Source organism: Cedecea sp. VD22, assembly GCF_037150195.1.
In the GTDB taxonomy this organism is placed as follows: domain Bacteria; phylum Pseudomonadota; class Gammaproteobacteria; order Enterobacterales; family Enterobacteriaceae; genus Cedecea.
This window is the reverse complement of sequence record NZ_JBBCPX010000001.1, coordinates 335,575-393,029: the sequence shown is the minus strand read 5'-3', so window position 1 is coordinate 393,029 and position 57,455 is coordinate 335,575. Positions and strand designations below refer to the sequence as shown.

The 57,455-nt window shown below is 53.1% G+C and carries 52 protein-coding genes, 1 tRNA gene and 2 pseudogenes (2 of these 55 only partly in view); 27 read left to right on the top strand and 28 right to left on the bottom strand.

From position 1 onward, the window contains the following. Positions 1–794, top strand: partial view of a quinone-dependent dihydroorotate dehydrogenase gene (gene pyrD, locus WFK85_RS01995; protein WP_166995526.1) — the 3' portion only. It extends 217 nt beyond the left edge of the window; the window shows 794 of its 1,011 coding nt (coding positions 218–1,011); its start codon lies off the left edge, out of view; it ends in the stop codon at positions 792–794. A gap of 153 nt (positions 795–947) precedes the next feature. Continuing rightward, a complete protein-coding gene (locus tag WFK85_RS01990) occupies positions 948–1,490 on the top strand; it encodes a cell division protein ZapC domain-containing protein (protein WP_166995528.1) in 543 nt (180 codons plus the stop codon). Here the strand turns inward: WFK85_RS01990 and WFK85_RS01985 are convergent. Beyond that, positions 1,487–2,602, bottom strand: a complete 1,116-nt coding sequence (locus tag WFK85_RS01985; protein ID WP_166995530.1) for an MOSC N-terminal beta barrel domain-containing protein — start codon at positions 2,600–2,602, stop codon at positions 1,487–1,489. The two genes, WFK85_RS01990 and WFK85_RS01985, sit on opposite strands and share 4 nt — an antisense overlap. 103 nt (positions 2,603–2,705) lie before the next feature. Between WFK85_RS01985 and rlmKL the strand changes: the two genes are divergently transcribed. From rlmKL to rmf, 6 genes are all read left to right on the top strand, one after another. Beyond that, positions 2,706–4,829: a bifunctional 23S rRNA (guanine(2069)-N(7))-methyltransferase RlmK/23S rRNA (guanine(2445)-N(2))-methyltransferase RlmL gene (rlmKL, locus tag WFK85_RS01980; protein ID WP_336708471.1), complete on the top strand. Its 2,124-nt coding sequence runs from the start codon at positions 2,706–2,708 to the stop codon at positions 4,827–4,829. 5 nt (positions 4,830–4,834) lie between these two features. Further along, positions 4,835–6,742: an ABC transporter ATP-binding protein gene (locus WFK85_RS01975; protein ID WP_008461239.1), complete on the top strand. Its 1,908-nt coding sequence runs from the start codon at positions 4,835–4,837 to the stop codon at positions 6,740–6,742. Between the two features lie 16 nt (positions 6,743–6,758). Next, on the top strand, positions 6,759–8,027 hold the full coding sequence (gene pqiA, locus WFK85_RS01970) for a membrane integrity-associated transporter subunit PqiA (RefSeq protein ID WP_166875369.1): 1,269 nt from the start codon (positions 6,759–6,761) through the stop codon (positions 8,025–8,027). Next, positions 8,017–9,657, top strand: coding sequence for an intermembrane transport protein PqiB (gene pqiB / locus WFK85_RS01965; protein WP_008461242.1), 1,641 nt, complete (start codon positions 8,017–8,019; stop codon positions 9,655–9,657). Before pqiA ends, pqiB begins: the two co-directional genes overlap by 11 nt. After that, positions 9,654–10,220, top strand: coding sequence for a membrane integrity-associated transporter subunit PqiC (gene pqiC / locus WFK85_RS01960; protein ID WP_008461243.1), 567 nt, complete (start codon positions 9,654–9,656; stop codon positions 10,218–10,220). Before pqiB ends, pqiC begins: the two co-directional genes overlap by 4 nt. A 259-nt stretch (positions 10,221–10,479) precedes the next feature. Next, complete coding sequence (gene rmf, locus WFK85_RS01955) at positions 10,480–10,647, top strand: ribosome modulation factor (protein ID WP_008461244.1); 168 nt, start codon at positions 10,480–10,482, stop codon at positions 10,645–10,647. Between the two features lie 71 nt (positions 10,648–10,718). Here rmf and WFK85_RS01950 read toward each other — a convergent pair whose 3' ends face one another. The 5 genes from WFK85_RS01950 to WFK85_RS01930 form a co-directional block, all read right to left on the bottom strand. Further along, positions 10,719–11,789, bottom strand: a complete 1,071-nt coding sequence (locus WFK85_RS01950; RefSeq protein ID WP_166995532.1) for an ATP-binding cassette domain-containing protein — start codon at positions 11,787–11,789, stop codon at positions 10,719–10,721. After that, on the bottom strand, positions 11,782–13,551 hold the full coding sequence (locus WFK85_RS01945) for an ABC transporter permease (protein ID WP_336708469.1): 1,770 nt from the start codon (positions 13,549–13,551) through the stop codon (positions 11,782–11,784). The genes WFK85_RS01950 and WFK85_RS01945 overlap by 8 nt, the downstream gene beginning before the upstream one ends. A gap of 88 nt (positions 13,552–13,639) precedes the next feature. Then, the gene (locus WFK85_RS01940; protein WP_166875364.1) at positions 13,640–14,728 is read right to left on the bottom strand and encodes an ABC transporter substrate-binding protein; all 1,089 of its coding nucleotides are present in this window, start codon (positions 14,726–14,728) and stop codon (positions 13,640–13,642) included. Between the two features lie 232 nt (positions 14,729–14,960). After that, positions 14,961–15,479 carry a bifunctional 3-hydroxydecanoyl-ACP dehydratase/trans-2-decenoyl-ACP isomerase gene (gene fabA, locus WFK85_RS01935; protein ID WP_008461248.1) on the bottom strand — a complete coding sequence of 173 codons (519 nt, stop codon included), beginning with the start codon at positions 15,477–15,479 and terminating at the stop codon, positions 14,961–14,963. A 68-nt stretch (positions 15,480–15,547) separates the two neighbouring features. Then, the gene (locus tag WFK85_RS01930) at positions 15,548–17,302 is read right to left on the bottom strand and encodes a Lon protease family protein (protein WP_336708466.1); all 1,755 of its coding nucleotides are present in this window, start codon (positions 17,300–17,302) and stop codon (positions 15,548–15,550) included. A 176-nt stretch (positions 17,303–17,478) separates the two neighbouring features. Between WFK85_RS01930 and matP the strand changes: the two genes are divergently transcribed. Beyond that, the gene (gene matP, locus WFK85_RS01925; RefSeq protein ID WP_008461251.1) at positions 17,479–17,931 is read left to right on the top strand and encodes a macrodomain Ter protein MatP; all 453 of its coding nucleotides are present in this window, start codon (positions 17,479–17,481) and stop codon (positions 17,929–17,931) included. A 93-nt stretch (positions 17,932–18,024) separates the two neighbouring features. Here matP and ompA read toward each other — a convergent pair whose 3' ends face one another. After that, positions 18,025–19,080, bottom strand: coding sequence for a porin OmpA (ompA, locus tag WFK85_RS01920; protein WP_008461252.1), 1,056 nt, complete (start codon positions 19,078–19,080; stop codon positions 18,025–18,027). Positions 19,081–19,437: 357 nt separating this feature from the next. Then, complete coding sequence (gene sulA, locus WFK85_RS01915) at positions 19,438–19,947, bottom strand: SOS-induced cell division inhibitor SulA (protein ID WP_008461253.1); 510 nt, start codon at positions 19,945–19,947, stop codon at positions 19,438–19,440. A gap of 217 nt (positions 19,948–20,164) precedes the next feature. Between sulA and WFK85_RS01910 the strand changes: the two genes are divergently transcribed. Further along, on the top strand, positions 20,165–20,794 hold the full coding sequence (locus WFK85_RS01910) for a TfoX/Sxy family protein (RefSeq protein WP_166995542.1): 630 nt from the start codon (positions 20,165–20,167) through the stop codon (positions 20,792–20,794). Here WFK85_RS01910 and yccS read toward each other — a convergent pair. Next, entirely contained in the window at positions 20,779–22,917 is a 2,139-nt protein-coding gene (yccS, locus tag WFK85_RS01905; RefSeq protein WP_336708606.1) for a YccS family putative transporter, read from the bottom strand. The genes WFK85_RS01910 and yccS overlap by 16 nt on opposite strands. 12 nt (positions 22,918–22,929) lie before the next feature. After that, positions 22,930–23,376, bottom strand: coding sequence for a YccF domain-containing protein (locus WFK85_RS01900; RefSeq protein WP_336708461.1), 447 nt, complete (start codon positions 23,374–23,376; stop codon positions 22,930–22,932). Between the two features lie 130 nt (positions 23,377–23,506). Between WFK85_RS01900 and helD the strand changes: the two genes are divergently transcribed. After that, positions 23,507–25,561, top strand: a complete 2,055-nt coding sequence (gene helD / locus WFK85_RS01895) for a DNA helicase IV (protein ID WP_336708459.1) — start codon at positions 23,507–23,509, stop codon at positions 25,559–25,561. On the opposite strand, the gene mgsA is transcribed toward helD, so the two are convergent. Further along, positions 25,562–26,020, bottom strand: coding sequence for a methylglyoxal synthase (mgsA, locus tag WFK85_RS01890; RefSeq protein ID WP_336708457.1), 459 nt, complete (start codon positions 26,018–26,020; stop codon positions 25,562–25,564). Between the two features lie 99 nt (positions 26,021–26,119). Beyond that, positions 26,120–26,767, bottom strand: coding sequence for a curli synthesis inhibitor (csgI, locus tag WFK85_RS01885; protein WP_336708455.1), 648 nt, complete (start codon positions 26,765–26,767; stop codon positions 26,120–26,122). Positions 26,768–26,935: 168 nt separating this feature from the next. Between csgI and WFK85_RS01880 the strand changes: the two genes are divergently transcribed. Further along, complete coding sequence (locus WFK85_RS01880) at positions 26,936–27,349, top strand: CoA-binding protein (protein ID WP_008461263.1); 414 nt, start codon at positions 26,936–26,938, stop codon at positions 27,347–27,349. Between the two features lie 29 nt (positions 27,350–27,378). On the opposite strand, the gene hspQ is transcribed toward WFK85_RS01880, so the two are convergent. Together hspQ and rlmI are read right to left on the bottom strand one after the other, a co-directional pair. Further along, positions 27,379–27,696, bottom strand: a complete 318-nt coding sequence (gene hspQ / locus WFK85_RS01875) for a heat shock protein HspQ (protein ID WP_008461265.1) — start codon at positions 27,694–27,696, stop codon at positions 27,379–27,381. A gap of 61 nt (positions 27,697–27,757) precedes the next feature. Further along, entirely contained in the window at positions 27,758–28,948 is a 1,191-nt protein-coding gene (rlmI, locus tag WFK85_RS01870) for a 23S rRNA (cytosine(1962)-C(5))-methyltransferase RlmI (protein WP_008461267.1), read from the bottom strand. Positions 28,949–29,109: 161 nt separating this feature from the next. Here rlmI and yccX point away from each other — a divergent pair, with 161 nt between their 5' ends. Further along, complete coding sequence (gene yccX / locus WFK85_RS01865; protein WP_166995548.1) at positions 29,110–29,400, top strand: acylphosphatase; 291 nt, start codon at positions 29,110–29,112, stop codon at positions 29,398–29,400. Here the strand turns inward: yccX and tusE are convergent. Both tusE and yccA read right to left on the bottom strand, forming a co-directional pair. Beyond that, positions 29,397–29,726 carry a sulfurtransferase TusE gene (tusE, locus tag WFK85_RS01860; protein ID WP_008461270.1) on the bottom strand — a complete coding sequence of 110 codons (330 nt, stop codon included), beginning with the start codon at positions 29,724–29,726 and terminating at the stop codon, positions 29,397–29,399. The two genes, yccX and tusE, sit on opposite strands and share 4 nt — an antisense overlap. 136 nt (positions 29,727–29,862) lie before the next feature. Next, complete coding sequence (yccA, locus tag WFK85_RS01855) at positions 29,863–30,522, bottom strand: FtsH protease modulator YccA (protein ID WP_039291604.1); 660 nt, start codon at positions 30,520–30,522, stop codon at positions 29,863–29,865. Positions 30,523–30,748: 226 nt separating this feature from the next. Between yccA and WFK85_RS01850 the strand changes: the two genes are divergently transcribed. Together WFK85_RS01850 and WFK85_RS01845 are read left to right on the top strand one after the other, a co-directional pair. Beyond that, positions 30,749–32,374, top strand: a complete 1,626-nt coding sequence (locus tag WFK85_RS01850; RefSeq protein ID WP_166995550.1) for an ABC transporter substrate-binding protein — start codon at positions 30,749–30,751, stop codon at positions 32,372–32,374. 157 nt (positions 32,375–32,531) lie between these two features. After that, positions 32,532–32,619, top strand: a tRNA-Ser gene (locus WFK85_RS01845). Between the two features lie 97 nt (positions 32,620–32,716). On the opposite strand, the pseudogene WFK85_RS01840 reads toward WFK85_RS01845, so the two are convergent. Beyond that, positions 32,717–32,977: pseudogene (locus WFK85_RS01840) on the bottom strand (integrase); the annotation flags it as partial. A gap of 205 nt (positions 32,978–33,182) precedes the next feature. On the opposite strand from WFK85_RS01840, the gene WFK85_RS01835 reads away from it, so the two are divergent. Continuing rightward, the gene (locus WFK85_RS01835) at positions 33,183–33,566 is read left to right on the top strand and encodes a hypothetical protein (RefSeq protein ID WP_286184349.1); all 384 of its coding nucleotides are present in this window, start codon (positions 33,183–33,185) and stop codon (positions 33,564–33,566) included. 341 nt (positions 33,567–33,907) lie between these two features. Here WFK85_RS01835 and WFK85_RS01830 read toward each other — a convergent pair. Beyond that, positions 33,908–35,028, bottom strand: a protein-coding gene (locus WFK85_RS01830) for an IS3 family transposase (protein WP_166999304.1) whose coding sequence is annotated in 2 segments (ribosomal slippage) — positions 33,908–34,773 and positions 34,773–35,028 — 1,122 coding nt in all. Because the reading frame shifts where the segments join, the coding sequence is not laid out codon by codon here. Between the two features lie 71 nt (positions 35,029–35,099). Between WFK85_RS01830 and WFK85_RS01825 the strand changes: the two are divergent. Next, a pseudogene (locus tag WFK85_RS01825) lies at positions 35,100–35,246 on the top strand (DUF4113 domain-containing protein); the annotation flags it as partial. A gap of 192 nt (positions 35,247–35,438) precedes the next feature. Next, positions 35,439–35,978 carry a VOC family protein gene (locus WFK85_RS01820; RefSeq protein WP_166993647.1) on the top strand — a complete coding sequence of 180 codons (540 nt, stop codon included), beginning with the start codon at positions 35,439–35,441 and terminating at the stop codon, positions 35,976–35,978. A gap of 1,198 nt (positions 35,979–37,176) precedes the next feature. Here WFK85_RS01820 and WFK85_RS01815 read toward each other — a convergent pair. The 5 genes from WFK85_RS01815 to WFK85_RS01795 form a co-directional block, all read right to left on the bottom strand. Continuing rightward, positions 37,177–38,217, bottom strand: a complete 1,041-nt coding sequence (locus WFK85_RS01815; RefSeq protein ID WP_166993649.1) for a YrzE family protein — start codon at positions 38,215–38,217, stop codon at positions 37,177–37,179. A gap of 288 nt (positions 38,218–38,505) precedes the next feature. Continuing rightward, positions 38,506–38,604 (bottom strand): YoaK family small membrane protein, encoded by a 99-nt coding sequence (locus WFK85_RS01810; protein WP_034810062.1) that lies wholly within the window; start codon positions 38,602–38,604, stop codon positions 38,506–38,508. A gap of 436 nt (positions 38,605–39,040) precedes the next feature. Continuing rightward, positions 39,041–39,544 carry a GNAT family N-acetyltransferase gene (locus WFK85_RS01805; protein WP_034810064.1) on the bottom strand — a complete coding sequence of 168 codons (504 nt, stop codon included), beginning with the start codon at positions 39,542–39,544 and terminating at the stop codon, positions 39,041–39,043. An 801-nt stretch (positions 39,545–40,345) separates the two neighbouring features. Beyond that, entirely contained in the window at positions 40,346–40,684 is a 339-nt protein-coding gene (locus tag WFK85_RS01800) for a helix-turn-helix domain-containing protein (RefSeq protein WP_166994039.1), read from the bottom strand. Positions 40,685–41,043: 359 nt separating this feature from the next. Further along, positions 41,044–41,832: a MipA/OmpV family protein gene (locus tag WFK85_RS01795; protein WP_336709656.1), complete on the bottom strand. Its 789-nt coding sequence runs from the start codon at positions 41,830–41,832 to the stop codon at positions 41,044–41,046. Positions 41,833–41,958: 126 nt separating this feature from the next. Here WFK85_RS01795 and WFK85_RS01790 point away from each other — a divergent pair, with 126 nt between their 5' ends. Both WFK85_RS01790 and WFK85_RS01785 read left to right on the top strand, forming a co-directional pair. Continuing rightward, a complete protein-coding gene (locus WFK85_RS01790; RefSeq protein WP_336709658.1) occupies positions 41,959–42,657 on the top strand; it encodes a response regulator in 699 nt (232 codons plus the stop codon). Next, complete coding sequence (locus WFK85_RS01785; RefSeq protein WP_336709659.1) at positions 42,654–43,841, top strand: sensor histidine kinase; 1,188 nt, start codon at positions 42,654–42,656, stop codon at positions 43,839–43,841. Before WFK85_RS01790 ends, WFK85_RS01785 begins: the two co-directional genes overlap by 4 nt. Position 43,842: 1 nt before the next feature. On the opposite strand, the gene attM is transcribed toward WFK85_RS01785, so the two are convergent. Further along, entirely contained in the window at positions 43,843–44,625 is a 783-nt protein-coding gene (gene attM, locus WFK85_RS01780; protein ID WP_336709660.1) for an AttM family quorum-quenching N-acyl homoserine lactonase, read from the bottom strand. A 143-nt stretch (positions 44,626–44,768) separates the two neighbouring features. Here attM and WFK85_RS01775 point away from each other — a divergent pair, with 143 nt between their 5' ends. Beyond that, on the top strand, positions 44,769–45,644 hold the full coding sequence (locus tag WFK85_RS01775) for a LysR family transcriptional regulator (RefSeq protein ID WP_336709661.1): 876 nt from the start codon (positions 44,769–44,771) through the stop codon (positions 45,642–45,644). Positions 45,645–45,648: 4 nt separating this feature from the next. Here WFK85_RS01775 and WFK85_RS01770 read toward each other — a convergent pair whose 3' ends face one another. Continuing rightward, the gene (locus WFK85_RS01770) at positions 45,649–47,955 is read right to left on the bottom strand and encodes a molybdopterin-dependent oxidoreductase (RefSeq protein WP_336709663.1); all 2,307 of its coding nucleotides are present in this window, start codon (positions 47,953–47,955) and stop codon (positions 45,649–45,651) included. A 531-nt stretch (positions 47,956–48,486) separates the two neighbouring features. Between WFK85_RS01770 and WFK85_RS01765 the strand changes: the two genes are divergently transcribed. From WFK85_RS01765 to WFK85_RS01745, 5 genes are read left to right on the top strand one after another with little or no spacing between them, the layout of a single operon-like run. Next, a complete protein-coding gene (locus WFK85_RS01765; protein ID WP_039291649.1) occupies positions 48,487–49,467 on the top strand; it encodes a sugar ABC transporter substrate-binding protein in 981 nt (326 codons plus the stop codon). A 32-nt stretch (positions 49,468–49,499) separates the two neighbouring features. Beyond that, positions 49,500–51,005: a sugar ABC transporter ATP-binding protein gene (locus WFK85_RS01760; protein WP_336709683.1), complete on the top strand. Its 1,506-nt coding sequence runs from the start codon at positions 49,500–49,502 to the stop codon at positions 51,003–51,005. Beyond that, complete coding sequence (locus WFK85_RS01755; protein ID WP_166993664.1) at positions 51,002–51,991, top strand: ABC transporter permease subunit; 990 nt, start codon at positions 51,002–51,004, stop codon at positions 51,989–51,991. Before WFK85_RS01760 ends, WFK85_RS01755 begins: the two co-directional genes overlap by 4 nt. Then, on the top strand, positions 51,991–52,998 hold the full coding sequence (locus WFK85_RS01750) for an ABC transporter permease (protein ID WP_336709664.1): 1,008 nt from the start codon (positions 51,991–51,993) through the stop codon (positions 52,996–52,998). The genes WFK85_RS01755 and WFK85_RS01750 overlap by 1 nt, the downstream gene beginning before the upstream one ends. A gap of 7 nt (positions 52,999–53,005) precedes the next feature. Then, positions 53,006–53,950 carry a carbohydrate kinase family protein gene (locus tag WFK85_RS01745; protein WP_336709666.1) on the top strand — a complete coding sequence of 315 codons (945 nt, stop codon included), beginning with the start codon at positions 53,006–53,008 and terminating at the stop codon, positions 53,948–53,950. 30 nt (positions 53,951–53,980) lie between these two features. Here WFK85_RS01745 and WFK85_RS01740 read toward each other — a convergent pair whose 3' ends face one another. The 3 genes from WFK85_RS01740 to WFK85_RS01730 are packed head-to-tail and all read right to left on the bottom strand — an operon-like array spanning position 53,981 to position 57,157. Further along, positions 53,981–55,009 carry an NAD(P)-dependent oxidoreductase gene (locus WFK85_RS01740; RefSeq protein ID WP_336709667.1) on the bottom strand — a complete coding sequence of 343 codons (1,029 nt, stop codon included), beginning with the start codon at positions 55,007–55,009 and terminating at the stop codon, positions 53,981–53,983. After that, positions 55,006–56,502, bottom strand: a complete 1,497-nt coding sequence (locus tag WFK85_RS01735; protein WP_336709668.1) for an FGGY-family carbohydrate kinase — start codon at positions 56,500–56,502, stop codon at positions 55,006–55,008. The genes WFK85_RS01740 and WFK85_RS01735 overlap by 4 nt, the downstream gene beginning before the upstream one ends. 43 nt (positions 56,503–56,545) lie before the next feature. Further along, a complete protein-coding gene (locus WFK85_RS01730) occupies positions 56,546–57,157 on the bottom strand; it encodes a methylthioribulose 1-phosphate dehydratase (protein WP_166993674.1) in 612 nt (203 codons plus the stop codon). Between the two features lie 247 nt (positions 57,158–57,404). Between WFK85_RS01730 and folE2 the strand changes: the two genes are divergently transcribed. Next, on the top strand, positions 57,405–57,455 hold the beginning of the coding sequence (gene folE2, locus WFK85_RS01725; protein ID WP_336709670.1) for a GTP cyclohydrolase FolE2. 879 nt of this gene lie beyond the right edge of the window; 51 of the gene's 930 nt are visible here — the first part of the coding sequence; its start codon is at positions 57,405–57,407; the stop codon falls past the right edge of the window.

Genomic DNA, 57,455 nt, shown 5'->3' with positions numbered 1-57,455 from the left:
CCTTCGGAGCGATGGGCTTTGGCTCCATTGAGATTGGCACCGTGACGCCGCGTCCGCAGCCGGGGAACGACAAGCCACGTATCTTCCGTTTGGTGGAAGCCGAAGGGCTGATTAACCGAATGGGGTTTAATAATCTCGGGGTGGATAACCTGGTCGAAAACGTAAAAAAAGCGCATTTCGACGGCGTGCTCGGGATTAATATCGGCAAGAACAAAGATACCCCCGTTGAACAGGGGAAAGACGATTATCTGGTCTGCATGGATAAAATTTATCCATATGCTGGCTATATTGCGATCAATATCTCATCACCGAATACGCCAGGGCTGCGTACTTTGCAATATGGTGAAGCGTTGGACGATCTTTTAAGCGCCATTAAAAATAAGCAACAAGCGCTGCAAGAGATCCACCATAAATATGTTCCCGTGGCGGTGAAGATCGCGCCGGATCTTTCTGAAGAAGAATTGATCCAGGTGGCGGACAGTTTAGTTCGCCATAATATTGACGGGGTCATTGCAACCAATACTACTTTAGACCGCAGCCTTGTTCAGGGCATGAAACACTGCGATGAAACCGGGGGCTTAAGCGGGCGTCCTGTACAATTAAAAAGCACGGAAATTATTCGCCGCCTGTCTCAGGAATTAAATGGCCGCCTGCCGATTATTGGCGTAGGAGGGATTGATTCCGTGGTTGCCGCTCGCGAGAAGATGGCGGCTGGCGCTTCGTTGGTTCAAATATACTCAGGCTTCATTTTTAAAGGCCCACCGCTGATTAAAGAAATCGTTACCCATCTCTGATCATTTACCTTTTACAGACAACCAGGGCTTTATTTTCGGTCCTGGTTGTTTTATATTCCGCTACTGTTGCTTATTTAAACATATTGGTCTTTTATTAATATGGTAAGAATTTGAGTGGCAATTCAGCAGCGGGATAAATGAAGGGTAAGCATTATGCGAATAAAACCGGACGATAACTGGCGTTGGTATTTCGATGAAGAGCACGATCGAATGATGCTCGATTTGGCCAATGGTATGCTTTTCCGTTCGCGCTTTCCCCGTAAAATGCTAACCCCGGATGCCTTTGAAAATTCAGGTTTTTGTGTTGATGATGCGGCGCTTTATTTCTCTTTTGAAGAAAAATGCCGTGATTTACCGTTAGGGAAAGAGCAGCGCGCCGAGCTGGTGCTCAACGCCCTGGTAGCGATTCGCTTCCTCAAACCGCAGATGCCAAAAAGCTGGCATTTTGTCTCCCACGGCGACGGCTGGCAGCCAGAAGTAGGGGAAGGGGCCTGCGTGTGGCTAAGCGAGAATATGCAGCAGGTGAACCTGCTGGTGGTGGAAACCGGCGACAATGCCGCACTTTGCCTGCTTGCTCAGCAGGGGCTCACGTTAGCTGGCCGCACGATGCAGCTTGGGGATGCCATTAAAGTGATGAATGACCGGCTGAAACCGCAGCCTTTAAGCAGCGGCCTCAGACTCGATCAGGCCGTTTAGCGCGACGCCACGCTCACATTCCCTGTAGGCACGCAGCTGCAGCATAAAATGGTACCGTCCGCGCCAATGGCGCCTTTCTTCAGTGCTTTCACTTCGCCATCCAGCAACCTAACCCGACAGCTTCCGCATATCCCGGCCCGGCAGGAATAGGGGACGCGAATCCCTTTGTTTTCCAGCTGTTCCAAAAGAATCTGTTGGTTATTGCCCTGGAACGTCGTGCCTTCCCAGTCGATGCTGACGCTGCTTTCAGGCTGGCTCTGAGGTTCGAGGCTTTCCACCACTTCGCCGGGGCCATAAACATTCGCCGGCCTGTGGGCCAGCACCTCCAGCTCGTCGCCCACGCGAATAACTCCGCTGTTACGGGCAATCAAATTCTGACCAAAATCGACTGCGCCGCTATTATCCTGCGCGGTGCGGAATCCCTGCAGCGTTTTGAGCGGTTCTCCACTCGGATGTTTCAGGCCGCGTTCCGGGCTAACCGTCGTAAAAATACAGCGGCTGCAGGGTTTAGCCACGTCGAAAGTGACCCCGCCAATACGCACGACTTTCCAGGTATCCTCCGCCCACGCAGAGGCACCGGTCACCACGATATTCGGGCGAAACTGGGTCATTTTAACGCTGGCGGGGCAGCGGTTTTGCAGGTCGCGCAGCGAAGCTTCGTTGGTCAGCAAATAAGGGAAACCGTCGGCAAAAGAGAGCGGTACTTCTTCGTGGCGTTTCACCCGGCGGGTGGGCCGCTCACCAACCCAGCGCAGCTGCACCGGGCGAGAGAAGAACCCGCTCAGCCACTGATTAATTTCATCGGGCGCAATGAGCGCGGTAAAGTGCGTGCCCCAGACTTCTGTCGGCTCCGGCGTTGCGGCGAAATCAGCAAAGCGAATGCTGGCCGAGCTGCCGTCCGGGGCGGATAAATAAAGGCCGTCATGCACGAATGCGGGAGTGAACAGCACCATCTGCGGATGCTGGCGGGCGGTAATAAAGGTGCCATCCAGCTCGGTAATCATAAAGATGCGATCAAAGGCCAGGCCGCTGGTGGTTGCCTGCGCGTGGGAGAGCGCCAGGCCGCGCATAGATTTTACCGGGTGAATAAAGAGTTGAGACAAAGTAATCACGGCGCCCTCCGTGGGAAGTAAATATAAGAGGGCAACTTTATGACATGCGTTGCGGATTAGCTATAATGCGCCACAATTTTCTTTTTACCTGATAAGTGACGATATGAATTCTCTGTTTGCCAGTACGGCGCGTGGGCTTGAAGAGCTGTTAAAAACTGAACTAGAAAACCTGGGGGCCCAGGGCTGCCAGGTGGTTCAGGGCGGCGTACATTTCCAGGGGGATACTCGTCTACTCTATCAAAGCCTGATGTGGAGCCGCCTGGCTTCGCGCATTTTGCTGCCGCTCAGCGAATGTAAAGTCTACAGCGACCTTGATCTTTATCTCGGCGTGATGGCGATCGACTGGCCGGCACTGTTCGGGCCGGGCGCAACCTTTGCCGTGCATTTTAGCGGCCTGAACGAAACCATTCGCAACAGCCAGTACGGGGCGCTGAAGGTAAAGGATGCGATCGTTGACTCCTTTACACGTAAAAACCTGCCGCGTCCGGATGTCGATCGCGAGCAGCCGGATCTGCGCATTAACGTCTGGCTGAATAAAGATACCGCCAGCATCGCCCTGGATCTCAGCGGCGAAGGCCTGCACCAGCGCGGCTACCGCGATGCAACCGGTGCGGCCCCTATTAAAGAGACGCTGGCAGCGGCTATCGTGATGCGCTCCGGCTGGCAGCACGGCACGCCGCTGTTGGATCCGATGTGCGGCTCCGGCACCTTGCTGATTGAAGGGGCGATGATCGCCACCGATCGTGCGCCGGGCCTGCACCGTAAGCATTGGGGCTTCCTGAACTGGGCGAAGCATGATGCCGATGTCTGGAAAGAGGTGGTAACCGAAGCCCAGGTTCGCGCCCGTCGCGGCCTGACTGAATATCAGTCTCGCTTCTATGGTTCTGATAACGACAGTCGCGTGATTGAACGCGCCCGTGCCAACGCCCGCCGTGCGGGTCTGGCTGACGTGATCAGCTTCGAGGTTAAGGATGTTGCGAACCTGGTCAATCCGCTGCCGGAAGGCCCGGCGGGGACGGTTATCAGCAACCCGCCATACGGCGAACGTCTGGAAAGCGAGCCGGCGCTGATTGCCCTGCACAGCCTGCTGGGTCGCCACCTGAAAAACCAGTTTGGCGGCTGGCATCTGTCGCTGTTCAGCGCCTCCCCTGAACTGCTGAGCTGCCTGCAGCTGCGCGCTGACCGCCAGTTTAAAGCCAAAAACGGCCCGTTGGATTGCGTACAGAAAAACTATCAGCTGGCGGCAAATCCTGCCGGCGTTGCCGCGGCCAGCGGCCAGATTGCCGAAGATTACGCCAACCGCCTGCGTAAAAACGTCAAGAAGCTCGACAAGTGGGCGCGTCAGGAAGGCATCGAATGCTATCGCCTGTACGATGGCGATCTGCCTGATTACAACGTGGCGGTTGACCGTTACGGCGACTGGGTTGTGGTGCAGGAGTACGCGCCCCCGAAAACCATCGATCCAAACAAAGCCCGCCAGCGTCTGTTTGACGTCATCGCGGCAACGCTTGCTGTGCTTGAGCTGCCGACGAACAAGCTGGTGTTAAAAACTCGCGAACGTCAGAAAGGGAAAAGCCAGTACCAGAAGATGGGTGAAAAGGGTGATTTCATGGAAGTGAGCGAATATGACGCTCGCCTGTGGGTCAACCTGACCGACTATCTGGATACCGGCCTGTTCCTCGACCACCGCATTGCCCGCCGCATGCTGGGGCAGATGAGCAAAGGCAAAGACTTCCTGAACCTTTTTGCTTATACCGGTACTGCAACGGTACACGCGGGGCTGGGTGGGGCGAAAAGCACTACTACGGTAGATATGTCCCGTACCTATCTTGAATGGGCAGAGCGCAACCTGCGCCTGAACGGCTTGACCGGCCGCGCCCATCGGCTGGTGCAGGCGGATTGCCTGGGCTGGCTGCGCGACAGCGACGAACAGTTCGACCTGATCTTTATTGACCCGCCGACGTTCTCTAACTCCAAGCGTATGGAAGACTCTTTCGACGTGCAGCGTGACCACCTTGCGCTGATGAAAGATCTGAAGCGCCTGCTGCGTCGCGGCGGTACCATTATGTTCTCCAACAATAAACGTGGCTTCAAAATGGACTTCGCCGGCCTGGCGGAGCTGGGCCTGGTTGCACAGGAAATTACACAAAAAACGCAGTCGCAGGACTTTGCGCGCAACCGCCAGATCCATAACTGCTGGTTAGTCACTCACGAATCCCGGGATTAATAGTCATGTCATTAATTAGTATGCACGGTGCCTGGCTGTCGTTTAGCGACGCACCGCTGTTAGATAACACCGAATTACACATCGAAGAAAACGAACGCGTCTGTCTGGTCGGCCGTAACGGCGCGGGCAAATCAACGCTGATGAAGATCCTCAACCGCGAAGTCCCGCTGGACGATGGCCGCATGGTTTATGAGCAGGATCTGATCGTCGCTCGCCTGCAGCAGGACCCGCCGCGTAACGTTGCGGGTACGGTGTATGACTTTGTAGCGGAAGGGGTGGAAGAGCAGGCGGAATACCTGAAGGCCTACCATGATATCTCCCACAAAGTAATGAGCGATCCGAGCGAGAAGAACCTCAACGAGATGGCTCGCATTCAGGAGATCCTCGATCATCAGGGCCTGTGGCAGCTTGATAGCCGTATTAACGAAGTGCTGGAGCAGCTTGGTCTTGAAGCGGATACCGAGCTGTCTGCGCTGTCCGGCGGCTGGCTGCGTAAAGCCGCGCTGGGGCGTGCGCTGGTCAGCTCTCCGCGCGTATTGCTGCTGGACGAACCGACTAACCACCTCGATATCGAAACCATCGACTGGCTGGAAGGCTTCCTGAAAGAGTTCCAGGGCAGCATTATCTTTATCTCCCACGACCGTTCGTTTATCCGCAATATGGCCACCCGCATTGTCGATCTCGATCGCGGCAAGCTGGTGTCTTACCCAGGCGATTACGATCAGTATCTGCTGGCGAAAGAAGAAGCCCTGCGCGTGGAAGAGTTACAGAACGCCGAGTTTGACCGCAAGCTGGCGCAGGAAGAAGTGTGGATCCGCCAGGGCATCAAAGCGCGTCGCACCCGTAACGAAGGGCGCGTTCGTGCCCTGAAAGCGATGCGCCGTGAACGCGGTGAACGCCGTGAAGTGATGGGCAGCGCGAAGATGCAGGTGGAAGAAGCGAGTCGCTCAGGCAAAATTGTCTTCGAGATGGAAGACGTTAACTATCAGGTTGCCGGTAAAACGCTGGTGCGTGATTTTTCCGCGCAGGTGCTGCGTGGCGATAAAATTGCGCTGGTAGGGCCGAACGGCTGTGGCAAAACCACGCTGCTGAAGCTGATGCTGAGCCAGCTTCAGGCCGACAGCGGCCGCGTACACTGCGGTACCAAGCTGGAAGTGGCCTACTTCGATCAGCACCGTGCCGAGCTGGATCCTGACCGTACCGTGATGGATAACCTGGCGGAAGGTAAGCAGGAAGTGATGGTGAACGGCAAGCCGCGCCATGTGCTGGGTTACCTGCAGGACTTCCTGTTCCATCCCAAACGCGCGATGACGCCGGTGCGTGCGCTTTCCGGTGGGGAACGCAACCGTCTGCTGCTGGCGCGTTTGTTCTTAAAACCTAGCAACCTGCTGATCCTCGATGAACCAACCAACGATCTGGACGTCGAAACCCTGGAGCTGCTGGAAGAGCTGATTGATGGTTACCAGGGCACCGTGATGCTGGTCAGCCACGATCGTCAGTTTGTCGACAATACCGTGACCGAGTGCTGGATCTTCGAAGGCCAGGGCAAAATTGGTCGCTATGTCGGTGGCTACCATGATGCCAAAGGCCAGCAGGGTTCCGCTCAGCCGCTGCGTCAGGCTGCTGCGGCTAAATCCGAGAAGGTCGAATCGCAAAAAGCAGAACCTGTTAAACGTGCCAATAGCAAACTAAGCTATAACCTGCAGCGCGAATTAGAGCAGTTGCCTCAACGGCTTGAGCAGCTTGAAGCCGATTTAGGCACGCTGCAGGCGAAGGTCGCTGATGCTGATTTCTTCAACCAGCCGCACGATGTGACCCAAAAAGTCCTGGCGGAAATGGCCGCGGCGGAACAGGCTCTGGAAGAAGCATTTGAACGCTGGGAGTACCTGGAAGCGCTGAAAAACGGTTCGTAATCTAAGGAGAGTTACGATGTGTGCCACGCACCACCATCGCTCGCATATTTTGTGTCGACAATGTGATTTGCTGGTGGCGCTGCCCGCCCTGCAGGATGGCCACAAAGCCTCCTGCCCGCGCTGTGGCACTCCGTTAGTCACGCAGTGGTTTTTGCCGCGTCAGCGGCCAACGGCTTACGCTTTGGCGGGGCTGTTTATGCTGCTGCTGGCTAACCTGTTTCCTTTCATCAATATGAAGGTGGCCGGGATCAGTAGCGAAGTCACGCTGATGCAAATTCCCGGCGTGATGTTTTCCGAGGATTACGCCAGCCTCGGCACCTTCTTTCTGCTTTTTGTTCAGGCGGTGCCGGCTTTTTGCCTGATAACCATCCTGCTGTTGGTCAACCAGGCAAAATTGCCTTTTGGGCTTAAACGCTGGCTGGCGCGAGTGCTGTTCCAGTTGAAAAGCTGGGGCATGGCGGAAATCTTCCTCGCCGGGGTATTGGTTAGCTTCGTGAAGCTGATGGCCTATGGGGACATTGGCGTGGGCAGCAGCTTTATTCCCTGGTGCCTGTTCTGCATTTTGCAGCTTCGAGCCTTCCAGTGCGTGGACCGGCGCTGGCTTTGGGATGATATTGCGCCCATGCCGCCAGTGCACCATCCGTTAAAAGTTGGCGTGTCGGGGATTAAGCAGGGGCTGCGCTCCTGTTCCTGCTGCACGGCTATCGTTGAGGCGGATACGCTGGTCTGCCCACGCTGCGGGACACACGGCCACGTTCGCCGCAGGCACAGCCTGCAGTGGACGCTGGCGCTGCTGATCACCTCCATTATGCTTTATCTGCCGGCAAACATTTTGCCGATCATGGTCACCGAAATGCTGGGCAGCAAATATCCTTCCACCATTTTGGCCGGGGTGATCCTGCTCTGGAGTGAGGGATCTTATCCGGTGGCAATGGTGATTTTTATCGCCAGTATCATGGTGCCTACGCTAAAAATGATCGCCATCGCCTGGCTGTGCTGGGATGCAAAAGGGCACGGCAAGCGTGACAGCGAGCGAATGCACCTGATTTATGAAGTTGTTGAGTTTGTCGGCCGCTGGTCGATGATCGATGTGTTTGTGATTGCCGTTCTCTCCGCGCTGGTGCGCATGGGCGGGCTGATGAATATCTACCCGGCTATGGGGGCGTTAATGTTTGCCTGTGTAGTGATTTTGACGATGTTTGCTGCGATGACCTTTGACCCTCGCTTGTCCTGGGATCGCGCTGACGATGTAACTGATGAGGAGTCTTCCGAACATGGAAAATAAGCACGGCGAGGCGAAAGTGCAGAAGGTAAAAAACTGGTCGCCGGTTTGGATCTTTCCCATCGTAACGGCGCTGATTGGCGCCTGGATCCTGTTTTATCACTACAGTCATCAGGGGCCGGAAGTGACCCTGATCACCGCCAACGCAGAAGGGATTGAAGGCGGTAAAACCACCATCAAAAGCCGCAGCGTAGACGTCGGGGTAGTGGAGAGTGCACAGCTAACGGACGATCTACACCATGTAGAAATTAAGGCGCGGCTAAATTCCGGGATGGAGAAGCTGCTGCACAAAGATTCCGTGTTCTGGGTGGTAAAACCGCAGGTGGGGCGCGAAGGGATCTCCGGGCTCGGCACGCTGCTGTCCGGCGCCTATATTGAGCTGCAGCCGGGGACCAAAGGCGAGCAGCCCGAGAACTATGCTCTGCTGGATGCGCCGCCGCTGGCGCCACCTGATGCCAAAGGCATTCGCATTACGCTCGACAGTAAAAAAGCGGGCCAGCTTACCCCAGGGGATCCGGTGCTGTTCCGCGGCTACCGCGTAGGCTCGGTGGAAACCAGCACCTTTGATACCAATAAGCGAGCGATTAGCTACCAGCTGTTTATTGCGGCACCAAACGACAGGCTGATTACCAGCAACGTCCGTTTCTGGAAAGACAGCGGCATCGCCGTGGATATGTCCGCCCAGGGGATGCGTGTGGAGATGGGGTCGTTAACCACGCTGTTTAGTGGGGGCGTCAGCTTCGACGTGCCTGAAGGCTGGGAGTGGGGCAAGCCGGTTGAAACGGGCGCTGACTTCCAGCTGTTTGACGATCAGAAAAGCATTCAGGATTCGCTGTATACCAACCATATCGATTACCTGATGTTCTTCAAAGATTCTGTTCGTGGTCTGCAGCCAGGTGCGCCGGTGGAATTCCGCGGCATTCGCCTGGGGACGGTGGCACAGGTTCCGTTCTTCAACGAAAAAATGCGCCAAAGCCTGAATGACGATTTCCGCATTCCGGTGCTGATCCGCATCGAGCCAGAACGCTTGAAAAATATGCTTGAAGATGGCGCGGATATCTCGACCAATCTGCAGGTATTGATCAAGCGCGGACTGCGTGCCTCGATGAAAACCGGGAGCCTGGTGACCGGGGCGCTGTTTATCGATCTCGATTTCTATCCGAAAGAGAAAGCGCTGGGCGATCTGCCGCAAATCGCGGGCTACCCGCTTATTCCAACGGTGAGCGGCGGCCTGGCGCAAATTCAGCAAAAACTGCTGGAGACGCTGGATAAAATCAACAACCTGCCGATTAACCCGATGCTGGAACAGGCCACGAATACGCTGGCTGAAAGCCAGAAAACGATGCGCCACCTGCAGCAGACGCTGGACAATCTGAACAAGATTACTTCCAGTCAGTCGATGCAGCAGCTACCGGAAGATATGCAGAAAACGCTTCGCGAGCTGAACCGCAGTATGCAGGGCTTCCAGCCGGGCTCGGCGGCCTATAACAAGATGGTGGCGGATATGCAGCGTCTTGATCAGGTGCTGCGCGAGCTGCAGCCGGTATTGCGTACGCTGAACGACAAGAGCAACTCGCTGATATTTGAAGCGAAGGATAAAAAGGATCCGCAGCCGAAGAGGGCACAACCATGAAAAAGTGGCTCACGCTAGCCGCCGTCTTAGCGCTTTCCGCCTGTAGCGGGAGCGACAATGGCAAAACGTACTATCAGCTGCCGCAAACTTCACAGCCTGCTATGCAGGCCGTGAGCCAGCCAGGAAGCCACTTGCTGTGGGTCGATCAGGTCACCGTGCCTGATTTCCTCGCCGGCACAGGGGTGGTTTACCAGACGACCGATGTGCAGTATGTCATCGCCACCAGCAACCTTTGGGCCAGCCCGCTTGACCAGCAGCTGCGCAATGCGCTGGTCAGCAATCTCAGCAGCGCATTGCCAGGCTGGGTGGTTGCCTCCCAGCCGCTAGGCCACGATCAGGATGCGCTCAGCGTGAATGTGACCGGTTTTCACGGTCGCTATGATGGCAAGGTCATTGTCAGCGGAGAGTGGCTCCTGAAGCGTCAGGGCGAAATTATTAAGCGCCCGTTCCATATCGAACTGAAGCAACAGGATGACGGCTACGACGCCATGGTGAAAACCCTGGCTCAGGGCTGGCAGCAGGAAGCGAAGAGTATTGCTTCGGCGCTCACACGCCTTAATTGATAGGTAAAATGATTGGTACAAAAAAGCTGCGATTTTCACCTTCGGGTGGTCGCAGCTTTTCTTTTTTGCTGAACCGGTTAGCGACAGGCGCGCCTCAGTTTTTGTCGAAAAGATAACCATAATATCGCGGAAATGTGACATTGGCGTGAATTTTGCGCATTGACGCTCGCTGAATTTCGCGTTATTGCTTATCCGTGGTTGCACATTTTGTAATCACTGTTTTCTTTTCCACCAGACAATGTAATGAGGGAAACGAGGCATGAAGAGACAAAAACGAGATCGCCTGGAACGGGCACATCAACGTGGTTATCAGGCAGGTATCGCCGGACGCTCAAAAGAGATTTGTCCATATCAGACTCTGAATCAGAGATCCTACTGGATGGGAGGCTGGCGAGAAGCCATGGAAGACAGGGCGGTTACTGCGTAATCACTGTCTCTTTAGAAAAAGAAACCTCCGCATCGCGGAGGTTTCGCCTTTTTGGACGTGTGTAACATCGATCAGGGTTTAGGGAAAATCCAGACGTGCTGCTCTGGCAACTGGAGATGATGCGGCTGAGCATCACGCATATCATTGCCGTAGGCGCGAATCACGAAATCATCTCCAGAGGTTCGGAAGAGATATTCCCAGCGATCGCCGAGGTACATGCTGGTTAACAGCGGCAGCGTCATGCCGTTTTCCCCGGGCAGATCGGCAATCCGTACGCGCTCCACGCGAATTACCGCCGTCCCTTCCTGCCCGGCCACGGCGCCAGCCCCAGCTTTGCCCCAGAGCGCCCAGCCGCTGCCCTCAATGCGTGCTTTACCGTCGCGAACCTCAGTCACTTTACCGTTCAGGCGGTTATTGCTGCCCATAAACTCGGCGGTGAACAGCGTTTGCGGTGAGCCATACATCTCTTGCGGGGTGCCCTGTTGCTCAATTTTTCCGTTATTCAGCAGCAGAATACGGTCAGAAATGGCCATCGCTTCGTTCTGATCGTGGGTGACCATTAACGCCGACAGCCCTAGCTTGATAATCAGTTCTCTCAGGAAGACGCGGGCTTCTTCGCGCAGTTTCGCATCCAGGTTGGAAAGCGGTTCATCAAGCAAAATCACCGGCGGGTTATAAACCAGCGCCCGGCCAATCGCGACGCGCTGCTGCTGCCCACCGGATAGCTGATAAGGGTGGCGCTGGCCGAGGTGCCCAAGCCCCAACTGATCCAAAACGGCCTGTACACGCTGGTTGATTTCCGCCGTCGCCACTTTACGCAGCTTGAGCGGGTAAGCGACGTTTTCAAAGACGGTTTTATGCGGCCACAGGGCATAAGACTGGAAGACCAGGCCAAGATTACGTTCTTCGGCCGGGATCTCTTTGCGGGATGCGCCGTCGTAAACGTTGCTTTTGCCGATAACAATTGTGCCCTGGGTGGGTTTTTCCAGTCCGGCGACGGCGCGCAGCAGCGTTGTTTTGCCGCTGCCGGAAGGGCCAAGCAAAGACACGACTTCGCCGCGCTTCAGCTCCATGGAAACGCCTTTCAGCACGGGGTTGTCGCCGTAGGTTAAGTGCAGGTTCTCGACCGATAACTCAATCATGTAATTTCACTCCAAAACGAAGGGCAATGCCGAGCCCTAACACCACGAACAGAATATTAATAAAGGAAAGTGCGGCGACAATATCGATGGCGCCCGCGGCCCACAGCGAAACCAGCATGGAACCGATGGTTTCCGTACCGGGGGAAAGCAGGTAGACGCCGGTAGAATATTCACGCTCAAAGATCAGGAACATCAGCAGCCAGGAGCCAATCAGGCCGTAGCGCGACAGCGGGATGGTGACGTGGCGGGTAATTTGCGCACGGCTTGCCCCGGTGCTGCGGGCGGCCTCTTCCAGTTCCGGCCCAACCTGCAGCAGGGTAGACGAGATAAGGCGCAGACCATAGGCCATCCACACGACGGTATAGGCCAGCCAGACGCTGAATATTGTGCTGCGCAGCGAGCGTAGCCAGACGATAAGGTTATCCCGCAGCCACTGGGACCACGGCATACCGGAAAGCCAGCCGGACTTCAGCGCGTTATCCAGCCACATCGGCAGGAATAAAAACACCCACAGGAAGGCCAGACCGGCCAGCAGGCCAGGCACGGCACGAGGTACCAGCACGCTGTAGTCCAGGAAGCGGGTCACGTTGTCTGGTTTTCTGTGCATGGCGATGCCGATAAACAGGTAGCAAACCACCGCCAGCGCGCCGCCGATGACCCCTATCGCCATTGAGTTGACGATGGCCCGCAGCAGGTTGGGCTGTTCCCAGATAGTGCGGAAGGTATTGAGCGACAGTTCATCCCACAGTGAAACGCCCACGCCCCAGTTGGAGATAAAGGACCGCAGGATAACGCCAATCAGCGGCACCCCGATGGTAACGGTCAGCCAGAACGCCACGACGGCGCCTGCGACCCAGCGCCATTTACCCAGCGGCAGGGCTCGCGCCTGAGAGGCTTTGCCTTTGACGGTGACAAAGCGGTTTGCCGTGCGCATCAGTCGGCGCTGCAGCATGACCAGCGGGATAGTGATACAAATCAGCACGACAGCGACGGCAGCCATCAGATGATAGGACGGCGTCCCGAGCTTATTGGTGAGCTTGTAGAGATACGTTGCCAGCACCATGTTGCCTTCCGGGTCGCCCAGCACGAGCATCAGACCGAAAACTTCCAGCCCGAGGAAGAACAGCAGCACGGTGGCATATAGCATTGCCGGACGCACCATCGGCAGGCTGACGGCTGTCATCACCTGAAGCGGCGTTGCACCTGCGGTGCGAGCCGCTTCCTCTACGTCGGAACCTACGCTGCGCAGGGCCGATGAGATGTAGAGATAGGCGTGGGGCACATGCGTCAGGCCTGCGATCACCACGATGCTCGACATGTCGTAGATATTCCACGGCACGAAACCAAGCAGCGACTGCGCCCACAGGGAGAAGAAGCCAACCGGGCCTGCGGCCACCACATAGCCAAATCCCAATACCATCGGCGACACAAAAATAGGCACCAGAATCAGCGGCTCGATGATGCGTCTGCCCGGCAGGTCAGTACGCACCATCAGGAAAGCCAGAATGCCGCCCAGCGGGATGGCAATCACCACCAGGCCAAAGGCCAGAATAAAGCCACTCTTCAGCGCCAGGTAAAAATCGGAGTCGGTGAAGATAAATTCAAAAGATTCGAGGCTCCACTCCTTCGACGGGGAGAAGAAGGGGGCCGAGAGAAAACTCTGTATAACGATAAACGACAGCGGAATATAGATAACCAGCGCAGTTATCAGCACCACAATGCCGCGCGGCAGGCTTTGCCACTTTCTGCGTAATGCATCCATGTAACGATCCCTCAGGTCAGTTAGCCTGAATAGCCTAATGTGTTCGGGTTAAGCGAGGCGCAGCCGGACGGCACGCCTCATCAAAGGATTATTTCGCGGCGGCTTCGCGCCACTGCTTGATGTAGTCCAGGCGTTTTTTCTGCTGCAGGTATTCCAGCAGGGTTTCATCCACCGGAATCGGCTTCAGGGCGTTGCCGAGTTTTTTGGTCATGCCGTCGATGTCGTTGTCACCGTCGATATCATTGCGGATGGAAGGAATATCCGCCTGATTAGCGAGGATGTTTTGCCCCTTTTCAGACAGCACGTAGTCAATCCACAGCTTCGCCGCGTTGCTGTTTTTCGCTTCATTGCTGATAAAGGAGACGCGTGACAGCACTAGGGTGTAGTCCTTCGGATAAGCGATACCGAGGGAGGTGTCCGTTTTGGCACGGGCTTCGGCGTAAGAGCCCAGAATGTTGAAGCCAATCAGGTTTTCACCCGAGGAGACTCGCTCCATCATGGTGCCGGTTGAGGACTGAACCGAAAGGCCGCCTTTGGCTACATCGGCGAGCGTTTGGAAGTAATTTGGATCGGCCTTGTGATCCTGTACCGAAAGCATAAAACCGAGACCGGATTTTTCAATATCGTAAGTGGTGACTTTTTTGCTGAATTTTTCGGGCTGGCTGGCGATAAGTTTGGCCAACGCTGCATGGCTGTCAGGCACTTCATTGGCCGGGATCAGGCGTTTGTTGTAGATAAAAATGACCGGCTCATAGGTGGTACCGTAGGCCTTGTCTTTCCAGACTGCCCACTTCGGCAACTGGCCTTGCTCCGGGGATTTGTATTCCTGGGCATAGTCGGTGGCGAGCTTTAATGCCGTGTCCATAGAAGAACTCCAGACCACGTCACCGCTGGTACCGCCGGCGGCCTGCTCGCTGATATAACGGTTGTACAGCTCGGTGCTGTTCATGTCGTTATATTCTACTTTGATGCCCGGATATGCGGCCTCAAAGCCCTGAATAAGCGGGGCCGCGGTTTTGGTGTCGGTGGTGGAATAGAGCACCACTTTGCCTTCTTTGGTCGCGGCATCGATGATTTTTTGATAATCCGCCGGATAGCCCTGAGGCACAGCAGAAAATGCAGAGGTAGAGAGCAGCACGGCAGAAGCAAGGCAAGATATACGTAACTTATTCGACATTATTGTTAACCTCTAGTTACATTTGAGAAACTAAAAATCAACATAACGCATAACGTTTTCCAGGCAAGAGGGGGCGTTTTTTATCTTCACGATTTGTGATTTCGAACGTTGTTTAAGCAATTAACGCCATAAAAACCACGGCAAGAAAGCGTCATTCAGGCGGGCGATAGAAACAAAAAAGCACCCACTGCGAGCAATGGATGCTTTCGAGGTAAAGCCAGATGAAACGGTATTAGAAAGCAGACGTGTCTTTGAAAAGACCCACTTTCAGGTCGGTTGCGGTGTAGATCACACGGCCATCAACCAGTACTTCACCGTCAGCCAGGCCCATAATCAGGCGGCGATTCACAACGCGTTTGAAGTGAATGCGGTAGGTAACTTTCTTCGCGGTAGGGAGAACCTGACCGGTAAATTTCACTTCGCCCACGCCCAGCGCGCGGCCTTTGCCTTCGCCACCGAGCCAGCCGAGGTAGAAACCAACCAGCTGCCACATGGCATCAAGCCCCAGACAGCCAGGCATCACCGGGTCACCAATAAAGTGGCAACCAAAGAACCACAGGTCAGGGTTAATATCCAGCTCGGCTTCCACGTAACCTTTATCAAAGTTACCGCCGTCCTCGGTCATCTTGACTACGCGGTCCATCATCAGCATGGAAGGTGCAGGCAGCTGCGGGCCTTCAGCCCCAAACAGTTCGCCACGCCCTGAGGCAAGAAGATCTTCTTTCGTATAGGATTCGCGTTTATCTACCATGTCTACAGTAAGCCTTTTTATAATGAAGCACGCAGGTTAGCTAACACGTGTACGCTCAACAAGTCCGATCAGTTGTGGTTGAACCAGTTGAGCCAGCGTAGCGGCCACGGAAAGCGCTGGCGAACATCCGGCGCCGAGGCCTGAGCAATACGCTCCTGCACCGCACGCATCAGGGTGTTTTGCCCTTCGCCATCCCACGGGAGATTGGTCAATAACGGCAGGGCATCAGCCACGTCGTCAATTGCCCAAATCGAGAATTTATTTTGCTCGACGGCCTCCAGTACATCTTTATGCAGCGACAGGTGACATACGTTCGCCAGAGGAATAATAACACCCTGGGTACCGCTAAACTCACGCTGCTGACAAATGCTGAAGAAACCTTCCACTTTTTCATTCAGCCCGCCAACGGGCTGTACACGGCCGAACTGATCCACAGAGCCGGTGATCGCAATGTGCTGATAAATAGGGACGTTAGCCAGGGCACTTATCAGGGCGCAAAGCTCAGCCATGGAGGCGCTGTCGCCGTCAACTTCGCTGTAGGACTGCTCGAAGGTAAGGGACGCCGAAAACGGGATTTGCTGGTCAAGCTGCAGCTCTGACATCAGAAATGCCTGCATGATCATCATCCCTTTGGCGTGAATGTTACCGCCGAGTTCTGCCTTGCGCTCTACGTCCGTAAACTCCCCATCACCGACGTGAACCACGCAACTGATACGGGAAGGTTCACCAAACGCCCGTGGATGACCCGGGAATTCAATGACCGACAGCGCGTTAATCTGGCCGATCATTTCGCCCTCGGTTTCAATCAGGATTTGCTCCATCAGGATTTCATCCTGCATGCGCTCGGCCAGGAAACCTTCGCGCCATTCACGCTGTTCGAGCATTTGTTGGAGCTGTTCGGCGTTAAAGCTGTCTGCTTCGGTAAACGGCGCGACTTCACGCAGCTGGCGTGAAATCCAGGAAGGGCAGAGTGGCAGCATTTCCTGATCGCCCGTGTAGCGGACGGCCTCACGAATCAGCGGTTGCCAGGCATCGGCTGCAGGTGCTGGCAATGACTTCTCAGCGGCGATGGCATAGATCCACTGACACCAAAGCGCCATTTCATCGGCAGAAGCAATTTGCAGATTGTCTTCAAATTCACTGTAGATAGCGGCTGCAGCCAAATCCATCTCCATTTCCTGGAAATCGGCCAGCGAGTCGCGCTCGCCAACCAGGACCAGTTTGAAATCCAACGCTAATGACGGAATTTTTACCGGCAGCGGACGAGTTTCGTCAGGTGAAATCCAGTCGAAACGCCCCTGGGTCATGATTTGTTTCAGGCGTAGCCACAGCAGCGGCTGGGCAAGGACGCTACGCATCGACAGCACCAGGACGCCGCCGTTCACGCGATGGATCAGGCCGGGCTCCAACGACACCTCGCCCGCAAACTGCCGCACGCAGCCTAACAGTTGCTCCGGTTCAACCCAGTCAGCGGCAATAACTTCTCCGCTGGACGCAAAGTTATCGTCAGCGTTCCCGGCCGGGCGCAGGGTGACCCGATTACCTTCAATGAGATAATGTCCGCCGATGATTTCTTCGGCTTCATCATGGGATGCTTCAACGGCCGCGGCGATAAGATCCAGATACTCTTGTTCTTCCGGGGCTTTTATCAGCATTAGATCGACGGAAGAAACGGAAAGGTTGAGTTGCTCAATCCCGTAAACTAAACGAGGTTGAACCGCAGAAAGAGGGGCGGAGTCGGTATCATAAGGCTGTGCAAAAATTTCCTGATAGCTTTCGGTATCAGGCACCAGGGCACGCCAGTCAAGTCGATTAGTCGTCAAAGTCGCTATATTTTTTAATGAGATGTCAAAGGCGCGATTATACAAGAATCGCTCGGGTAGCACACGGATAAAGCAGTAACACAGTTTTATCCCTCTCACAGCTTTGATTTTCAGTTCAGCGAATGGCGGAAAAACTGTTATTCTGAACTAAGTTACACGGTCACACTGAGATCACAATGAAATATCAACAGTTGGAAAATCTCGAGAGCGGCTGGAAGTGGAAGTATCTGGTTAAGAAGCATCGCGAAGGGGAATTAATCACGCGATACATTGAGGCCAGTGCAGCCCAAGAGGCGGTAGAGCAGCTCCTGACGCTGGAGAATGTGCCGGTTCTGGTTCAGAGCTGGATTGATCAGCATATGAACCCCGCGCTGCATAACCGCATGAAGCAAACGATTCGTGCACGGCGTAAAAGGCATTTTAACGCTGAGCACCAGCATACCCGCAAGAAATCCATCGATCTGGAATATCTTGTCTGGCAACGTCTGGCCGGGCTTGCTCAACGTCGCGGCAATACGCTTTCGGAAACGGTTGTTCAGCTGATTGAAGATGCGGAGCGCAAAGAGAAGGTGGAAAGCAAGATGTCGACGCTTAAGCAGGATCTGCAGGCTATGCTCGGTAAAAAATAAAGCACTGAAAGCGTTACACGACCTCGCCATCGCGAAGTCTCAGACAATAAAAAAACCCCGCCATGGCGGGGTTTTTGTTCAAGGAAGGGTAACTTATGCCGCAGGCTGAGTTACAACTTCTTTGATACCTTTAACTTCGATCTCAACGCGACGATCTGGAGCCAGGCAGTCGATCAGTTTAGCTTTAGGCGCTACTTTGTCACAGGTGTTGCCGGTAACTGGGTTAGCTTTGCCCATGCCACGTGGAGAGATTTTGTTCGCTGGGATACCTTTAGAGATCAGGTAATCAACAACGCTCTGTGCACGTTTTTCAGACAGTTTCAGGTTGTACTGCTCGGAACCGATACGGTCGGTATAGCCCAGAACAACAACGGAACCATCTTTAGGATCCAGGTTGCTCAGCTGGGTGTACAGCTGATCCAGTGCCTGCTGACCTTCTGGTTTCAGGGTTGCTTTGTTGAAGTTGAACAGAACGTCAGACTTCAGAGTGAAGTGTTTGGTCTGTACTTCTGGAGCTGGAGCTGGAGCTGGAGCTACAACTGGTGCAGCTTCTTCCTGCTGGCCAAAGCGGTAGGAAACACCTACGCTCAGCATGCCGTTGTCAGGACGAACGCCAACGGTCTGTGCATCACCGATGTTGTTAACCCACTGGTATTCCAGACGGGTAGCGATGTCACGGGTAACTGCCCACTCAACACCACCAGCGAATACTGGGGAAACACCGGTGTCGTGGTTTTTACCAGCGATGGTGTTTGTAGAGTCTGCACGCCATACCATGCCGCCCAGACGGGTGTAGATGTCCAGGTCGTCAGTGATTGGGTAACCCAGTTTGGTGGTCAGCTGTACGCCCTGAGCTTTGAAGGCACCGCTAGTTACGCTGCCTTTGTAAGGCATACGGCCAAGCCAGTCGTAACCCATTTCAAAACCAACGTACGGGTTAACCTGATAACCACCGAAGGCACCAGCGCCCAGCTGGCTTTCGTGGGTGTTACCGTTGTTTTGCAGGTCCTTGTTATACCAGCCGGTATCGTGGAACTGAGACCAGCCCAGTTTACCACCTGCATACCAGGTGTTATCTTTCGGTGCGGCCTGCGCTACGGTAGCGAAGCCAGCCAGTGCCACTGCAATCGCGATAGCTGTCTTTTTCATTTTTTGCGCCTCATTATCATCCAAAAGGCCATGAGCTCTAAACCAATTTAAAGCCCAGGGTTAAATCCTTCGCCCGGGTTTACGCTCAATTGTTACTCTACCGATATATCGGTGTTATGAAGAGCAACCCTGGCGAGGTAAAGTCTACAACGTAGTTGGAAAGTTACAAGTGTGAAGTCCGTCAGGCATATGAAAAAAAACGACTTGCATACATATTTTTTTACAGAATGGACTGTTTTTTGAGCGGCTCACCTATCCAATAAACCCCGTCAAACCGCCATATGACGGGACTTTTTGAATCATGACAGCGGATTATATGGCATACGTAAAAAATTCCAGGATTTCTCCTAAATTTACTTAATGATACAAACTAGAATGAATTTTTAGGCCATTTCGTGGTCTTGAACCGGATGTTCCTGTGCTGGTTGGACGCATAATAAAGCCCATCGCATTGCCAGCTTCGGCTGCTATTGTCAGCCGTAAATGTTCTTCATCTGTTAATTCTTCCGTAAGCCAGCCGATGACTACGCTGTAATTTCCCGTCTGCAAAGCTTTCACCATGGCATCAACGGTGCAGAGAGGATCTAACTGATTTGCCTGCATCACTTTTGCCAGCGGCAGCCCAGCCGCCTGCAGCCATGTACGGCTGAGTTTTTGCTGCGGCGTTAGCCATAGCTGCCAGCGGGATTGTTGTCCCAACTGCTGTAATAAAGGTAGCAGAATAAACTGCGTAACCCATGGGCTCTCTTCGCTGTAGACCACTTCACTGATTAACCCCTGTACGCTGTTATCAGAGAGAGACTGCGCCGGGGTGTGCGCAGTAACTGCAACATGACGAAAGTGAGTTTGAGCGTTATGTGAGTGCATAGTGAGTCCCGCCTAATGGGTTACTGTATACATATACAGTAATGTCTGTGCGAACAAAGATCAACCGGAATTTCGGAAAGTGTCTCGCATTTTCCGTACGCAAAAGCGACACCGATGAAATTGTCGTTGCCATTAGCTTTAACCTTACTTATTTTCAGGGATTAAGAGGGTGAGTAACTAAAGAAGCTATTTACCAGTTGATATATAAGGACATATTATGAAAAAGGTGACATTTCTTAGAATTCATAAATCACGGAAATATCTTTCGTCACTGGGTAAAATCGGCTACAGACCGTTATTTGGCGGTTATAGTCTGACCGTCGACGGTGTGGTTTTTGCTATGGTGGCGGAAGGTGAGCTTTACCTGCGAGCTTGTGAACAGTGCGCGGAATATTTCATCCAAAAATCGGCCCCATCGCTGATGTACAGTAAACGGGGGCTCCCAGTCGCACTGAATTACTATCGTGTCGATGAAGAGCTTTGGGAAAATCCCGATAAACTCGTCCAGCTCTCTTCCCTGGCTTTACGAAGCGCCCAACGGGAGAAGACACAAATTAAGATACGTTCTCGCCGCCTTAAGGATCTCCCCAATCTTTCCCTGAATATTGAAGTTATGCTTCGTGAGGTGGGCATTAATGATCCACAAACGCTTCAACTCTTTGGGGCAAAACGGTCATGGCTAAAATTACGCAGTACCCGGAAAACGGTAGGTATTAAAGTACTGCTCGCGCTTGCAGGCGCTATTCGCGGTGTTCATGAGGCTGTACTGCCTGCTGATGTTCGCAAAGAATTGACGGACTGGTGGCGCCGCTATGAGCAGCGGCGCCAGCCTTATTCTGAGCACTGAGAGATTTGTTGCTGAAGACGAGAGATCTCTGGCAGAAGCGCAATTAATAACCCAATTTGTTGCAGCACCAGGGGTTCTTTTGTGTCTGCCCGAGTCTCAAGCTGCGAGATGCGGGCGGAGAGCCCTGTCAGAGCAGCCTGAACGCGTCCTTCATCGACAGGCAAGTGATGCAGTGCGTCATCAACGTAGCAGACGGCGTCATCAAGCAACATTAACGTATCGCCGTGGTTGAGTTTTTCCCTGTGCGCACCTAATGCAGAGATATAGCTGTTAAACGAGTGGTTCAGGCAAAGCAGACGGAACGCCGCTTCCCGCATCTCAGCGGAGACTCGAGGCTCGGAAGACATATTTGAAACCACGGAGGCCAGCTCGGCGTCTCTGTTATGGGCATCCCGCCGGGCAATGCGATATTCCAGGCGGTTATCACGTCCCTGATGGTACTGCTCAAGAATGGCATCCAGATAGCGACAATTGGCGTTGAACGCACGTTCAACGACTCGTGAAAGCCGGCGGAATCGCCAGTCAGGCCAGATGAAACTCACCGCCGCCCAGGCTATTGCGCAGCCTAAGAGAGTATCAATCACGCGCGGGAGAGCGACTTCAAAACCTTCTCCTAGCAGATTAAAACACAGTAATACCAGTAGAGTAATAAACATGGTGGCATGGGCGTATTGCACATTGCGGAAAGCGAAGAACAGCACGCCAGTAATGACGATCAGTATCAACTGGCCTTCGAGAGACGGGACAAGCCAAAGTAAAGGCAGGCCAACGGCCACCCCAACCAGCGTGCCGATGATACGCAGCGCTAAGCGTCGCCGGGTTGCACTGTAGTTGGGCTGGCAGACAAACAAGCTGGTCAGAAGTATCCAGTAACCATGCTGCAAACCCGTAAACTGAATAAACGCATAGCCCACACAAAGCACCAGGGACATCCGCACCGCGTGACGAAAGAGTGCGGATTCAGGCGTGAGGTTAAGCTTCAGCCGCTGCCAGATATCATCGAAGCCGGTCAGCTTGTCGTCGGCCAGACGATTCTCGGGATCGTTCTGCGGCTCAGCAATCGCCTGTTCTGATTCAATGTTTGCCAGTTGCGCATCAATTGCCCTCAAGTTTGTAATCAGAAAGCCCAACGCTTTTATCTCAGACGTGGTTGCATGGCTGGCACGAATTCGGTCCAGAGCGGAGTCCAGATGAGTAAATGCGCGTTCAAACCGTGGGTCGTGCTGATAAGGGACTCGCAGCAGGATTGATCGAGAGAGCTGCTGGCAGGCATGAGATTGCATCGTTAGCAGACGCTGAAAGCGGAACATCACGTCGCTATAGCGAAACTTATCGCGTAAGGCCTGGTACTGAATATGAGACGAGCTCGCCCGCTCGTGAATATCCTGGGCTACGAAATAATAGTGAAGTGTTCGACGAGTCCCTCTCTGCCCCCGATCGCCGCGGAGGCGAGTCAGTAATGAGCTTTTCGTCTGGTTTAGCGTGGTGACTAACTGGCTGTTAGCCATGGCCAACTGGAGCATTGGAGCCTGGCTTTCTTCTTCGATATCAGGATCAAACAGTGCGGCTTTAATTTCCAGAAAGTTAGCGAGGCTTTCATAACAGCGTGCCAGGTTGTCCTGCAGGGGCCGAATCGGGAAAATTAAATGGCCTGCTAAGGTCAGCAGGTTATACCAGACGGCACCGGCTAAAAGGAACAGTGGTTGCTGATACCAGTGCTCGTAGAGGGAAATACCGAGCATCGTGTAGATAGCAATCAGCAATGCACCAAAGGCAATGGTGGCATAGCGTTGGCCCAGCCCTCCAAGGAGGATAAATCCGCTGGTGGAGACCGTTAAGCCCACTGCAAACAGCCACGGCCAGGGAAACAGCAGCTCAACAGACGCTGAAGCAATGAAAAAGCTGACTAAAGTGATCAGTAAATTTCGTAGCCTACCACTTACCCGGTCGTCGAGATCGGCCAGGGCGGCAGCCACAACGCCAAGCGTGAGGGGGATCGTCAGCTTGACTTCACCGAGCCACCACGGCAGTGCCGCAGTGCCTGCAAGGGCAATAAATATGCGCAAGTTGTAAAGCCAGGCGCTGTTCCAGGTGTAACGACGTACCAGTGGGCTTAGGGTCAGCACAACGGCTCCTTACTGGAAACGGCGACGTGCATTGGTTTCGCGTGCTGCTCTTGCCACTTCGACTGGAACAACCCGGCGACCAACGGGCCATAACGCAATGGCAGCAATCTTGAAGTTCGCAATTCCTACAGGGATCCCAATTACGGTAATACACTGCGCGATGCCCGCCATGATATGCATAATGCACAGCCACCAGCCGAAGAAGATCAGCCAGAGAACATTCAACAGTGTCCCCCCCGTATTTAGCAGCGTATTTTTACCCTGTGGATTAAGCTCATCCACATGAATGGCTTCATTGCCGTAGGGCACAAAGGAAAGCTTGGTGATTTCCCAGCAGGAGCGAGTCAGTGGCAGGGTGAAAATCAGCACAATACTCACCAGCGTGGCAAATAGCCAGGAGAGGGTGGTCAAGAAGCCACCCAGCACGAAGTTCAGAACATTAAGTACGGTACGCATAGTGACGCTTCCCTGACAGAAAAATAAAGAGTGATTAACCGCAGAAATTATAACGCGTTTTTACTCTGGAGCGTCATTCCATCGGCAGTTAAACTTGAGCCATAACTCTTACATTGGATCGGGCAACGTAATGGAACTCAAAGCAACTTCTCTTGGCAAGCATTTAGCTCAGCACCCTTATAACCGGGTCAAACTGCTGCCTGCCGGCGTTGAGGTTAAAGGCGATCGCCACGAATATCTTATTCCATTCAATCAGTTAATCGCGATTAACTGTAAGCGTGGCCTGGTTTGGGGAGAGCTTGAATTCGTTCTTCCAGATGACAAAGTGGTTCGCCTGCACGGTACCGAATGGGCGGAGACCCAGCGCTTTTTCCATCATCTGAGTTCGCTCTGGCTCAACTGGAGCACGGAGATGAGTGAAGTTGCCGCCGAAGTATTAACCGCTCAGCGAGAGGAGATTGCGCAGCGCACTCGCAAGGAGCTGTGGTTCCGGAGAAGTGATATGCAGGCGTTACAGGATAACCTCCGCGCAGCTATTTCAGCCCTCCCGCTACCGCATGCCCGACTTGGTGAGTTCGAAAATTGCCGGGAAGCGTGGGCCATATGTAAAGCCTGGCTTGAACAGGGTGAAGAGCGCCGACACCAGCGTAATAGCGCTTATACCGAACGGATGCTGGAAAAATATGCCGCTTTCTTTGAGCAGGTTGAAAGTTCGCCGCTGAATCCGTCTCAGGCCAGGGCGGTGGTGAATGGAGAAGATTCGCTCCTGGTGCTGGCTGGGGCCGGTAGCGGCAAAACCTCCGTTCTTGTGGCGCGTGCCGGATGGTTGTTACAGCGCGGTGAAGCAACAGAGGAGCAAATCCTGCTGTTAGCCTTTGGCCGTCAGGCCGCGCAGGAAATGGATGAGCGTATAGCCAGCCGCCTTAATACCGAAGCGATTTCTGCCAGAACTTTCCATTCACTGGCGCTACACATTATTCAACAGGGGAGCAAAAAAGCCCCTCGAGTCAGTGAACTTGAGAGCGACACAGCGGCTCGCCATCAGTTGCTGATCGACAGCTGGCAGCAGCAATGCCGGGAAAAGAAGGCAATGGCCAAAGGCTGGCGGCAATGGCTTAGCGAAGAGCTTGAGTGGGATGTTCCAGAAGGTGAATACTGGCAGGACAAACGCCTGGCGAAGCGGCTTGCCAGCCGGCTCGACCGCTGGCTCGGCCTGATGCGGATGCACGGAGGTTCACAGGCTGAAATGATAGACAGCGCGCCAGAAGAGGTCAGAGAACTCTTCACTAAACGTATTAAGCTGATGGCGCCATTGTTAAAAAGCTGGAAAGCTGCCCTGAAAGCCGAAGAGGCGGTAGATTTCTCCGGGCTGATTCATCAGGCAATTAATGTACTCGAAAAGGGGCGTTTTATCAGCCCGTGGAAGCATATCCTTGTCGACGAGTTTCAGGACATTTCCCCCCAGCGGGCCGCCTTACTGGCTGCTTTAAGACGGCAGAATTCCCATACTTCGCTTTATGCCGTGGGAGATGACTGGCAGGCAATCTATCGATTTAGCGGAGCAGAAATGACGCTCACCACGGCATTTAGCCACCATTTTGGGGAGGGTGACAGCTGCGCTCTGGATACTACGTATCGTTTTAACGACCGAATCGGCGAGATTGCTAACGGTTTTGTACAGCAAAATCCGTATCAACTGCGTAAGCCGCTCAATAGTCTCTCTAAAGGGGACAAAAAAGCGGTAACTCTGCTTGCCGATGACAGGCTCGATGATTTGCTGGACAAGCTTAGTGGGTACGCCTTGCCCGAACAGCGAATTTTGGTGCTGGCGCGGTATCACTATTTGCGTCCGGAAAGTCTGGAAAAAGCCTCCACGCGATGGCCTAAGCTCAACATCGATTTTATGACTATCCACGCCAGCAAAGGGCAGCAGGCGGACTATGTGATCATTCTTGGTTTGCAGGAAGGAAAAGAAGGTTTTCCGGCACCCGCGCGGGAGTCAATCATGGAGCAGGCGCTCCTGCCACAGCCGGAGGATTTTCCGGACGCAGAGGAGCGGCGTTTACTTTATGTCGCGCTGACGCGAGCACGTCATCGGGTCTGGCTTATGTTCAACAAGCAGGAACCTTCTGTCTTTGTTGAGGCACTTAAGCGGCTGGGTGTGCCTGCGGCTAATCGCCCGTGATTATTTCAGGCGTTCATTCAGATAGCGTTGGTAATCCGGAATAAGAATATCCACGCTCTCATTGAAGCCCGGAGAGTGAATAATAAAGTCTGCGGTAGAAAGGTTGGTGGCGACCGGGATATTCCAGACGGTCGCCAGGCGCAGCAGGGCCTTAACGTCGGGATCGTGAGGAACGGCATTGAGCGGGTCCCAGAAGAAAATCAGGACATCAATTTTACCTTCGGAAATTAACGCGCCTACCTGTTGGTCGCCCCCCATTGGGCCACTGAGCATGGCGTTGACTTCAAGCCCTGTTGCTCGCTGAATTAAATTACCCGTTGTCCCGGTGGCATAGAGAGTGTGGTTGGCAAGCATTGCTTTGTGGCGCTGTACCCACTTCAAAAGCGCGTCCTTACAGTGATCGTGGGCAACCAGTGCGATATGTTTTTTTACCGCAAGGGTGCGGGTTGTTAGTTCCATTCTCTTTTCCTGGGTAGTTTTAGGCTGCTAACAGATTACTAAAAGCGCCCGGGGCTGCAAGAGCAGAACGTCAAAAAAGCGAGGCATCTCGAGGCATTGCTATGGGTTGTGGGTCTCATTTGCCCAGCGTAGAAAACGCGCCCGTGTCGGATTATCGGCCTGGCTGAACCAGTATCTCAGCCGTTGCTCTGTTAGCACTTCAGACTGCGCCGGTGGAAGATCTGGATTAGCCTGGGCAAATTGCAGAATACCTTCGTTGGCCATGCGGTTTGCGAATCCGGGCATTGACGCTTTTTTTCCTGATTTGTTATAGCGCTGTGTCTCTTCTTCATAATCCGTTCCGGTTGGATCGGGTTTTATCTCCAAAATATCGGTTCGGGTGGGAATGGAATGCCCCTGTCCGTCCTGCAGCTTAATTTGAAAGACGGCTCCAGAATGATTGGGATCTTTTAGCGGTAGAACAATATTGACCTGATCTATCTCTTTGGTGTCAAAACTGATCACCGTCGGGGGGGAAACCCCAGAAGATCGGCTGCGTGCGTTGTTTATTTTTTTTTCAACGCGCAGAACCAACTGATGTGGCCCATTATCTATTTCAATGCTGTCCGCCCCTTTAAGGAGCGAGCTGGAAACTCTTTTACCATCCAGAACCAGTAAATCCACATCGGCGGAAAGGCGCAGCGTGGTTCCCCATACCAGGGTTGGCAGCATCAATATTAGCCCTGCAAGTGGCAGACCTGCTCTCATTTCACTCTCCCTGGTGAACATGCTGAGTGGATATTTCAAAGTTTTTCCTGAGACCTGTTTATTAACATATAGACATATTTTCAGAAATTGCGCGCCTGAGTATCCAGTAGAAAGATGGCTGGGTGACGGGGTTTGGCATACACTTCAGACAACATCTTAGGGGGCGCTATGAAACAAAGTGATATCGAAAATATCCTGAAAACCACCCGTACCATTGCGCTGGTGGGGGCCAGCGACAAGCCCGATCGTCCGAGTTATCGGGTGATGGATTACCTGCTCAAACAAGGTTATGAGGTTATTCCTGTGTCGCCGAAGGTCGCGGGTAAAACGCTGTTAGGGCAGCAGGGCTATGCCACGCTTGCGGACGTACCGAAGAAAATTGATATGGTCGATGTGTTCCGTAACTCTGAGGCCGCCTGGGGCGTAGCGCAGGATGCCATCGCTGTGGGAGCGAAAACGCTATGGATGCAGCTTGGCGTGATTAATGAGCAGGCTGCGGTGCTGGCACAGAATGCGGGATTAAGCGTTGTGATGGATAAATGCCCGGCGATTGAAATCCCTCGCCTTGGGCTGGCGAAATAAGAAAAACCCCGCATCGGCGGGGTTTTTAATCAGTTACGCAGGCGTGGGGCCTGAAGCTGTTGGCGTATCGAGGCAGCCAGTTCGTCCATTGACGGCTGTTCAGGGTGCTCGTCGTCATCTTCAGAACTGAGCTGAGCTTCGGCGAGATAGGTATGAATCGCCTGGCCATCCTCATCTTCCATGACAACGTGGTACCACGGCGCCGCGCGGAGTGCGCTATTGTCGGCCAGATCGTCTTCTTGCGGCTCATCGAGCGAATACTCGGGGTCAATGTCGACCACTACGCCCAGATAGCCCAGTAAAGAATGGCGAACCTGCTGGCCAATACCGAATTTGCTGGCAATCATAGTCACCTCCCGGGAACATTACTCTGCATACGAATATGCGGGCAATTTCCGCCTTTTCAAGCTACATGACTCGACAGGCAAACCCTTTCAGATACAGCCCTTCCGGGTAGGTTGCGATCACCGGGTGATCGGCCGCCTGGCGGAACTGTTCTATAAATTGTACATCACGCCCGGCATCTACGGCGGCATCGGCGATGATTTTCTGGAATAAATCTGTGGTCATCAGCCCGGAGCAGGAGAAAGTCATCAGAATGCCGCCAGGGTTCAGTAACTGAATCGCTAACATGTTGATGTCTTTATAGCCCCGGCAGGCGCCCGCCAGCTGGTTTTTGTTTTCAACAAATTTAGGCGGGTCCATGACGATGACGTCGAATTTCTCGCCCTGGTCGCGATATTTGCGCAGCAGTTTGAACACATCGTCACGAAGAAACTCGGCTTTGCTGAGATCAAGCTTGTTCAGCTCTACGTTTTTTCTGGCGATATCCAGCGCATCCTGAGAGGTATCCACGCTTACCACCTGGCTGCAGTTACCCATCAACGCGGAAACGGCAAAACCACCGGTGTAGGAGAAGCAGTTCAGGACGCGTTTATTATCAACGTAGCGGCGAGTGGCGAAACGGCTGTCGCGCTGATCGAGGTAATAGCCCGTTTTATGCCCGCCCTGAATGTCTACCAGCAGCTTCATACCGTGTTCTTCGATAGGCAGCAGGGCAGGAGGCAGTTCACCGCTGACCGGCCCCTGAGTCAAAGCCATGCCTTCTTTCTTACGTACGGTCACATCGGAGCGATCGTAAACAGAGCATTCAGGGTAGAGAGACTGCAGGGCGGCAACGAGGGCCGGGCGCTGATATTCTGCGCCGGCAGACAACAGCTGCAGCACCAGGAAGTTGCCAAAACGATCGATAGTCACGCCCGGTAAACCGTCAGATTCACCGGCGATCAGTCGGTAGCTGTCCAGCCCATCACGCTTAGCCAGCCAGTCTCTCCACTGCTGGGCCTGCTGCAGGCGGCGAGTAAAGAAGGCGATATCAATACTTTCAGCCTGATCAAAGGTCCAGACGCGGGCGCGGATTTGCGATTCAGGGGAATATGCCGCTCGGGCGAGCCATTTGCCCTGGCTGTCCACCACATCAACCGTTTCACCGAGACTGGCCTTGCCTTCCAGGCGTGCAACAGCCCCAGAGAAAACCCATGGATGACGGCGCAATAATGACTTCTCACGCCCTTTGGCTAACACTAAACGTACGCTCATAATTTATTTGCTGCTTCGCTAAGAAATGGGCGCCATTTTCCGGTTTAGGGCCGCTAATTGCAATTTATTCACGTGAAAGCCTCACAGAGTGGGTTACTGCCAAAGAAAAAAACACGGGGTTTGTTAGACTTAGAACTGTTTTGAGCGTTCAGGTGGAGGCAATGATGAGTTCAGACAAGCAGTGCGTGAAGTGCTGGGTACACGGCATGGTTCAGGGCGTGGGCTTTCGTTACAGCACTCAGCGTGAGGGGGAAAAACTTGGCTTAACCGGCTATGCCCGTAACCTGGATGATGGCAGCGTGGAGGTGGTGGCCTGCGGAGAGGCGGGGCAGGTTGAAAAGCTGCTGGCGTGGCTAAAAGCCGGCGGGCCACGTAGCGCCAGGGTTGATAAAGTTCTGACTGAACCGTATCAACCCGAACGCGAATGGATCAACTTTGGTATCCGCTACTAGATACACTTCACCGGTTTTGGCAGGCCAGCGATTTTTGTGGCCTGTTTGGCGGGGCCTTTCGGGAACAGGCGATAAAGATAACGGCTGTTGCCTTTCTCTTCGCCGAACTTGTTCGCCATAGCCTTAACCAGCATGCGAATGGCCGGGGAGGTATTAAACTCCAGATAAAACTCGCGTACGAAGCGAACCACTTCCCAGTGCTCTACCGCCAGGGTAATGCCTTCTTTGGCGGCAATCTCTTCCGCCAGCGGCTCGCTCCACTCCTGGCTATTTTTCAGGTAGCCATCGGCATCTGTCTCTATTTCTCTGCCTTCAAAGGTCAACATAGTTATCCGCTATTTACGTCAAATCGGGCGAAGTGTAGCAAATTTTCTCTGTGGGCTTAAGGGCGGAATGCGGCAGGATTGAGGGCAAAAAAAAGAGAATGCACAAGGCATTCTCTTTTAGGGATTACGGCATCAGTTAGTCGCGGCTGGCAAAACCAAGGATGCTCAGCAGGCTAACGAAGATGTTGTAAAGAGAAACATACAGGCTTACGGTCGCGCGGATGTAGTTTGTTTCGCCGCCGCGGATAATGTTGCTGGTCTCAAACAGGATGGCGCCAGAAGAGATCAGGATAAACACCGCGCTAATCGCCAGGTGCAGAGCCGGGAGCTGCAGGAAGATGTTTGCCACCATACCAATCAGCACAACCACCACGCCCGCCATCAGCATGCCACCGAGGAAGGACATGTCTTTACGGGTTGTCAGCACATAAGCAGAGCAGCTAAAGAAGACCAGTGCGGTACCACCCAGCGCCAGGCCAATAACATCACCCATGCCTGCGGACAGATACGCATTCAGCATTGGCCCCAGGATATAGCCCAGGAAGCCGGTAAAGGCGAATGCAGACAAAATGCCCACTGGTTTATCCGCAGTTTTGTAGGTCAGGAACATCAGGCCGTACATGCCGACCAGCGTCAGAATCAGCCCTGGAGAAGGCAGCATCAGTACGGTGCTGGCGGTTGCCGTCAACGCGGAAAATGCCAGCGTTAAACTCAGCAGGAAATAGGTATTACGTAGCACCTTGTGGGTGCTGAGCAGTGACGAACGGTCACGCGAGGAGGTAATAATGCGATCCATTCTAAACTCTCTCTTTTACAGGTGTTTTATGGTCATGAGCATAATGCCCGCCTTTATTAGACAAAAGCCTTTTTACCCATCTTTACCTCGTGCAGTTTATCACATTGTAAAAAATTAATGCCATAACACCCACTTATAGGTGGCTGAAAAATATTGCTTTATTACCTAAAGCCGACTAAGAGTGTTAGCCGTACCGTCGTTAAATAACATTAATAAGGCGTAGGTCATGAAAGCAAACAACAACACATTCTCAAAATCATTGGTTGCTCTGGGTCTGCTCAGCGCTATTTCCAGCGCATGGGCAGCAGACGTTCCGCCGGGAACCGAGCTTGCAGCCAAACAGGAGCTGGTACGTAACAACGGCAGTGAACCGGCGTCGCTGGATCCCCACAAAGTGGAGAGCGACGTTGAAAGTAATATTATCGGCGACTTTTTTGACGGCCTGATTCGCGTCAAAAACGATGGTTCTATCGAACCTCATCTGGCCGAAAAATGGGATAACCAGGACAACAAAGTCTGGACATTCCATCTGCGTCCGGGGATTAAGTGGTCCAACGGTGAACCTATCACTGCTCAGGACGTGGTATGGAGCTGGAAGCGTTTAGTCGATCCTAAAACGGGCTCCCCTTACGCAACTTATCCCGGCACGATGCATATCGAAAATGCCAATGACATTGCCGAAGGCAAAAAGCCGGTCGATAGCCTGGGTGTGAAGGCGCTGGATGCAAACACCGTTCAGGTGACGCTGGACCAGCCAACGTCGGCCTTCCTGCTGATGCTTGGCCATACGTCTATGGTACCGGTGAGCGAAGCTGCGGTAGAAAAATTTGGGGATAAATGGACCCAGCCGGCCAACTTCGTGAGCAGCGGTCCGTATAAGCTGTCGCAGTGGGTGGTGAACGAGAAAGTCGTCGGCGAGCGTAATAAGCAGTACTGGGACGATGCTCATACGGTGATTAATAAGGTGACTTATCTGCCTGTGACTTCCGGTACAGCAGATATAAACCGCTATAAAGCGGGTGAGATCGACATCACCTATACCGTGCCGGAAACGCTGTTTGCCTCACTGAAAAAAGCGATTCCGGACCAGGTCCATATCACGCCTTATCTGTCCACTTACTATTATGAATTCAATACCACCAAAGCGCCGTTTAACGACCCACGCGTTCGTCTGGCATTAAACCTGGCGCTGGATAAAGATATCATCGCCGGTAAGGTGTTAGGGCAGGGGCAAAAGCCTGCGTGGCTGGTAAGCCAACCTAAAATTGGCGGGATAACGCTTAAGCCTGCGGAGTACGGTAGCTGGAGCCACGATAAGCGTGTCGCTGAGGCGAAGAAATTGCTGGCAGAGGCGGGCTTTAACGAATCTCATCCGCTGCAGTTCAACCTGCTTTATAACACCTCGGAATCTCACCAGCGCATTGCCATTGCGGCCAGTTCAATGTGGAAGAAGAACATCGGCGTCGAGGCGAAGCTCCAAAACCAGGAATGGAAAACCATGCTGGATACCAAACGTACCGGCAATTATGACCTGGTGCGCTACGGCTGGATTGCCGACTACGATGATGCGGCGACTTACCTGAATAACTTCCGTACCGGCGATAGCCAGAACAGTTCCAAATACAGCAATCCTGCCTACGATGAGATCATCGCTAAAGCTTCACAGGCCACTACCCAGGAAGAGCGTGCGAAGTACTATCAGCAGGCCGAAGATATTCTTGCGAAAGACGTCCCGACCATCCCTGTCTACCACTATGTGAAGGTTCAACTGGTGAAACCTTACGTAGGAGGTTATGCACCGAGCACGCTGGGCAAATATTTAACCCAGGATCTCTACATCAAAAAGCACTAATGCTGACGCTGCCCTCCCCGGAGGGCAGAAAAAGCGGCTTGAAACTGAGCATGTTGCTGCTGTTTCAGGCAAATAACACAAATATGATGAAATTTCAGGCGATTGAACAAAATCGTGCTTTACATGAAGTATGGGTATGTTTATAGTTCGCCTCGTTGGAAGTGTGGCCGAGCGGTTGAAGGCACCGGTCTTGAAAACCGGCGACCCGAAAGGGTTCCAGAGTTCGAATCTCTGCGCTTCCGCCAACATTCGAAGGGGTTGCCGAAAGGCGACCCCTTTTGTTTTTGGGGTGTTGGTATAGTGTTGGTATATTCACTTGGTATATTCTTGTTCTTAGCCCTCTCATTTTCTCTCTGTTTTGCTCAGTACCGGTGCTGCGAGTGTTGGTGAAATTTTCACTTTTCGGTCATACGTCGTCACCTGACTTTCCGTTTTATGGCCTGAGAAGAGTTGTTTGTCTCTGCTGCTCCCTTCGTAATCTGAAATAGCCTTGGCCTTAATGTCGTGGAATATTCCAGGCACAGCGTGGCCAAGTTTTAAAGCTGCTGCTTTCTTTGCCTTATTCCACCAGGTGTTGAACGTTTTCTTATTCATGGCGCCCCCTGATGGCCCTACATATGAGATATAAATTTTTCCTTTTGGCTATCCTGTGCATCAGTCTGGCAGGCTGCACGACACTTTATTACCGATAGCCATTATGAGAAAGCTAATACCTGCTGTTGTGCTGCTACTCAGTGGCTGCATAAATGTCTATGGGCCAGTAAAGCCAGGCGCTCAGGGAGACTCTACTCAACCAAAAGCTCCGGGTATGGATGATGCGGCATCGATCGTTAAAATTGGTAACCGTAAACCGCAAGAACTTTTCAATGCAGTAACAGCTTACTATCAGCAAAAAAGGCTTAACCCGACGGTGCAGGACAACACCACCGGTATAGTAGCGGCTGTTAGTAGTGATGAGGGAGTAGTAAGTACCTATCTGGACTGTTCCGCGCTTCCGCAAACACAAAATATACAGGAGCAATCAAGAATTGTGACCCAGATATGGAGTGCAGGAGAAGGTAGCAATGTGAGCGTGGTTGTTACAGGAGTTGTGGGTTTAGTCACTTCGGATGGAAACGATAAGGTCAAGCCCGTTGAGTGTAAAAGCACAGGTTTGTTTGAAAAGGATTTACTTGAAATCTTACGAAAGTGATTTTTTGCTTTCTTTTTAAAAAAAACTCTCAGGAGCAGGAAATCCTTCTATTCCTGAGAGGATGCAAACAGCATCATCGTTACAAAGTCGCGCCACTGTACGGGGTTTCCTGAACTAATCAACTTGTTTTAAAGGTTTTTAGGAAGAAATAAATTATTTTTGAAATGTCCTATCTAAAGTGAAATTACCTTCTAAGCTTGGTTAGCGGTTTCCGCGTATTGCTCTCTTATGCCTTGTTTTAGACCGCTCTGTCCGAGCGGTTTTTTTTCGATAACTGTTTGTGATTTGAATTGCTCTTTAGTCTTGAGGCAATGAACTGCCCCTAGGATTAGATACAACCTTCAGTTAGTAATGTCGGTTGGTTTTTCTTCATATTTTCTGTTTCGCCAGTCCGTTGCGAATTCAGCTGGTGTCTGGTAATCCAGCGATGAATGGGGACGGCACTCGTTATAATCCTGCCGCCAGTCATTAATCGTTTTCCGGGCATGAAGAATATCGCTGAACCAGTGTTCATTCAGACACTCATCGCGAAAGCGTCCGTTAAAACTCTCAATAAATCCGTTCTGCGTTGGCTTACCTGCCTGGATAAGCCGGAGTTCCACACTATGCTCAAAGGCCCATTGATCGAGCGCGCGGCAGGTAAATTCCGGGCCCTGATCGGTTCTTATTGTCGTCGGATACCCCCGAAACAACGCGATGCTGTCCAGAATACGCGTGACCTGAACGCCTGAAATACCGAAAGCAGCGGTGATCGTCAGACACTCCTTCGTGAAATCATCCACACAGGTCAGGCACTTGATCCTTCGACCGTTGGCCAGTGCATCCATAACGAAATCCATCGACCATGTAAGATTCGGTGCATCTGGGCGCAGAAGCGGAAACCGTTCGGTCGCCAGCCCTCTACGGCGTCGTCTGCGTTTTACGCTCAGTCCATTAAGGTGGTAAATACGGTATACCCGCTTGTGATTGACGTGAAGGCCCTCCCTACGCAGCAACTGCCAGATGCGCCGATAACCAAAACGTCTGCGTTCAAGCGCCAGCTCAGTAATACGCCCTGATAAATGTGCATCAGCAGCCGGACGCTGAGCATCATAACGGCAGGTCGACAGGGACAAACCTGTAAGCCGGCAGGCACGACGTTGCGACAGACCGGTCGCATCACACATCAACACCACGGCTTCCCGCTTCTGGCCTGTCGTCAGTACTGTCGCCCCAGAGCCACCTGAAGCGCCTCCTTATCCAGCATGGCTTCGGCAAGCAGCTTCTTGAGCCTGGCGTTCTCTTCCTCAAGCGACTTCAGGCGCTTAACCTCGGGCACCTCCATACCGCCATACTTCTTACGCCAGGTGTAAAAGGTGGCGTCGGAAATGGCGTGCTTACGGCAGAGCTCACGGGCAGAAACCCCGGCTTCAGCCTCGCGGAGGATACTGATGATCTGTTCGTCGGAAAAACGCTTCTTCATGGGGATGTCCTCATGTGGCTTATGAAGACATTACTAACATCGGTGTGTATTAATCAACGGGGAGCAGGTCAAAGGTGCTGGACCACCTTAATGCGAAGGACGGAAGAGGGACATTGTACTTTGCTGGGCAGGAGGGCCAGCAGGCATGGAAGATGAAAAGGGATATGCTTTCGCCGCACTACACAACGAGGTATGGAGATTTACCGCAGGTTAAATAAAGTATACTTGCTCAGCCTTGAACGGATAGGTTTCGTAAGCAGAATATCTTCAAATCTACAGGCAATTTTGAATGAGCTACGGGAATACTTTTATAGTGACAGAAAATTACACAACATCAGACATAACCTTCCTTCAATTAAAATTGTACTAAACTTTGTTTGGTTTATTCAAAATTTAACCAGAGGATACATATGACATTTAAAGAAAGACGCACCATTAGCAGGGGTATAAATCATGTGGGTCTTACGGTTCCAAACCTGCAACAGGCAACCGAATTTTTGCAAAATGCATTGGATGCTAAGTTTGTATACGACGGTCTAACCGATAGCGATTCTCCACGAGAAGGGGGGGATACCGAAAGGCAGTTGGGCCTGACAGAAGGTTCAATGATTATTAAACAGCGGCTGCTAAGAATTGGTAATGGTCCAAATCTGGAGCTTTTTGAGATAGTAAGCAGAGAACAGGCGCAACCGGTTAGGTTACAGGACTTTGGGTGGAACCACATTTCTCTTTATGTGGACGATATAGATTACGCGGTGGAAAGGGTAAGGGCAGCGGGAGGTCAGTTCCTTTCAGAAATTCATGGAAATTCGCGTCATGAAGATACCGATGGAAATGCCAGCGTATACTTCAAGGCACCTTGGGGCAGCCTGATAGAACTGCAATCAATACCTAATGGTTATTATTATCCTGAAGATAGTGAAGCAGACACATGGATACCTGAGCGATAGATGTTATGTTGCGGTTTAATCTACGTACGCAGTTTGATGGAGTTCCCCGCAGTGGACATTTCAATATCAGGAACGTCTGCTTTTGGCACGGACCGGACTGTCAGATTAGGTTTAGCTCAGGGGTGAAGTGGCATCAGATTAAACCTGATCCGGTATAAATAATGTTGCTATCTGACAGCAGTAATTCCCCACATCTCCCCAATAATTTTTAATGGAAAACGATTGTAGACAGGTAGCGTGTCTATTGTGTCGACGGACGAAGAAGGAAACAAAAAACCGTCTCTGTGATACGGTGGTTTAGTTATGAAGTGATTATGGAGATGTCAAAATTGGATCTAAGCGAAGAACGGGCAAAGTTGATGATGCTTTCTATGGGCAGGGCGGTGATGGACTTATCAGCTGCTAGTGAAAGAGTGACAAGTAAAAGCATTGCCAAAAAACTTGCAGAGTATCGCAGGGATTGTAGGGTTCTATCAGAGAAGCTTATCTACCTTGATGCTGAGTACATATTGATAGGATAGGTAAAAAAAAGCCCACAGAGGTGGGCGGTAAGGAGCATAAAGGTGGCAATGCAACTAACAGAGAATGCCTTAACCTCAGAGTAATCCTAGCCGACAGTAGGGGTGTTGCAAGTTAATGACTTGATTTTTTCTAACAAAAATCTGCCTTTGAAGCCGGGTTGCTTATGTTTTTTAAAACACTTGCAGGATACTTTAGCTGTATCTGATATCGGATGTAAGCCTCTCCTCCAGACCGTCTTTTAGTTTTGTCCTCGTTAACTATCATGGACACTTTCGCGAATATGGATGCTACCCTGGACAACAATGCGTATTACAACAGAAAACCTTGGATTTCCACAGCGCTGAGCCTGCGATTTAATGGCGCCCTGACTTACCGTGAAATCGCCGAAAAAATGACATGAGCTCTTCTGCTGCATTTTTCTTATGCGATGAATCCCATCGGAAGCGGGGCCAGGTTAAACACTATAATCCAGGCAACGAACGGCCACGTGTTGTCAGTTGCTGACTTTTCTGACCTGTTGAGAAGTACGCGACCGTCCGGGACAGTCGCAGTTTTCAGCAGACAAGAGGCCTGAGTTTTATCCGCAGGCCTTTTTATTTATGATGAATGGAAGTGAGCTACACATCAGAAAAGGGCGCCATGATGCCAGTCTGATTGTCAAGCCCTACGGTTTCATTCAGGATTTGATTTTACGGTATGCAGGGTGAGTATTGACTCCCCACAAACCACCCAGCGCACTGACAATGGCCCCCACCAGAAGAGCGAAAAATGACCATAGTGCAATTTTTGCAGCCACGCTGGCGGCTTCATCAGCTTTCTCTTTTGCCTGTTTTTTTAATTCAGCGTACTGAGCCTTCGCATCGTTCAGATTACTCTGGAGCTGGGCCATACGTTCGCTTGCCTCCTGAACGGTTTTGTCACGAGCATGAATGAAGTTATCAACGGCCTTGTCTGCTTCTTCTGGTGACAGGCTGGTATTGTCTGCCAGTGCTTTTTTCACTTCATTCCTGTCGATACCTTTGCTGACTGCTTCGGCCCGTGATTTCAGTTTATCGCTTAAGGTATTAATAATGGCGTCACTGTTGCCCGGGTTGACGGCCAAATCTTTGACAGAACCAGCAATGTCACTTCCAGCTGCCTGAAGCTGGGATTGCAGAAACTCCGGCTGAAGTTCTTTAATATTGGTCTTGCGTAGTGCATCAAGTACCTGTCGATCGGCATCTGGGGCTGTGAGCTGAGTGTTCAATCCGAGCCTGTCAGCGAGGTTCTGGGCAATATCTGCTGTTACGCCCGATACTTTTCCTGCAGCACTACCTAGTCCACTCACTGCAGTGCCTGTGGCAGAAGCTGCTGCGCCAATGGCGTTTCCGGTCATGTTCAGAATGCCGCCAGCGGCGGCGAAGCCCAGCACTGAGGCCACGAGCAGGGACGTCGCCCATGAAAGAAATCCATGGATGGTTCCATCCTTACCCGCCAGTCTGCCAGCCACAAAACCGCCACAGGCCAGACTCAGCACTATCGAGATAACCGACCAGATTAGAACAGTCTTGCCAGCACCATTGACTACATCATCAGACTTAGGTGAAAGCATTGAAAAACCCAGGCTGGACCCAAGCGTAGCCAGAAGCAGGGACACTGCGATTACTGTTACCACGCCAGCGATGATACTACCCCATGAGACACGCCTGTTCAGATCCGCTTCTTTTACAAATTCCATTGTAATCTCCATTTAACCGCTAATGAAAAGGCGTGGTTAATCCACGCCTAGATTAATCTTAGTAAATAAATGGAGCACTGAGATCGATTAGCAGAAACAGGCATCAGCCACTCTGCCAGAGTTAGGGGATTTGGGGCACGGACGGTTAGTACTAAGCGCAAGACAGTGCATGTGAGACGCTTACATATCGGATTACTGACTGATTGAACTGGAGTCTCTTCCCTTCGCTAACAAAAGCCGCATTTCTGCGGCCTCTATTTACTCTAACGCCTTGCATGCGGGCGCGTATCACTGCACCGGCATTGCATAACCACCGATGATAAACCATGCCAGTAGCAATACAGCAGAAACGATGATGGCAACTGGGAACAGATATCCTATTTTCATGGGCTGTGACTTCCTGTTAGTTGTTATGGCTACTGGCGCTATTCTGGTTTCTCGTCAGTCTATTATGCTTTGAAATTGTATAGATAAATGGGAGAGGGAATAACCTGGCGATTTAATCAGTGTGAGGCGCTACTGCCATATAGACGGCTGTCACGCCACGGATGAGGATGTTCATCGCCTGTTCACCCATGTGCGCTTTCTGCAGGCATTAGCATAGATGTATACAATTTGTCCCATAGCCGTTTAAGGATTGTCAAATTAAGTGGGAGGCGAGGTTTGGCAATATGTGTTTCATCAAACGTTTTAGCACCAACCCATGATCAGTCGGCAGAAAAATTCACAGTAAGGCAATCGGTATTAATAGCCATTTTGCCTGAATCCAACAGGCGATGTGAACAGGCAATCAGAAGTAAAACATTGTTCCCGAACATTATGATTAACGGATTACTGATAACTCGGGCTCCAGCAAAAGACTCATATCAAAACCAGTTATCCTAAAACCAAACTCTTTATATAAATTTAAAGCCCTTTGGTTGTCCGGTGATACTCTTAGCTCCACCTCAAACGCACCCTGACTAGCCAACTCATTCAGGAACGCACGGATAAAATCCCTGCCCATTCCCTTCCCCTGAAATTCTGGAATAAGCATTATATCTGATAAAAAAGCTGAGTTATCTTCCAGGCTGAACCACAGATATCCCACAGCCTGACTGTCATGTTCATAAGTTCTAAAGTGGTTATTTGGAGTAAGCATACCCGCAGGCAAAGCTGTTTTAAATGATTTCGACGCCTCTACTTGAGCTTTTTTACGGCTGTACCGATGATTTGTCATCAGGTCTTCAACATAGTCATTTGAAGATAGGTCTGCCCAGAGGTCAAACTCGTCGCAACGCATGGGCCTATAAATTGATTTAAGGATTTTTAATGGTTTTGTTTTCAATCTACTGTCTCACTCTTACTAATAAAGCAAACTCTGTACTACTCTACCGACTTAACCATCTATCCACTATGAAAAAATGTAACATATAGCTTTGCCAACTTAAAGTAATCCTGCTGACGCCGAAGTCTGCTCCTGGATCATAGCGGACCTCAGCGGTATCAAAAGAGTTACCATTGAGGTTTTCCACTAGCAATAGGATGTTGAATACACTGAGGTAAAAAATAGGATTAATGGCTAAATGTTCTCCCCAAAACTAGAAATAACGATAGCGATTTCGGCAAGTTTGTGCATGATGATTTGGGCGTAAAACCAAAAGCTGGTTGTCAGTAATGGTTAATAAAAACATCATCTTATGATGATTTTTGTATGTAGTGCTGCGTCATTAGTATCGTCCTGGGCCACGAATATGAATTAGGTATATCAAGTCACACAAAGTCAGTGGTAAGGATCTGGTTTTCAGTGATTATTTGGTCTGCATGAGAGTCTGAACCTGCGACCCCCGACCCCCGACCCCCGACCCCCGACCCCCGATGACGGATGGCAGTAAAGTGTTGGTATATTAAGTGTTGATAAGTCGGTAACTTGTTGATTTATAGCATTGCTATCTTTTCTGTTTATACCATACCTACAAGTTAACTTATTGATTTACTGTAATTATAGTGCGGTCTTGAAAACCGGCGACCCGAAAGGGTTCCAGAGTTCGAATCTCTGCGCTTCCGCCAACATTCGAAGGGGTTGCCGAAAGGCAGCCCCTTTTGCTTTGGCGCTGTAGCAACGCGCTGCAAGTGCAGGCTTTGTACATCACCTTCGTACACCTTTAGCCTTCCTGTAAGTTCCTGGCGACATCTTAAAGCTGCGGGTAAACAGCCGGTTAAAGCTCTGCTGTGAGTCAAAGCCGTACTTCACCGAAATATCGACGATTCGTTCCTGGGTATTTTTGAGATCCTGTGCCGCCAGCTGTAATTTTCTGATTCTGATGTATCGGCCAATACTTTCGCCTTTATAATATAAAAAAATTCTCTGGAAGTGCCATTTAGAGTAGCCAGAATAGCGAGCAACATCCTCTATTCGTAATCGACGATGAATATTATTATCTATCCAGCCGGTGATGGTTTCTATGACTTTGGCGGAAATCTTCATGCTGATATCTCTCAGTGTTAGTAAATGCTTAGTTACGCGTTGAACGCTGCAGTAGCGATTTAATGAAATTTCTAAGATGGCAGGATAAAATATAACGATCGATGTTTTTTGTTTTATCTGAATGGCAACGCCTGACGTTGTTTTTATATAAGGGTGGTTTCGGAGGGTGTTTTGAATGTATGCTTTTAACGTCTGTATTATTACAGACGTTAAAATCACCCTTTTCGTACAGGCATGCTTTAAAATCATGAACTCCCGTGGAGGAGAGAAATGCCACGAAGGTGAAAATCACAATAAGCGCGATCTTCATAACGATGCTTCGGCCTGTTGTTGTAATGAATACACAATGGCAAAAGAAATCAGAACGTATAATTGATGGCAAGCATACCGGTCGTACCGTCTTTTCTCATGACGATGGGGCTGTTGGAGGCTTTCTTATCAAGCCAGGCATAGCTCAGGCTAAACAAGCCTCCCCAGTGTTCGCTGAACTGATGGGTCAGCGTCAGGCTGGTATCCGTGCCGTAAAACCCACCGGCGCTGCTGTAGCGCGAGAAACCTGATCGGTTGTGCTGCTGTTCGTTGACGCCGTACCAGGTATTCATATAACGGGCATCGCCAAATAATGCGCTGGCCTGAAATGTAAGCGTATTAACTTCGTTCATAATCGGGATATAATTTATTGCTGTGGAATAAGATACGCCCTGGCCGTCATTTAACGGCAGCGTTGTTTTACCTTCAAAAACCAGCCAGGGGGCGACGGCCCAGCCAAGCGCAATACCCGAATTGACCGTAGACGAAATATCCCCCATGCCTTTAAGTTTATTCGAGCCTTTTCGCCAGCCTGAATTTTTATCCGTGCGGCCTGAATCGTAACCCAATGTTGGCTCGAAATATAAACCATTATCGCTTTGAAGATGAATGCCAAGCCCATTCATGGAATCAAAGAATATATTACTCATCTGAATGTGTATCAGTGGAATAACACTGGTGTTTTGTTCATTAGCTCCGCTGTATCGCGGAGAGGATATAGCTCCAAGGCCAAAGGTTGTCACGGTTTGATCAGAATTAAATTCACTTGCATACGATGATGAAATACTGGAAATTATCAGCGGTGCAATTATGTATTTTGTGCTTTTCTTCGTTAACATAATGATTCTCATCGTCAGGTGTTTATATTTTTTGTGCATACTTAGCTCAGTAAGTAAAAGGATTATGCTGAGGGCTTATCAATGAACGACCAGGGATTTGTGAAGAAACTGTCAAGGTAACATTAAATGAAAAATAAACGGGTCCTGGTGATTGAAGACGACGCTGATGCGGCAAATGTGTTGGAGGCCTATCTTAAACGCGAAGGCTATAGCGTTTCGGTGGCCGGGGATGGCCTGGCGGGCATGAACACGGTGGTTACCTGGAAGCCCGATCTTATTTTGCTGGACGTCATGCTCCCCGGGATGAACGGCACGGAAATTCTTGCGGCCGTCAGGCGAAAGGGCAATACGCCCGTCATCATGATCACCGCCATGGGCGAACCCTATGACAAGATCGGCGCTTTACGCTATGGCGCCGATGATTATGTGGTTAAGCCCTACAATCCCGGCGAAGTCATGGCCAGGGTGCAGGCCGTGCTCAGGCGCAGCCTGGCCAGCCAACTCCCCGCAGAAGATGTTTTACGCTGGGGTCCACTGGAGGTTGATGTCACCAATTTGGCGGCGCAGGTGTTGCATGAGGGGCATCCTCCCCTGCGCCTGGATTTAACGCTCACCGAGTTTTCTATTTTGAAAACGCTAATGCGTGCCTCGACGAGGCCGCTCAGCCGCCAGTTTTTGCTCGAAGAGTGTCTCCCGGAAAGCGACGCTCTGGAGCGAGTGGTGGACACGCATGTCTATAACTTAAGGAAAAAGCTTGAGGCGGCGGGAGTTGATAATCTCATTCTGAACGTGCGTGGCATTGGCTACAGGTTCTGCAAACCATGAACAACAAAAAGAGCAAATCGCTCCTGCTGTGGATATCGATTCGTATCATCGTGGTGGCCGTCAGCGTACTGTTTTTCATCGTGCTGGCGATGTGGAGCATCTACGCGGTTCAGTATTACTGGGTTGTACATCACATGTCGCCTGCCGCTTACCAGGAGTTTCTGACGCTGCGGGCGAACCCTGACTTAGACATTGTTCGTTTTCATCAAATTGTGGATGCCCGCTGGGGAATTGAATACAGCACGCCTTCCATCAGCTCTCTCAACTGGGGCTGGTTGTTTATCTTTATTTCCATGGCGACCCCATTTGTGATCGTCAGCTGTTTACGCGCCACGCGTCCGCTTGCCGCGCAGTTTCGCAGCCTGACGGACGTCGCGGAGATAGTGGCTCAGGGGGATTTCAATCAACAGGCAAAACGGGTGGATGAATGCCCGGCGGAGGTGACTCGCTTTGCCAGCAACTTCAATAAAATGATTAGCCAGCTGGCGCTGTACGAACGCGAGCTTAAGGCCGCGCACGTCGCGGCCGCACATGAACTGCGCTCACCGCTTACCGCCGCTATGGGGCGGCTGCAGGGCATGATCGACCATGTGTTTCCGGCGGATGAAAAACAGCTGAATATGGTGATGACGCAGCTAAAAAACCTCAGCCACCTGACCGATGATTTGCACTTCCTTTCCCTGGCGGGCGCGGGGCAACTCTCGCTCCAGCACGGCGTATTCTCGCTTTCTGAAGTCCTGAATGAACGGGTAGCATGGCTAAAACCCCAGCTGGAAGCGGCCGGGATGTCCGTCTCGGTGGAGGCGGAAGATGAATTCTATTACTCAGGAGATGAAGCCCGACTGGGGCAGGTCTTCACCATTATCATTGAGAACATGCTTCGCTATTGCAGCAAGGGCGATCGCATGTCCATTCGCTTTCGCCATCTTAAGCAGGGCATTGAAATCCAGTTTCTTGATACCGGGCCTGGCGTCGCCGGGGATTATCTGCCGCATATTTTTGAGCGTTTCACCCGCGGGGAGCGCTCGCGGGCAAGAGATTCAGGCGGCAGCGGGCTGGGGCTTTCTATTGCCAGAGAAATCTGTCATGCGCACCACGGGGATATCCACGCCAGCCTGCCTGCCGAGGGCGGGTTGCTGATGACGATAAATTTGCCGGTGCCGCTCAGCGAAGATGAAACCTGACTTACTCGTACCACGCCGGTGCCAGCGTAAATTGCGGCCAGACGTCGGGATCGTGGCCGGGAATCAGCCTTGCCCCATGGCATTCGGTCAGGTGTCTCAATTTTGCCACCGAGCGTGCAGCGTCGCTGGCTGAGGTCATCAAGCCCGGAAGCGCGCGGTCATAAAAATGATCCAGCGTATAGGCCGCATCAATCGCCAGCGTGAATGCCTTACCGCTGGTGAGCGTCACCAGAAACGACTGATGCCCCGGCGAATGTCCCGGGGTCGAAATGCAGCGCAGCGTCCCGTCGTCGTACAAATCAAAACCGTCTTCATCCAGCAACTGCCAGTTCAGATTCTGGCGGGCAAAATCCTTGAGGCAATAGGCGCCTGCGGTGAACCAGTCAGGCTGAAAGGCATAGTTGTATTCCTGCCGTTGCACGATATGTAAGGCATTTGGGAAGCGCCCAATCGCGCCGGTGTGGTCAGAGTGCAGGTGAGAAAGTAATACATAGCGAATCTCTTCCGGCTCAATGCCCAGCGCACACAGCTGCGCCACGCATCCCTGTTCTTCGGTCATTAACGGCTGATAATGTTTGACCGTATCTCCCCAGTATGCCCGAGGATCGGCTAACCCTTCTGCCGCTAGCCCGCCGTCAATAATGGCGTGGCCTTTCGGGTGAGTCAGAAGGAACCAAGGGACGGGGATTTCATAGTGGCTCCCTTCCCCCTGATTCATCCTGATATCGTGATACTTGCAGCGTTGAGTGCCGGACTGGAAAAGATAAAGTCTGATCTCTGCCATGATGATATTCCTGATTAGTAAGAGCATTTGATAACGCATAAGCCGTCAGTTTTATGTAAATTGCACTGGCGCAGTAGATATCTGTTACTGCTTTCATCTATCGGAAAAACCAATATACTCAGTCCATGGATCTTCTGGCGGCAATGCGAATTTATGTGCGGGTGGTGGAGCGGGGCAGTATGTCCGCCGCCGCGCGCGATATCGGCATCGGACAGCCGGCGGTGAGTGAGAGGATTGAGCGGCTGGAAGCTCACCTTGGCACCCGTCTGCTGCGGCGAAACACGCGCCGAATGTCCATGACCGACAGCGGAGCGCTATTCTATGAACGCAGTAAAGTCGTGATTTCGGCGGCAGATCTTGCGCTGGCGGTCGTGGATGAGCGGGTGGGGCTGAAAGGGCTGATTCGCATCGCAGCACCCTTCGGCGCGGGTGAAGAAATTCTGATGCCCGCCTTGCTGAAGCTGAGAGCAAACCATCCCGATCTGAATATTGAGCTGGTCCTGAACGATCGCGTAGTCGATCCGGTGACGGAGGGCGTCGATATTTCGTTCAGGCTTGGTGATCCGGGTGAAGGCGATTTTGTGGCGTATCCGCTGGGTAATGTGCGGCGGGTGCTGGTGGCTTCCCCGGAGTATTTGGTGCGAAACGGTACGCCAACTTCCCCCGACGACCTGATTCACCATGCTTTTGCGCGAGTATCTGGCCTGTTTAACGACAACCGGCTACCGCTTATTTCACAACATAACCAGATTATCAGCGCCCGGCTGAACGTGGTGTTCAGCGCCAATCACTGGCGGCCGCTCTACACAATGCTGAGGGCGGGTGCCGCGCTCGGCGTGTTGCAATATCCGGTATGTCACCAGGCGCTGGAAAACGGCCAGCTTGTCGCTCTACTGCCGGAATACGCTGTGCCGCCATTTAGCGCCTTTTTACTTTACCCACCAATAAATAAAGCCTCCCGCGAGGTCAGTGCGTGTGTCGCATTCCTGAAAGACACGCTCGCGGAGGCTCTCGCGTAACCTCTCAGGCCACAAACTCGGGGGGATCAAACGCGGTAATCGGCGGGAGTACTTCTTTCCAAAGCTCAATTTCTACCCGGCAGCTTTGGGCGCTGCAACCCTGACCCAGGCGCGAAGAGCCCCGATCCTCGGTCAATACATTCGGATTGCCGTGTTTATCTAAAGAGCCCGGCGTGGAGGGATCCATCGGGTCATACCAGGCTCCGGTCGAGATCTGAACCACTCCCGGCAGGATCTGGTTACTGATGTGAACGCCAGCCAGAATGGCACCCCGGCCATTAAAGACCTTTACCACTTCCCCTTCCTGGATCCCGCGTTTGCGCGCATCAGCCGGGTGCATCCACAGCGGCTCGCGCCCCTGAATTTTAGTGGCCCGGCTGACGCTGCCGTGGTCATACTGGCTGTGCAGTCGGGTGCGTGGCTGGCTGGAAAGCAGGTGCAAAGGCCACTGCCTGGCCTGCTGTTGCTGATAAGCGGCCTCTTCTTCATCCCAGAAGGGAAAGCCGGGGCACTCCCGATAGCCGAAACCGGCCACGGTGTCTGAATAAAGCTCAATTTTTCCCGACGGGGTGGAAAGCGGGAACTGTTGCGGATCTGCGCGGAAATCGGCCAGAAAAACTTGTGGCTTAGCGGGCGGCGTGAACTCCAGTTTTCCCTTCTCCCAGAAGGTGTCAAAAGAGGGAAGCTCTACGCCGTCTTCCTGCGCTCTATCCCGTGATGATTCATACAGATGCGGCAACCAGTCGGCGGCGGTCCGCCCTTCGCTGAAGGCGTCGTAAAAGCCCAATTTTTTCGCGAGCGCACAGAAAATGGTGTAATCATCCTGCGCTTCCGCGAGGGCCGGGATCTGCTGGCGCATGGCAATCATAAAGCCGTCATGGCTGCCGCTGCCGATATCGTTGCGTTCAAGAGAAGTCGTCACCGGCAACACAATGTCGGAAAACTTCGCCTGCGCCGTCCAGTACTGCTCGTGGGCAACGATGGTTTCTGGTCGACGCCAGGCTTCAACCAGGCGGTTGAGATCCTGATGATGATGGAAAGCGTTGCCGCCAGCCCAATAGACGAGGCGAATATCGGGGTAGTGACAGAGCTTGCCATCAAATTCATATTCACCGCCGGGATGTAACAACATGTCCGACAGGCGAGCCACGGGAATAGCCGTTTTTATCTTGTTCTCTCCTGCGGGAAGGCGAGGCCCGGAAAAAGGCACGCGCGCAGCACCTGCAAGATTGGTGCAGGCATAGCCGAAAGCCAAACCTCCACCAGGCGTGCCTATCTGGCCAAGAAGAGAAGTCAGCGCCACGGTTGCCCAGTACGCCTGTTCTCCCTGGCGAGCACGCTGAATGGACCAGGAAATATTGATCATCGTGCGCTTGCCCGCCATGGTACGTGCGAGCGTTAAGATTTGTTCGGCATCAATGCCGGTGATATCTGCCGCCCAGTCAGCGGTTTTAGGCACGCCGTCGTGCTCGCCGAAAAGATAGCGGCGCAGCTGTTCGAAGCCAACGGTATGGCTATGGATAAAGGCTGCATCGTGCAGAGACTCTGCAATCAATGTATGGCAAAGCGCCAGCAGCAGTGCGGTATCGGTGCCAGGGCGGATCGCCAGCCAGCGGGCGCTTTCTACGGCGCTGAGATCGTTTTGTACCGGGCTGATGTTCACGAACTGCACGCCATTTTGCGCCAGACGCTCAAGCCAGTGCTTCAGCATGTGGTCGTTTGCGCCGCCGCTGTTAACCTGAGCATTTCTAAGCGGTAGCCCGCCGATGGCCACAAACATTTCGCAATGTTCTGCCAGCACGGAGAAATGGGTGTGTTGTTTATGCAGCGGGCTTAACGGGCCAAGAATATGCGGCAGGATCCGTTCTCCGGCCGCGCTGCTGTAGGTATTGGTACTGGCGGTGTAGCCGCCAAAGCCTTTAAGAAAACGGTGCAGCTGGCTTTGGGCATGGTGAAAGCGCCCGGCGCTGGCCCAGCCGTAAGAGCCGCCAAAAATCGCTTCGTTGCCACATCGCTCCTGCACCGAGCGGAGATCGCGTGCCAGCAAATCCAACGCCTGCTCCCAGCTCACCTCGACAAAAGGCTCTTTCCCTCTGCCTTCGCGTGAGGCCGGGCCATTTTGCAGATAGCCGAGGCGAACTGCCGGGCGACGAATCCGGGTATTCCCGGTGACGGCATCCGCCAGAGACTGGCCGATGCGGGAGGGGTTTTTGTCCCACGAGACGGGAGAAATGGCGGCGATACGATCGCCCTCGGTGGTGACCTGGTAGGTTCCCCAGTGCATTACCGCCAGCTGATGTTCCGCTTTCATGCTTATACCATGCGTTTTCAATAGGGCTAATGCGGCATCATACGGGGAGGTGGGCGCAAAGAGGAAATTCATCCAGCGATGAAAAATAAGGCAAATTGGTCGAACTTTAGCGAATACTGTTTCATTTAAATAAGTCGACAGGATTTATAATTAACTGGAAAGAATATATCGTCGTTTAATTTTATTTTAAGGGGTTTTGTTTTCTCTCTAAAAATAATTAACCCATGTATTTAGTGTTGTTGAATTATTTTCTTGTTGTCTGTTTTACATGTGTTTTTTTCATGTTTGTTTACTTCATTCTAAAGTGACTTAAAGACATGGCTGTGAAAGTATAAGATATATCTATTTTTTATTTTGGCTTGATAATGCTTGTTGTCATGCTGTCGCTTAATGGTCTTTTTTTGCCGGAGGCCAGGGCGCTCGCGACATTTATTGTCTCAAATAAGTGTAGCGGAATAAGCCCTTGCTGCCAGGCTGAAACCCGGATCATCAGGCGTAAGTGTGAATAATAACTACAGGATAACTATAGCAATGAAGGGTAAAAAAAGACTTCTGTCTGCCGCCGTAGGCCTGGTGTCGCTGGCATCAGGTGCTGCTTTCGCCGCAGACACGCTCTCATTACAGGGGAAAACAATCGGGGTTGCCGTCGTGGGAACCCAGCACTTTTGGGATCGCGAAGCCTATAAGGGCGCTACCGAAGAAGTGGAAAAGCTGGGCGGCAAGGTTATCGGCGTGGATGGTGGCAGGGATAACCAGGTTCATGCCAATAACCACGATATTCTGCTGTCCCGGAAGGTAGATGCCGTAATCAGTATTTTGGGCGACAGTGCCGTTGAGCCTAAATTTAAAGCATTGCGCGACGCGGGTATTCCGGTCTTTACCGTTGACCATGTTTCTCAGTATTCCGTGAATAACACGACGTCTGACAACTACACTTTGGGTTCAACCATTGGCCGTTATATGGCTGATGCGCTTGGCGGCAAAGGTAATGTTGCGGTATTTAACGCATTCTCTAATTCATTACGTATTTGCGGCATACGTTATGACCAATGGAAATATGTCCTGAAGGACTACCCGGATATTAAAATTATTCAACCGGAGCTGGCAGAACAATTTGCTAACTCGCCGGAGGATGCTCGTAAGAAAACCCTCGAGTTACTTAGCCAGTATCCGAAAGGCAAGCTGGATGCTATCCATGTAGCCTGCTGGGACCAGCCGGCTATCGGTATCGTGCAGGCGCTGGAAGAGACCGGACGTGATAAAGATGTGAAGGTCACCGCCATCGACGCCGGCCCGGAAACGCTGGAAATCATGGCGGAAAAAGACAGTCCGCTGGTGGCCAACGTTGCTCAGCAGCCTCACCTGATTGGCCAGACGTCTGCCGAAAACGTGGCTCGCTACTTCGCAGGCCAGAAGCTACCAATTCAGACCTTTATCCCGGTTATCCCGGTGAAAGGCCCGGATGAAGCTAAAGCCGTGTACAAAAAACTGGGTTACGGTGAGCTGAAGTAGTGGACGCGGCAAAAACGCAGCGCGGCCTGGTGATGGACCGCATCAGTAAACGATTTGCCAATGTGACCGCGTTAAACGCGGTCACGCTGACGATCGGCCCCGGTGAAATTCACGGGCTTATCGGTGAAAACGGCGCGGGCAAATCCACCTTAATTAAAATTCTTGCCGGGGTTTACCAGGCCGATGGCGGCGCGGCCACGCTCGACGGCATCCCGCTTCCGCTGGGTAAGCCCGCGGCGATTGAGGCCCAGGGAATACGCGTTATTCATCAGGAACTTAATCTAATCCCACATTTTACCGTTGCCGAGTCGGTGTTTCTGGGGCAGGAATATCGCCGTGCCGGTGGGCTGTTGGACAGCAGGCGTATGCGACAGGCGACGAGAGATTTTTTCCTCCGTACCTGGCAACTGGATATCAACCCCGACCGCCTGATCCGGCAACTGAGTCTGGCCGAACGCAAGCTCGTGCAAATCGCCAGGGCGCTGATTGACGGCGCGGCAAAGCTGGTGGTCTTCGACGAACCTACGGCGCCGCTCGAAGCTCACGAAGCGAGCCTGGTGTCTGACGCTATCCTGCGTCTCAAGGAGCAGGGCATCGCGATTCTGTACATCTCCCATTACCTCAACGAAATTGCCGCGCTGTGCGATGCGGGCACCGTGCTGCGCAACGGGGAAGTGGTGGGCTACCCGGATCGCGAAGTGCTGCAGAATACCGATGCCGTCATTCATATGATGGTCGGCAGAGAAATTGACCGACTTTATACCCCTCGTCAGCACGAGGCTGATACCACGGCTGGAGAAACACCGCTGCTTGCCGTGCGTTCGCTGTCTGACGGGCAGCAGCTACAGGACATCAGCTTTGAAATCCGTAAAGGTGAAATTGTCGGTCTGGCAGGGCTGCTGGGCGCGGGAAGGGACGTGCTGGTGGATACACTTTACGGACTGAACACGGCGAAAAAGGGCGAGATTGTCATAGAAGGGCGCTCCCGCCGTATTCGCTCCCCGCGGCAGGCTATCCGGGCCGGTATGGCGCTTGTACCTCGCGATCGCCGTCATCAGGGGCTGATCCTGCCGTTTTCGGCCACCGATAACATCAACCTTGCGTCGCTGCCGGACACGGCAACGTTTGGCTGGGAACACCGTTCCCGGGCGCTGCAAAAAGCCCTGGACTGGATTGCGCGGCTGAGTATTCGTCCTGCACTCCCGGCGCTGCCAGTACGCTTTATGAGTGGTGGAAATCAGCAAAAGGTGATTCTTGCCCGCTGGCTGGGGACTGACGCCCGCTTGTTTATTCTTGATGAGCCCACGCTCGGCGTCGATATCGGCGCACGCAGCGATATCTATCAGCGCACCCGACAGCTTGCCGAGCAGGGGCGTTCGGTGCTGGTTTCTTCCAGCGACGCGACCGAACTGCTGGGCCTGTGCGACCGCATTCTGGTGATGTGGCGCGGGGAAATGGTGGCGAACTTGCCCACTCAGGGACTGACCCTTGACGCGCTACTGGCAACGATTAACGGTGGGCAGGAGCATGCAGCATGATGATTGAAATTCGCCGTTTTGGGACAGGTCGCTCCGTTGCGTTGTTTGAAAAATTTCCGCTGCTGCTGTTTGTTGGCCTGTTTGTCTGGCTAAGCATTCAATCGCCGTGGTTCCTTAGCTGGCAGAACATCAGCCTGATGTTGGTGCAAAGCGTGCCGCTGGCGATCCTGAGCTTTGGCCTTGTCTGCGTGATTGCTGCCGGGGGAGATGACGTCGTTTCCGGCGGGATCGATCTTTCGCTCCCGGCCATCGCCGTGTTCGGCGTGGCGCTGTTAAGCCTGGGCATGAGCGAATGGCTGACGCCGTGGCCGCTGCTCTTACTGCTGGTGGCGGCGCTGAGTCTGCTGTGCGGGGGCATCAACGCGCTGTTGGTACTGGTTACCGGACTGCCACCGCTGTTGGCAACGCTCTCAACCTCGGTGGCCTTTACCGGCCTGACCGATCTGCTGACCGGGCAGCGCCGGATTAGCGTCAGCGACCCGCTGATGGTGGCGTTTCGCGACGGCAGCATGCTGGGCATTCCTTATGTGCTGATTTATCTGCTGCTGGTCTTCGTAGGCTTCCAGCTTTTGCTGCATCACACCCGCTTTGGCCAGCACTTGCAGGCGACGGGGGGCAGCAAAGACATGGCGCAGATGTCCGGGCTTAACGTGCGCCGTCTTATCCTCGCGTCCTGGCTTATTGCCGCCGTTGCGGCCGGGCTGGCGGTCTTCCCGCTGCTGGCGCAGGGGTCGGGCAGTTCCAGCGGAACCGCTACGCCTTTACTGATGGAGACGGTGCTGGCGACCTTCCTGGGCGCAGCCTTCTCCCGTCGCCGCGTGGTTACCGTTTGGGGGGCGCTTCTGGGGGCTATCCTGGTCAACGCCTTGTCTAACGGTCTTGGATTACTGGGGGTTAATATCTTCTGGGTCGGTGCCATTAAAGGCGGACTGATTCTTGTGGTGCTGGCGGCTTCTGCCCTGCAGCAGAAAGGGGGCAATAAATAATGAAAGTTTTTTCTGCTCTGGCGGCAACGCGTCCGGCCGGTGAGTCCGGGAGAAAACCGCTGGCCTGGCTGTCACGTGCGGGCTTTGTGCTGGTCACGCTGTTTTTCATTGTCCTGTTTAGCTGGTCAAACCCCGTTTTCCTGACGCTGGATAACTGGAGCAATTTGCTTCAGGGCAGCGCCATTCTGTTGATTGTGGCGCTGGCGATGACGCTGATTGTCAGCGCCGGGGCGATCGATCTCTCCGTCGGCGTGGCTATCGACTTTGGCGCCATGCTGGCTTTAATTGCGCTCAAAACCTGGCAGCTTCCCTGGCAGGTGGCTGTGCTGTGCGCCCTGTTGGGCGGCGTGGTGATAGGCCTGGTCAACGCTTTTCTTATCCTCGCCTGCCGCATTAAACCGTTTTTGGCGACGCTAGGTACCTGGTTTATTGCCAGCAGCGCCGAGCGTATTTACACCGACGGCGGCGGGGCGATTTCCTGGCGGCGCATGGCCCCGGAATATCACGATTTAGCGGTGGGCAATGTTGGAGGGATCCCCACGCCGGTGCTTATCGTGCTCGTGGTCTGGCTGGTCGCCTGGCTGCTGACCGAACGGACGCTGTTTGGTAAGTGGGTGCGTGCGATTGGGCAAAACAGTGAAGCGGCGCGTATAGCCGGGATAGCCGATAAGCGAACCCTGTTCTGGGTGCTGATTGCCGCTTCGGCAATGTGTGCCGTGGGCGGCATTATTCTGTCTGCCAACCTGCGCCAGTTTACGCCGCTCGCCGGGCAGTCTTACCTGATGGATGCCATTGCCGCCGTGTTTATCGGCACCGCTTTTCAGCGTCAGGGGCGCGTGAGCATGGGGGGGACGCTTGGCGGCGTGCTGTTCCTCGCGATTATTGATAACGGGCTTAACCTGATGGGGCTGAACTACCTGGTGAAAGAGGCGCTGGTGGGCGTGATCCTGGTGGTGGCGCTGGCCGTTTCATTCTGGCAGGCGCGACTGCGCCAGCAGCACCAGTGAGGGCGTTATGAGCAAATTTGACGCTGTTTTTGTGGGCCTGACCATCCTGGATATTGCGGGGCGCCCTGTAGTGGGCATCCCCTCCGGCGGCGGCGTGCAGTTTATTGAGCAAATTCGCCTCAACCCGGCGGGAACTGCCGCCGGGGCTTTAGTGAATGCCGCCAAACTGGGCATTCGCACGTCAACCGTGGCCTGCCTGGGCGAGGACGAAAAAGCCGAGTTTATTCTGGGCAGCTACCACCGGCTGGGGATTGACTGTTCGCTGATCCAGCGGACGTTGCAAAAAGAGACATCGGCGACGATTTTGCCCATTCGCCCAAACGGTGAGAGACCTGCACTGCACTGCCGGGGCGCATCCGATGAGTTGTTCGTCGCTGAGGCTGATTTCGGTCGGGTACTGAATACGCGCTATCTGCACCACGGCGGCACCGGGCTGCTTGCGGCCATGGATGGCGGCCAGAGCGCTCGTTTACTGGCCGCGGCGAAAGCGTGGGGCGTCATCACCAGCTTTGATTTAATTGCACCGGATAGCAATACGCTGGCGCTCTTACGTCCGCTGCTGCCTTATGTGGATTATTTTATGCCTGCGCTCGAAGAAGCCGCATTTATCTCCGGGCGACAGGCGCCCGCAGAGATTGCCGATTTCTTCCTGGCGCTGGGTGCGAAATGCTGCATTTTTAAAGACAGCGTGCGAGGCTCCTGGCTATTCAGCCCCGAGAAAACCCGTCACTTCCCGGCCTATAACGTGATTGCCAGCGACACAACCGGTTGCGGAGACAGCTATTGCGGCGGGTTCATCGCCGCTCTGGCCAGAGGGCTGTCGGAAGACGAAGCCTGCCGGGTTGCTTCCGCAACTGCCGCGCTTGTGGCGACAGGATTAGGCTCTGATGCGGGCGTGGTGAACTGGGAACACTTGCAGGATTTTATGGCGACGACGCCGTTGCTGGCATAAAAAAACGGCCCCGAAGGGCCGTTTTTTCTCTTAGCGCCAGGCGTACAGCAGCGGCTCACCAGCCACAAACCGCTGAAGATCGGCGGCAATCATCGCGGTGTGTTTCTGAATACTTTCTCGGGTTGCCCCGGCGATGTGCGGCGTAATGATGACGTTATCCAGCTCGCTGATAAACGGATGGTCACGCCACAGCGGCTCCTGGTGGTAGACATCCAGCGCCGCGCCACCGAGCGGCCCGTGGCGCAAGGCTTCGATGAGATCGGCTTCCACCACCACGGAGGCGCGGGACGTATTGATCAGCTTCGCGCCCGGTTTCATGCTTTGCAGCAGGGACGCGTTGACCAGACCATCGCTGTGCGGCCCGCTGCTCAAATGCAGGCTGACAATATCTGACTCGCGGAACAGCGCGTCGAGCGTGGTTTTATGCAGCCCCGGCTCGTCGATATCCTCGGCGGCGACAAACGGATCCACCACCAAAATATTCATCCCGAAAGCGCGGGCAATGCGCGCCACGCGGCGGCCAATATTGCCGTAGCCAATCAAACCCAGTGTTTTATTGCGCAGCTCGCCGCCCTTGAACACTTCATAAGGGCTTTCCGGGCTGACGTCCCAGACCACATCTTTGCGCAGGCCGGACTGGGTTTGCTGTTCGCTTTGGCTTTCGCGGGTAAATGCGCCGCGCTTCAGGGCGGCATGGGACTGTGGAATATGACGCATCAGGCCGAGCATCAGGCCCAGCGTGAGTTCGGCGGCGGCATCGGCGTTGCGTCCTGGCGTATAAAGCACGGTGATATTGCGGGCCCGAGCCGCCTGAACATCAATATTCACCGGATTGGCGCGAGTACAGGCAATCACTTTCAGCTTAGGACAGCTGTGGATCACCTCGGCGGTGATGTCGTCATAGCTGGTGACAATCACCTCGGCATCGTGGGCGAGGTCGATAATCTGTGCGGTCTGAAGCTTGGGTTTACCGATGGCCCAACCATCGACAACCAGCTCACCCAGTTGGCTAAACGGTTCAAGGCTGCCCGCATACTCGGCGGTAAAGACGATTTTCATTGTGCATTATCCTGAGAAAGACGTTGTAAAGCCTGGTGCCTGGCCTGCCACACCGGCTGGAGCTGTTCACGCAGCAGGCGGAACACCGGGAACAGCGCCCGGTAGGCGGCATGGGCCTCGGGCTGAGGCTGATAGCGGGTTTGTTCGATAGCCGGATAGTGTTCCAGCGCGCCTACGCTGCGGGCGGCCAGCAGCGCCGCGCCTCTGGCGCTTAGCTCATTAAAGTGGCTGGCAATGACGGTGCGCCCGGTACAGTCGGCGATAATTTGCAGCCAGGTGGCGGAAGCTGCGCCGCCGCCGGTGAGGTAAAGACTGCCCTCACTGGCATAGCCCGTGAGTGAATCCACAATCGCATAGGCCAGCCCTTCAAAAACGGCGCGCTGGAGCGCCGCGCGGGACGTGTGCTGGTCGATGCCAAAGAACCCTGCCCGGGCTGTGGGGCTGTAAAACGGCGCGCGCTCGCCGTTCAGATAAGGCTGCCAGAAAACGCCCCCGCTGCCCGGCGGAATAGCGGCAATCTCTTTTTCCAGCGCAACCAGGTCCGGCGTCAGCGAAATGTGCTGTTGCAGCCAGTCGATATTTGGTGTCCCGGCCTGCATTGGAAACAGGTTAATAAAACTGCCCTGTTCGGTATGGGTGACAAAGCGGGTGCCGCTGCTGACGGTCTCGCGCCCGTGGCACACCACGCCGGTGCAGCAGGTGGTGCCGAGAATGGTATAAATATCCCCGTCATGAATAGCCCCGCAGCCTAGCGCCGCGCTGCACACATCGAGTGCGCCTGCAGCAACTGGCGTCGCTGGCGGCAGGCCGCAAAGCAGGGCGGCGGCTTCACTCAAGCTACCAGCCTGGGCGTCGGGGTGAAGCAGGGGCGGAAAACGTGTTTTCAGATCGTCGATGCCCAGAGCCTGAAGGGCGAAATCGGAAATCTCCCCGGTCAACTGATTCAGCAGCGAAGCGCTGGTGTCGGTTAATTCAAGGGCGGCAACCTGTGTAAGCCGAAAGCGAATCCAGTCTTTAGCAAAGAAGATATAGTCGGCGGCGGCCAGGCGTTCCGGCTGATTTCGCTTGAGCCAGCAGAGCTGCAGGCTGGTGTTACAGGGCTGGAGCTGAGAGCCGGTTTCATCGAACAGGGCTTTGTCGAGGCCAGGCGACTGCAGCAGTTCGTCCATCAGCGCCCGGCTGCGGGTGTCGCTCCAGAGAATACCCGGGCCCACGGGATCGCCGTTTTTGTCGCTCAGCCAGACGCCTTCCCCCTGGCCCGCCAGGCCGATGGCCTTGAGTTTGCCCTGCTGTAATGCCGGGCTGTCGGCCACTTGCCGCAGCGTGCGCACGACGGACTGCCAGAGCTTCTCCATATCCTGTTCGGCGTAGCCCTGTGGGGAAAGCGTGGGAGAAGTGTTTTCCGCAGCGCTGGCGACGGCATGGAAATTACTGTCAAACAGCACGGCTTTGACCCGCGACGTGCCGATATCAATACCCAGGAAATATTCCATACCTTAAACCTCACGCTAGCGAACAGACACAGGAAGATAACGATTAATCGCGCTCGTACAGGCGGCGCTGCATTTCGCATTCGAACAGGAATTCAAGCCCTTCAAGCTGACGACGTGCTTCGGCGACGTCTTTGCCCCAGCAGGTCAGGCCGTGGCCACGCAGCAGGAAACCGTATTTCAGGGGAGCCTGTTCGGCATGCCGTTCAATGCGTTTTGCCAGCGCATCGATGTCCTGATCGTTATCGAAGATAGCAATTGGCACCGTGTCGAGGTGCGTCTGCTGGCCGGTCAGGGTTTTTTGCATTTCATAGCCGCTGATGTTCAACGCCGGGCCTTTTTCAATCCGCGACAGCACGGTGGCATTCACGGTGTGGACGTGCAGCACGACGTTTGCTTCCGGGAAAAGGCGATAAACCAGCGTGTGCAGTCCGGTTTCGGCGGAGGGTTTACGCCCCGACGGCGCCTGATTCGTGGCAATGTCTACCTGCAGGAAATCCTCGCTGGTCAGGCTGCCTTTGTCGCGCCCGGATTCGCTCAGCCAGCACCACTCGGCATCCTGGCGAATGGACATATTGCCGCCGGTCGCCGGAGCCCAGCCTTTAGCGCCAATCCAATGACAGGTGCTGACCAACTGCGAGAGCCTTTCTTGCCACATACGTTATTCCTCAATGCTTTTTAGTTTAACTGTCTAGCCGTCTAAATGGCTGTTTGCATGATGCTATCATTGTGTGAACACTCGGGCAACACTTGCCGGGTGATAAGATATATCGAGCCAATCAGCGGTTTTACACCGAATTTTCTTCTGTGATCGGGCGGATTCGCTTTACGGCAAAACGTCGCTTTGCACAAATGAGTTTTGTTATGTTATAACGTAACAAAATCACAGTAAGACGATGTGCAATATGACGGTCACTCCAATGTTATGCCCCAAAATGCTGCCTGATATTCAGTCA

Coding starts and splice junctions, on each gene's coding strand:
- WFK85_RS01765 (WP_039291649.1), top strand. CDS start 48,487: ATGAAGGGTAAAAAAAGACTTCTGTCTGCCGCCGTAGGCCTGGTGTCG.
- WFK85_RS01900 (WP_336708461.1), bottom strand. CDS start 23,376: ATGCGTACCGTACTTAATGTTCTGAACTTCGTGCTGGGTGGCTTCTTG.
- WFK85_RS01880 (WP_008461263.1), top strand. CDS start 26,936: ATGAAACAAAGTGATATCGAAAATATCCTGAAAACCACCCGTACCATT.
- WFK85_RS01775 (WP_336709661.1), top strand. CDS start 44,769: ATGCGAATTTATGTGCGGGTGGTGGAGCGGGGCAGTATGTCCGCCGCC.
- fabA (WP_008461248.1), bottom strand. CDS start 15,479: ATGGTAGATAAACGCGAATCCTATACGAAAGAAGATCTTCTTGCCTCA.
- ompA (WP_008461252.1), bottom strand. CDS start 19,080: ATGAAAAAGACAGCTATCGCGATTGCAGTGGCACTGGCTGGCTTCGCT.
- WFK85_RS01745 (WP_336709666.1), top strand. CDS start 53,006: ATGAGCAAATTTGACGCTGTTTTTGTGGGCCTGACCATCCTGGATATT.
- helD (WP_336708459.1), top strand. CDS start 23,507: ATGGAACTCAAAGCAACTTCTCTTGGCAAGCATTTAGCTCAGCACCCT.
- pqiC (WP_008461243.1), top strand. CDS start 9,654: ATGAAAAAGTGGCTCACGCTAGCCGCCGTCTTAGCGCTTTCCGCCTGT.
- pqiB (WP_008461242.1), top strand. CDS start 8,017: ATGGAAAATAAGCACGGCGAGGCGAAAGTGCAGAAGGTAAAAAACTGG.
- rlmI (WP_008461267.1), bottom strand. CDS start 28,948: ATGAGCGTACGTTTAGTGTTAGCCAAAGGGCGTGAGAAGTCATTATTG.
- WFK85_RS01740 (WP_336709667.1), bottom strand. CDS start 55,009: ATGAAAATCGTCTTTACCGCCGAGTATGCGGGCAGCCTTGAACCGTTT.
- yccA (WP_039291604.1), bottom strand. CDS start 30,522: ATGGATCGCATTATTACCTCCTCGCGTGACCGTTCGTCACTGCTCAGC.
- rlmKL (WP_336708471.1), top strand. CDS start 2,706: ATGAATTCTCTGTTTGCCAGTACGGCGCGTGGGCTTGAAGAGCTGTTA.
- WFK85_RS01990 (WP_166995528.1), top strand. CDS start 948: ATGCGAATAAAACCGGACGATAACTGGCGTTGGTATTTCGATGAAGAG.
- WFK85_RS01730 (WP_166993674.1), bottom strand. CDS start 57,157: ATGTGGCAAGAAAGGCTCTCGCAGTTGGTCAGCACCTGTCATTGGATT.
- WFK85_RS01950 (WP_166995532.1), bottom strand. CDS start 11,789: ATGATTGAGTTATCGGTCGAGAACCTGCACTTAACCTACGGCGACAAC.
- WFK85_RS01790 (WP_336709658.1), top strand. CDS start 41,959: ATGAAAAATAAACGGGTCCTGGTGATTGAAGACGACGCTGATGCGGCA.
- csgI (WP_336708455.1), bottom strand. CDS start 26,767: ATGAGAGCAGGTCTGCCACTTGCAGGGCTAATATTGATGCTGCCAACC.
- WFK85_RS01910 (WP_166995542.1), top strand. CDS start 20,165: ATGAAAAAGGTGACATTTCTTAGAATTCATAAATCACGGAAATATCTT.
- WFK85_RS01940 (WP_166875364.1), bottom strand. CDS start 14,728: ATGTCGAATAAGTTACGTATATCTTGCCTTGCTTCTGCCGTGCTGCTC.
- hspQ (WP_008461265.1), bottom strand. CDS start 27,696: ATGATTGCCAGCAAATTCGGTATTGGCCAGCAGGTTCGCCATTCTTTA.
- WFK85_RS01850 (WP_166995550.1), top strand. CDS start 30,749: ATGAAAGCAAACAACAACACATTCTCAAAATCATTGGTTGCTCTGGGT.
- WFK85_RS01835 (WP_286184349.1), top strand. CDS start 33,183: ATGGATGATGCGGCATCGATCGTTAAAATTGGTAACCGTAAACCGCAA.
- attM (WP_336709660.1), bottom strand. CDS start 44,625: ATGGCAGAGATCAGACTTTATCTTTTCCAGTCCGGCACTCAACGCTGC.
- WFK85_RS01795 (WP_336709656.1), bottom strand. CDS start 41,832: ATGTTAACGAAGAAAAGCACAAAATACATAATTGCACCGCTGATAATT.
- tusE (WP_008461270.1), bottom strand. CDS start 29,726: ATGTTGACCTTTGAAGGCAGAGAAATAGAGACAGATGCCGATGGCTAC.
- WFK85_RS01770 (WP_336709663.1), bottom strand. CDS start 47,955: ATGAAAGCGGAACATCAGCTGGCGGTAATGCACTGGGGAACCTACCAG.
- sulA (WP_008461253.1), bottom strand. CDS start 19,947: ATGCACTCACATAACGCTCAAACTCACTTTCGTCATGTTGCAGTTACT.
- WFK85_RS01735 (WP_336709668.1), bottom strand. CDS start 56,502: ATGGAATATTTCCTGGGTATTGATATCGGCACGTCGCGGGTCAAAGCC.
- pqiA (WP_166875369.1), top strand. CDS start 6,759: ATGTGTGCCACGCACCACCATCGCTCGCATATTTTGTGTCGACAATGT.
- WFK85_RS01810 (WP_034810062.1), bottom strand. CDS start 38,604: ATGAAAATAGGATATCTGTTCCCAGTTGCCATCATCGTTTCTGCTGTA.
- WFK85_RS01755 (WP_166993664.1), top strand. CDS start 51,002: ATGATGATTGAAATTCGCCGTTTTGGGACAGGTCGCTCCGTTGCGTTG.
- WFK85_RS01800 (WP_166994039.1), bottom strand. CDS start 40,684: ATGAAGATTTCCGCCAAAGTCATAGAAACCATCACCGGCTGGATAGAT.
- WFK85_RS01975 (WP_008461239.1), top strand. CDS start 4,835: ATGTCATTAATTAGTATGCACGGTGCCTGGCTGTCGTTTAGCGACGCA.
- matP (WP_008461251.1), top strand. CDS start 17,479: ATGAAATATCAACAGTTGGAAAATCTCGAGAGCGGCTGGAAGTGGAAG.
- WFK85_RS01760 (WP_336709683.1), top strand. CDS start 49,500: ATGGACCGCATCAGTAAACGATTTGCCAATGTGACCGCGTTAAACGCG.
- WFK85_RS01945 (WP_336708469.1), bottom strand. CDS start 13,551: ATGGATGCATTACGCAGAAAGTGGCAAAGCCTGCCGCGCGGCATTGTG.
- WFK85_RS01815 (WP_166993649.1), bottom strand. CDS start 38,217: ATGGAATTTGTAAAAGAAGCGGATCTGAACAGGCGTGTCTCATGGGGT.
- yccX (WP_166995548.1), top strand. CDS start 29,110: ATGATGAGTTCAGACAAGCAGTGCGTGAAGTGCTGGGTACACGGCATG.
- WFK85_RS01750 (WP_336709664.1), top strand. CDS start 51,991: ATGAAAGTTTTTTCTGCTCTGGCGGCAACGCGTCCGGCCGGTGAGTCC.
- WFK85_RS01820 (WP_166993647.1), top strand. CDS start 35,439: ATGACATTTAAAGAAAGACGCACCATTAGCAGGGGTATAAATCATGTG.
- WFK85_RS01785 (WP_336709659.1), top strand. CDS start 42,654: ATGAACAACAAAAAGAGCAAATCGCTCCTGCTGTGGATATCGATTCGT.
- mgsA (WP_336708457.1), bottom strand. CDS start 26,020: ATGGAACTAACAACCCGCACCCTTGCGGTAAAAAAACATATCGCACTG.
- rmf (WP_008461244.1), top strand. CDS start 10,480: ATGAAGAGACAAAAACGAGATCGCCTGGAACGGGCACATCAACGTGGT.